This is a genomic window from Shinella pollutisoli, from assembly GCF_024609765.1.
Taxonomy (GTDB): domain Bacteria; phylum Pseudomonadota; class Alphaproteobacteria; order Rhizobiales; family Rhizobiaceae; genus Shinella; species Shinella pollutisoli.
This window is the reverse complement of the sequence record NZ_JANFDG010000004.1, coordinates 1-56198: the sequence shown is the minus strand read 5'-3', so window position 1 is coordinate 56198 and position 56198 is coordinate 1. Positions and strand designations below refer to the sequence as shown.

General features: G+C 69.6%; 53 protein-coding genes and 1 riboswitch (1 of these 54 running past the window's edge). Of the genes, 33 read left to right on the top strand and 20 right to left on the bottom strand.

Translation table 11 applies throughout. The features are described 5' to 3' along the window. The 9 genes from paaX to paaZ form a co-directional block, all read left to right on the top strand. Positions 1 to 242: the end of a phenylacetic acid degradation operon negative regulatory protein PaaX gene (paaX, locus tag NNZ72_RS04345; protein ID WP_371747700.1), read on the top strand. 646 nt of this gene lie to the left of the window's left edge; 242 of the gene's 888 nt are visible here — the last part of the coding sequence; its start codon lies beyond the left edge, outside the window; its stop codon occupies positions 240 to 242. A gap of 187 nt (positions 243 to 429) precedes the next feature. Then, entirely contained in the window at positions 430 to 1635 is a 1206-nt protein-coding gene (pcaF, locus tag NNZ72_RS04340) for a 3-oxoadipyl-CoA thiolase (RefSeq protein ID WP_257313246.1), read from the top strand. A gap of 25 nt (positions 1636 to 1660) precedes the next feature. After that, the gene (gene paaA, locus NNZ72_RS04335; protein WP_257313242.1) at positions 1661 to 2665 is read left to right on the top strand and encodes a 1,2-phenylacetyl-CoA epoxidase subunit PaaA; all 1005 of its coding nucleotides are present in this window, start codon (positions 1661 to 1663) and stop codon (positions 2663 to 2665) included. A gap of 18 nt (positions 2666 to 2683) precedes the next feature. Then, positions 2684 to 2968 (top strand): 1,2-phenylacetyl-CoA epoxidase subunit PaaB, encoded by a 285-nt coding sequence (gene paaB / locus NNZ72_RS04330; RefSeq protein WP_257313239.1) that lies wholly within the window; start codon positions 2684 to 2686, stop codon positions 2966 to 2968. After that, entirely contained in the window at positions 2968 to 3750 is a 783-nt protein-coding gene (gene paaC / locus NNZ72_RS04325; protein ID WP_257313237.1) for a 1,2-phenylacetyl-CoA epoxidase subunit PaaC, read from the top strand. The genes paaB and paaC overlap by 1 nt, the downstream gene beginning before the upstream one ends. A gap of 10 nt (positions 3751 to 3760) precedes the next feature. After that, positions 3761 to 4285 carry a 1,2-phenylacetyl-CoA epoxidase subunit PaaD gene (gene paaD / locus NNZ72_RS04320; protein WP_257313235.1) on the top strand — a complete coding sequence of 175 codons (525 nt, stop codon included), beginning with the start codon at positions 3761 to 3763 and terminating at the stop codon, positions 4283 to 4285. Positions 4286 to 4307: 22 nt separating this feature from the next. After that, positions 4308 to 5384, top strand: coding sequence for a 1,2-phenylacetyl-CoA epoxidase subunit PaaE (gene paaE / locus NNZ72_RS04315; protein WP_257313233.1), 1077 nt, complete (start codon positions 4308 to 4310; stop codon positions 5382 to 5384). Positions 5385 to 5499: 115 nt separating this feature from the next. After that, positions 5500 to 6255, top strand: coding sequence for a Phenylacetic acid catabolic protein (locus NNZ72_RS04310; protein WP_257313232.1), 756 nt, complete (start codon positions 5500 to 5502; stop codon positions 6253 to 6255). Positions 6256 to 6407: 152 nt separating this feature from the next. Further along, positions 6408 to 8465: a phenylacetic acid degradation bifunctional protein PaaZ gene (gene paaZ / locus NNZ72_RS04305; protein WP_257313229.1), complete on the top strand. Its 2058-nt coding sequence runs from the start codon at positions 6408 to 6410 to the stop codon at positions 8463 to 8465. Positions 8466 to 8605: 140 nt separating this feature from the next. On the opposite strand, the gene NNZ72_RS04300 is transcribed toward paaZ, so the two are convergent. From NNZ72_RS04300 to paaG, 4 genes are all read right to left on the bottom strand, one after another. After that, entirely contained in the window at positions 8606 to 9202 is a 597-nt protein-coding gene (locus tag NNZ72_RS04300; RefSeq protein WP_257313226.1) for a TetR/AcrR family transcriptional regulator, read from the bottom strand. Between the two features lie 70 nt (positions 9203 to 9272). Then, complete coding sequence (gene paaK, locus NNZ72_RS04295; protein ID WP_257313222.1) at positions 9273 to 10583, bottom strand: phenylacetate--CoA ligase PaaK; 1311 nt, start codon at positions 10581 to 10583, stop codon at positions 9273 to 9275. 34 nt (positions 10584 to 10617) lie between these two features. Then, a complete protein-coding gene (gene paaI / locus NNZ72_RS04290; protein ID WP_257313219.1) occupies positions 10618 to 11061 on the bottom strand; it encodes a hydroxyphenylacetyl-CoA thioesterase PaaI in 444 nt (147 codons plus the stop codon). Beyond that, positions 11058 to 11846: a 2-(1,2-epoxy-1,2-dihydrophenyl)acetyl-CoA isomerase PaaG gene (gene paaG, locus NNZ72_RS04285; RefSeq protein ID WP_257313216.1), complete on the bottom strand. Its 789-nt coding sequence runs from the start codon at positions 11844 to 11846 to the stop codon at positions 11058 to 11060. Before paaG ends, paaI begins: the two co-directional genes overlap by 4 nt. 101 nt (positions 11847 to 11947) lie before the next feature. On the opposite strand from paaG, the gene paaN reads away from it, so the two are divergent. From paaN to NNZ72_RS04215, 14 genes are all read left to right on the top strand, one after another. Then, complete coding sequence (gene paaN, locus NNZ72_RS04280; RefSeq protein ID WP_257313214.1) at positions 11948 to 13606, top strand: phenylacetic acid degradation protein PaaN; 1659 nt, start codon at positions 11948 to 11950, stop codon at positions 13604 to 13606. Between the two features lie 49 nt (positions 13607 to 13655). Then, complete coding sequence (locus tag NNZ72_RS04275) at positions 13656 to 14792, top strand: ABC transporter substrate-binding protein (RefSeq protein ID WP_257313212.1); 1137 nt, start codon at positions 13656 to 13658, stop codon at positions 14790 to 14792. Between the two features lie 79 nt (positions 14793 to 14871). Then, positions 14872 to 15744 carry a branched-chain amino acid ABC transporter permease gene (locus NNZ72_RS04270; protein WP_257313211.1) on the top strand — a complete coding sequence of 291 codons (873 nt, stop codon included), beginning with the start codon at positions 14872 to 14874 and terminating at the stop codon, positions 15742 to 15744. A gap of 2 nt (positions 15745 to 15746) precedes the next feature. Further along, positions 15747 to 16703: a branched-chain amino acid ABC transporter permease gene (locus NNZ72_RS04265; RefSeq protein WP_257313208.1), complete on the top strand. Its 957-nt coding sequence runs from the start codon at positions 15747 to 15749 to the stop codon at positions 16701 to 16703. Beyond that, positions 16700 to 17485: an ABC transporter ATP-binding protein gene (locus NNZ72_RS04260; protein WP_257313206.1), complete on the top strand. Its 786-nt coding sequence runs from the start codon at positions 16700 to 16702 to the stop codon at positions 17483 to 17485. Before NNZ72_RS04265 ends, NNZ72_RS04260 begins: the two co-directional genes overlap by 4 nt. Beyond that, positions 17472 to 18173 carry an ABC transporter ATP-binding protein gene (locus tag NNZ72_RS04255; RefSeq protein ID WP_257313205.1) on the top strand — a complete coding sequence of 234 codons (702 nt, stop codon included), beginning with the start codon at positions 17472 to 17474 and terminating at the stop codon, positions 18171 to 18173. The genes NNZ72_RS04260 and NNZ72_RS04255 overlap by 14 nt, the downstream gene beginning before the upstream one ends. Before the next feature lie 193 nt (positions 18174 to 18366). Beyond that, positions 18367 to 20427, top strand: a complete 2061-nt coding sequence (locus NNZ72_RS04250) for a 3-hydroxyacyl-CoA dehydrogenase NAD-binding domain-containing protein (RefSeq protein WP_257313203.1) — start codon at positions 18367 to 18369, stop codon at positions 20425 to 20427. Positions 20428 to 20485: 58 nt separating this feature from the next. Beyond that, positions 20486 to 21400 (top strand): helix-turn-helix domain-containing protein, encoded by a 915-nt coding sequence (locus NNZ72_RS04245; protein ID WP_257313200.1) that lies wholly within the window; start codon positions 20486 to 20488, stop codon positions 21398 to 21400. A 117-nt stretch (positions 21401 to 21517) separates the two neighbouring features. Continuing rightward, positions 21518 to 22921 carry an aldehyde dehydrogenase family protein gene (locus NNZ72_RS04240; protein ID WP_257313198.1) on the top strand — a complete coding sequence of 468 codons (1404 nt, stop codon included), beginning with the start codon at positions 21518 to 21520 and terminating at the stop codon, positions 22919 to 22921. 28 nt (positions 22922 to 22949) lie between these two features. Then, complete coding sequence (locus NNZ72_RS04235) at positions 22950 to 24923, top strand: copper amine oxidase (protein WP_257313196.1); 1974 nt, start codon at positions 22950 to 22952, stop codon at positions 24921 to 24923. 106 nt (positions 24924 to 25029) lie between these two features. Beyond that, complete coding sequence (locus tag NNZ72_RS04230) at positions 25030 to 25497, top strand: DUF3592 domain-containing protein (RefSeq protein ID WP_257313194.1); 468 nt, start codon at positions 25030 to 25032, stop codon at positions 25495 to 25497. Positions 25498 to 25650: 153 nt separating this feature from the next. Beyond that, the gene (locus NNZ72_RS04225) at positions 25651 to 26478 is read left to right on the top strand and encodes a transporter substrate-binding domain-containing protein (protein WP_257313190.1); all 828 of its coding nucleotides are present in this window, start codon (positions 25651 to 25653) and stop codon (positions 26476 to 26478) included. A 64-nt stretch (positions 26479 to 26542) separates the two neighbouring features. Beyond that, complete coding sequence (locus NNZ72_RS04220) at positions 26543 to 27823, top strand: NAD(P)/FAD-dependent oxidoreductase (protein ID WP_257313189.1); 1281 nt, start codon at positions 26543 to 26545, stop codon at positions 27821 to 27823. Positions 27824 to 28037: 214 nt separating this feature from the next. Continuing rightward, positions 28038 to 29009 carry an amino acid ABC transporter permease gene (locus tag NNZ72_RS04215; protein ID WP_257313187.1) on the top strand — a complete coding sequence of 324 codons (972 nt, stop codon included), beginning with the start codon at positions 28038 to 28040 and terminating at the stop codon, positions 29007 to 29009. A gap of 22 nt (positions 29010 to 29031) precedes the next feature. On the opposite strand, the gene NNZ72_RS04210 is transcribed toward NNZ72_RS04215, so the two are convergent. Both NNZ72_RS04210 and NNZ72_RS04205 read right to left on the bottom strand, forming a co-directional pair. Beyond that, the gene (locus NNZ72_RS04210; protein WP_257313185.1) at positions 29032 to 29844 is read right to left on the bottom strand and encodes a PfkB family carbohydrate kinase; all 813 of its coding nucleotides are present in this window, start codon (positions 29842 to 29844) and stop codon (positions 29032 to 29034) included. A 5-nt stretch (positions 29845 to 29849) separates the two neighbouring features. Continuing rightward, entirely contained in the window at positions 29850 to 30863 is a 1014-nt protein-coding gene (locus tag NNZ72_RS04205) for an SIS domain-containing protein (protein ID WP_257313183.1), read from the bottom strand. Positions 30864 to 31236: 373 nt separating this feature from the next. On the opposite strand from NNZ72_RS04205, the gene NNZ72_RS04200 reads away from it, so the two are divergent. Then, positions 31237 to 31968, top strand: a complete 732-nt coding sequence (locus tag NNZ72_RS04200; RefSeq protein ID WP_257313180.1) for a GntR family transcriptional regulator — start codon at positions 31237 to 31239, stop codon at positions 31966 to 31968. Here NNZ72_RS04200 and NNZ72_RS04195 read toward each other — a convergent pair. From NNZ72_RS04195 to uxaC, 6 genes are all read right to left on the bottom strand, one after another. Then, entirely contained in the window at positions 31949 to 33406 is a 1458-nt protein-coding gene (locus tag NNZ72_RS04195) for a mannitol dehydrogenase family protein (protein WP_257313178.1), read from the bottom strand. The genes NNZ72_RS04200 and NNZ72_RS04195 overlap by 20 nt on opposite strands. Continuing rightward, complete coding sequence (locus tag NNZ72_RS04190; protein ID WP_257313176.1) at positions 33406 to 34248, bottom strand: ABC transporter permease; 843 nt, start codon at positions 34246 to 34248, stop codon at positions 33406 to 33408. The genes NNZ72_RS04195 and NNZ72_RS04190 overlap by 1 nt, the downstream gene beginning before the upstream one ends. 4 nt (positions 34249 to 34252) lie before the next feature. Further along, positions 34253 to 35131: an ABC transporter permease gene (locus NNZ72_RS04185; protein ID WP_257313174.1), complete on the bottom strand. Its 879-nt coding sequence runs from the start codon at positions 35129 to 35131 to the stop codon at positions 34253 to 34255. After that, positions 35128 to 36219, bottom strand: a complete 1092-nt coding sequence (locus NNZ72_RS04180; RefSeq protein WP_257313172.1) for an ABC transporter ATP-binding protein — start codon at positions 36217 to 36219, stop codon at positions 35128 to 35130. Before NNZ72_RS04180 ends, NNZ72_RS04185 begins: the two co-directional genes overlap by 4 nt. Before the next feature lie 691 nt (positions 36220 to 36910). Further along, positions 36911 to 38086 (bottom strand): ABC transporter substrate-binding protein, encoded by a 1176-nt coding sequence (locus NNZ72_RS04175; protein ID WP_257313170.1) that lies wholly within the window; start codon positions 38084 to 38086, stop codon positions 36911 to 36913. A 121-nt stretch (positions 38087 to 38207) separates the two neighbouring features. Continuing rightward, entirely contained in the window at positions 38208 to 39608 is a 1401-nt protein-coding gene (gene uxaC, locus NNZ72_RS04170) for a glucuronate isomerase (protein WP_257313168.1), read from the bottom strand. 91 nt (positions 39609 to 39699) lie between these two features. On the opposite strand from uxaC, the gene NNZ72_RS04165 reads away from it, so the two are divergent. From NNZ72_RS04165 to NNZ72_RS04155, 3 genes are all read left to right on the top strand, one after another. After that, on the top strand, positions 39700 to 40422 hold the full coding sequence (locus NNZ72_RS04165) for a GntR family transcriptional regulator (RefSeq protein WP_257313165.1): 723 nt from the start codon (positions 39700 to 39702) through the stop codon (positions 40420 to 40422). Between the two features lie 42 nt (positions 40423 to 40464). Beyond that, on the top strand, positions 40465 to 41652 hold the full coding sequence (gene uxuA / locus NNZ72_RS04160; RefSeq protein ID WP_257313163.1) for a mannonate dehydratase: 1188 nt from the start codon (positions 40465 to 40467) through the stop codon (positions 41650 to 41652). A gap of 211 nt (positions 41653 to 41863) precedes the next feature. Then, positions 41864 to 42205 (top strand): ArsR/SmtB family transcription factor, encoded by a 342-nt coding sequence (locus NNZ72_RS04155; RefSeq protein WP_257313161.1) that lies wholly within the window; start codon positions 41864 to 41866, stop codon positions 42203 to 42205. A 157-nt stretch (positions 42206 to 42362) separates the two neighbouring features. Here the strand turns inward: NNZ72_RS04155 and NNZ72_RS04150 are convergent, their stop codons facing one another. The 6 genes from NNZ72_RS04150 to NNZ72_RS04125 form a co-directional block, all read right to left on the bottom strand. Further along, positions 42363 to 43373 carry a zinc-binding alcohol dehydrogenase family protein gene (locus tag NNZ72_RS04150; protein WP_257313159.1) on the bottom strand — a complete coding sequence of 337 codons (1011 nt, stop codon included), beginning with the start codon at positions 43371 to 43373 and terminating at the stop codon, positions 42363 to 42365. A gap of 255 nt (positions 43374 to 43628) precedes the next feature. Beyond that, the gene (locus tag NNZ72_RS04145) at positions 43629 to 44420 is read right to left on the bottom strand and encodes a transporter substrate-binding domain-containing protein (protein ID WP_257313154.1); all 792 of its coding nucleotides are present in this window, start codon (positions 44418 to 44420) and stop codon (positions 43629 to 43631) included. Positions 44421 to 44460: 40 nt separating this feature from the next. Further along, positions 44461 to 45189, bottom strand: coding sequence for an amino acid ABC transporter ATP-binding protein (locus tag NNZ72_RS04140; protein ID WP_257313152.1), 729 nt, complete (start codon positions 45187 to 45189; stop codon positions 44461 to 44463). Continuing rightward, positions 45173 to 45823, bottom strand: a complete 651-nt coding sequence (locus tag NNZ72_RS04135; protein ID WP_257313149.1) for an amino acid ABC transporter permease — start codon at positions 45821 to 45823, stop codon at positions 45173 to 45175. Before NNZ72_RS04135 ends, NNZ72_RS04140 begins: the two co-directional genes overlap by 17 nt. A gap of 12 nt (positions 45824 to 45835) precedes the next feature. After that, positions 45836 to 46519 carry an amino acid ABC transporter permease gene (locus tag NNZ72_RS04130; protein WP_257313147.1) on the bottom strand — a complete coding sequence of 228 codons (684 nt, stop codon included), beginning with the start codon at positions 46517 to 46519 and terminating at the stop codon, positions 45836 to 45838. Further along, entirely contained in the window at positions 46516 to 47625 is a 1110-nt protein-coding gene (locus NNZ72_RS04125) for a mannitol dehydrogenase family protein (protein WP_257313145.1), read from the bottom strand. The genes NNZ72_RS04130 and NNZ72_RS04125 overlap by 4 nt, the downstream gene beginning before the upstream one ends. A 444-nt stretch (positions 47626 to 48069) precedes the next feature. Here NNZ72_RS04125 and NNZ72_RS04120 point away from each other — a divergent pair, with 444 nt between their 5' ends. After that, a complete protein-coding gene (locus tag NNZ72_RS04120; protein WP_257313144.1) occupies positions 48070 to 48969 on the top strand; it encodes a GntR family transcriptional regulator in 900 nt (299 codons plus the stop codon). Here the strand turns inward: NNZ72_RS04120 and NNZ72_RS04115 are convergent. Further along, positions 48966 to 49352 (bottom strand): DUF983 domain-containing protein, encoded by a 387-nt coding sequence (locus tag NNZ72_RS04115; RefSeq protein WP_257313712.1) that lies wholly within the window; start codon positions 49350 to 49352, stop codon positions 48966 to 48968. The two genes, NNZ72_RS04120 and NNZ72_RS04115, sit on opposite strands and share 4 nt — an antisense overlap. A 294-nt stretch (positions 49353 to 49646) precedes the next feature. Next, positions 49647 to 51035, bottom strand: coding sequence for an aminotransferase-like domain-containing protein (locus NNZ72_RS04110; RefSeq protein WP_257313141.1), 1389 nt, complete (start codon positions 51033 to 51035; stop codon positions 49647 to 49649). A 556-nt stretch (positions 51036 to 51591) separates the two neighbouring features. Beyond that, positions 51592 to 51694, top strand: a riboswitch (TPP riboswitch). 121 nt (positions 51695 to 51815) lie between these two features. Here NNZ72_RS04110 and NNZ72_RS04105 point away from each other — a divergent pair. From NNZ72_RS04105 to thiD, 5 genes are all read left to right on the top strand, one after another. Beyond that, positions 51816 to 52541: an ABC transporter permease gene (locus NNZ72_RS04105; protein ID WP_257313138.1), complete on the top strand. Its 726-nt coding sequence runs from the start codon at positions 51816 to 51818 to the stop codon at positions 52539 to 52541. Between the two features lie 222 nt (positions 52542 to 52763). After that, a complete protein-coding gene (locus tag NNZ72_RS04100) occupies positions 52764 to 53702 on the top strand; it encodes an ABC transporter substrate-binding protein (RefSeq protein WP_257313136.1) in 939 nt (312 codons plus the stop codon). Further along, complete coding sequence (locus tag NNZ72_RS04095; protein WP_257313133.1) at positions 53699 to 54439, top strand: hydroxyethylthiazole kinase; 741 nt, start codon at positions 53699 to 53701, stop codon at positions 54437 to 54439. Before NNZ72_RS04100 ends, NNZ72_RS04095 begins: the two co-directional genes overlap by 4 nt. Further along, a complete protein-coding gene (gene thiE, locus NNZ72_RS04090; protein WP_257313131.1) occupies positions 54420 to 55082 on the top strand; it encodes a thiamine phosphate synthase in 663 nt (220 codons plus the stop codon). The genes NNZ72_RS04095 and thiE overlap by 20 nt, the downstream gene beginning before the upstream one ends. After that, positions 55079 to 55879, top strand: a complete 801-nt coding sequence (thiD, locus tag NNZ72_RS04085) for a bifunctional hydroxymethylpyrimidine kinase/phosphomethylpyrimidine kinase (protein WP_257313129.1) — start codon at positions 55079 to 55081, stop codon at positions 55877 to 55879. The genes thiE and thiD overlap by 4 nt, the downstream gene beginning before the upstream one ends. The last annotated feature ends 319 nt before the right edge of the window (positions 55880 to 56198 follow it).

Here is a 56198-nt window from a genome sequence, read left to right as displayed (position 1 = left end):
GGCTCCTCCTCGTCCACCAGTTCCGCCTCGTCGTGCTGCGCGATCCGCGCCTGCCGGCGGCCGCTCTGCCGGCGGACTGGCCTGGCGCGGCGGCGCGGCGACTCTTCTGCGACCTCTACCTCCGCCTCTCGCCCGAGGCCGACCGGCACGTCGCCCGCCGCTTCGTCACCGCCGACGGCGCGCTGCCGGAGGCAAGCGAAGCGACGCTCCGCCGCCTCGCCCTCCTGCGCGAGACGGCCTGAAAACCCACTTTTCCCGCGGAATCCGCCGCCGTCGTGCTATGATGCGAGAAGGCATCCCGAAACATCACAGAAAAGACGAAAATGTCCGTTGATTTGTGACATGTTGGGTGGTAAATAGATAACCGATCGGTCGGTCAATGTTTCCAGGAGGGAGGCGGACCGGCCCCGGGACCAGGGAGGAAGCCGCGTGTCCGAAGCCTTCATCTGCGATGCCGTCCGCACCCCGATCGGCCGCTACGGCGGGCTGTTGTCGTCGGTGCGCGCCGACGACCTGGCCGCCGTGCCCCTCGCCGGGCTGATGGCGCGCAACGCGCAGGTGGACTGGACGAAGGTCGACGACCTCGTCTACGGCTGCGCCAACCAGGCGGGCGAGGACAACCGCAATGTCGGCCGCATGGCCGTGCTGCTCTCGGGCCTGCCCGTCTCCATCCCCGGCACCACCGTCAACCGGCTCTGCGGCTCCGGCATGGACGCCGTCGGCATGGCGGCGCGCGCCATCCGCGCCGGCGACTGCGATTTCGTCATCGCCGGCGGCGTCGAGAGCATGAGCCGCGCCCCCTTCGTCATGCCCAAGGCCGAGAGCGCCTTCTCGCGCGCCAATGCCGTCTACGACACCACCATCGGCTGGCGCTTCGTCAACCCGAAGATGAAGAAGGCCTTCGGCGTCGATTCCATGCCGGAGACGGCCGACAACGTCGCCGCCGATTTCGCCGTCAGCCGCGAGGACCAGGACGCCTTCGCCGCCCGCAGCCAGGCGCGCTGGGCCGCCGCGCACGAGGCCGGGATCTTCGCCGACGAGATCGTGCCCGTCCACGTGCCGCAGAAGAAGGGCGATCCGATCGTCGTCGACCGCGACGAGCATCCCCGTCCCGGCACGACGGCCGAGCAGCTCGCCAAGTTGAAGGGCATCAACGGCCCCGACCTCTCCGTCACCGCCGGCAATGCCTCGGGCGTCAACGACGGCGCCGCAGCCCTGCTGATCGCCAGCGAGGCGACGGCGAAGGCGCAAGGCCTCACGCCGAAGGCGCGCGTCGTCGCCATGGCGGCCGCCGGCGTCGAGCCGCGCATCATGGGCGTCGGCCCGGCGCCCGCCGCCCGCCGCGTGCTGGAGCGCGCCGGCCTTTCGCTTGCGCAGATGGATGTGATCGAGCTCAACGAGGCCTTCGCCTCGCAGGCGCTCGCGGTGCTGCGCAACCTCGGCCTGCCGGACGACGCTCCGCACGTGAACCCGAACGGCGGGGCCATCGCCATCGGCCATCCGCTCGGCATGAGCGGCGCGCGGCTCGTCACCACCGCGACCTACCAGCTCCACCGCCAGGGCGGGCGCTATGCACTCTGTACCATGTGCATCGGCGTCGGCCAGGGCATCGCCATGATCATCGAGCGCGTCTGACGCGTCACGCCAGGAGGAGACGACCATGTATGCACAGATGGTGAAGACCGACAGTACGCGGCTGCGCTCGCTCGACGAGATGGACCCGGTCGAGCGCGCCTTCCAGGAACGCGTCGACGCCGGGCAGAAGATCGAGCCGAAGGAATGGATGCCGGAGGGCTACCGCAAGACGCTGGTCCGCCAGATCAGCCAGCACGCCCATTCCGAGATCGTCGGCCAGCTTCCGGAAGGCAACTGGATCACCCGCGCGCCGACGCTCGAAAGGAAGGCGATCCTGCTCGCCAAGGTGCAGGACGAGGCGGGCCACGGCCTCTATCTCTACTGCGCCGCCGAGACGCTCGGGGTGAGCCGCGACGAGCTCTACGAGCAGCTCCATTCCGGCAAGGCGAAATATTCGTCGATCTTCAACTACCCAACGCTGACCTGGGCCGATATCGGCGCCATCGGCTGGCTGGTCGACGGGGCGGCGATCATGAACCAGGTGCCGCTGCAGCGCTGTTCCTACGGCCCGTATTCCCGGGCCATGATCCGCATCTGCAAGGAGGAAAGCTTCCACCAGCGCCAAGGCTACGACATCCTGATGAAGATGGTGAAGGGCACGCCCGCGCAGAAGGCCATGGTGCAGGACGCGCTGAACCGCTGGTGGTGGCCGTCGCTGATGATGTTCGGCCCCTCCGACGACGCCTCCGTGCACTCGGCCCAGTCGATGGCCTGGAAGATCAAGCAGAACTCCAACGACGAGCTGCGCCAGAAATTCGTCGACCAGACCGTGCCGCAGGCAAAGTATCTCGGCCTCACCGTTCCCGACCCGGACCTGACATGGAACGAGGAGAAGGGCGGCTACGACTTCGGCCAGCCGGACTGGGAGGAGTTCTTCAACGTCATCGCCGGCAACGGCCCGTGCAATGCCGAACGCCTCGAAGCCCGCCGCAAGGCCTGGAACGACGGCGCCTGGTTCCGCGACGGCCTGACGGCGCATGCGGAAAAGATGGCCGAGCGCCGCGCCGCGGCGAAGATCGCCGCCGAATAGGTTTTGGGAGAGAGAACCATGTCCAGCGAATGGCCGCTTTGGGAAGTCTTCATCCGGGGCCAGCACGGCCTCAACCACCGCCATGTCGGCAGCCTGCACGCGCCCGACGCCGAGATGGCGATCAACAACGCCCGCGACGTCTACACGCGCCGCAACGAGGGCGTCAGCATCTGGGTGGTGAAGTCCGCCGACATCACCGCGAGCGCCCCCTCCGACAAGGGGCCGCTGTTCGATCCGTCGAACTCCAAGGTCTACCGCCACCCGACCTTCTTCGACATCCCGGACGAAGTGGGGCACATGTGATGGCGACCGCGACCCCCGAAGCGACGGTCGATAAGGCCGCCCTCCTCGAATTCCTGCTGCGCACCGGCGACAATGCGCTGGTGCTCGGCCACCGCGTCTCCGAATGGTGCGGGCATTCGCCGGTGCTGGAGGAGGACATCGCGCTCGCCAACACCGCGCTCGACCTGATCGGCCAGACGCAGCTCTGGCTCGGGCTTGCCGGCGAGGTGGGGGGCAGGGGCCGCACGGCCGACGACCTCGCCTATCTGCGCGACGGCTACGAGTTCCGCAACCTGCTGCTCGTCGAGCGCCCGAACGGCGATTTCGGCAAGACGCTGATGCGCCAGTTCCTGTTCGACGCGTGGCACTACCTGCTGCTCAAGGCGCTGAAGGGCTCGACCGACCGCCGCATCGCCGAGATCGCCGAGAAGGCCTTCAAGGAAGTGGCCTATCACCTGGAGCGCAGCCGCGACCTGATCATCCGCCTCGGCGACGGCACGGCCGAAAGCCATCGCCGCATGCAGGAAGCGCTCGCCGACCTCTGGCCCTATACGGGCGAGATGTTCGTGGGGGACGCCTCGGATGCCGCGCTCGCCGAAGCCGGCGTGGTGCCTTCGCCGGAAAGCCTCAAGGCCGGCTGGGACGAGATCGTCGCCGACGCGCTCGCCGAAGCGACGCTGAAGCGGCCCGCCGACGGCTACATGCACAAGGGTGGCCGGCGCGGCGTGCACACCGAGCATCTCGGCTACATCCTGTCCGAGCTGCAGTTCCTCCAGCGCGCCTATCCGGGCGCGACCTGGTAGGGGCGGGACGATGGCCACGGCGCTCCGCCCCTCCGTCGAGGAGGTCTGGCACTGGCTGTCGGAGGTGCCGGACCCGGAGATCCCGGTGATCTCGCTCACCGACCTCGGCATTATCCGCGACGTCGAATGGCGGGACGACACGCTGGTGGTGACGGTGACGCCGACCTATTCCGGCTGTCCCGCCACCACGGTGATCAACCTCGACATCGAGGCAGCACTCGCCGCGAAGGGCCTCGGCAAGGTCCGGCTCGAACGCCGCCTGTCGCCCGCCTGGACGACGGACTGGATCAGTGCCGAGGGCCGCGAGAAGCTGAAAGCCTACGGCATCGCCCCGCCGATCGACGGCACCGCCGCCGACGGCGTGCTGATGAAGCGCATCGACCGGCTGTCCGGCCGCTCGAACCTGACGATCGCCTGTCCGCGCTGCGGATCGGCGAACACGGAGAAGATCAGCCAGTTCGGCTCGACGCCCTGCAAGGCGAGCTACCGCTGCACCGACTGCCTGGAACCGTTCGACTATTTCAAGTGCATCTGACCCATTGGGAGGGGCTCCGCACATGACACGTTTTCATCCCCTGACCGTCACCGACGTCCGCCGCGAGACGCGCGACGCGGTCGTGGTCACGCTCAAACCTTCGGACGAGGACCGGGCGGTCTTCGACTTCACGCAGGGCCAGTACCTCACCTTCCGCCGCCGCTTCGAGGACGAGGAGCTGCGCCGCTCCTATTCGATCTGCGCCGGCAAGGACGAGGGCGTGCTCAAGGTCGGCATCAAGCGCGTCGACGGCGGCTGCTTCTCCACCTGGGTCAACGAGAACCTGAAGCCCGGCGACACGCTGGAGGCGATGCCGCCGATGGGCGCCTTCTTCACGGCGCTGGAGCCGGAGGCGGCAAAACACTATCTCGGCTTCGCCGGCGGCAGCGGCATCACGCCGGTGCTCTCCATCATCAAGACGGTGCTGGCACGCGAGCCGCGCTCGCGTTTCACGCTGGTCTATGCCAACCGGCAGATCAGCTCGATCATGTTCCGCGAGGAGCTGGAGGACCTGAAGAACATCTATCTCGGCCGCTTCTCGGTGCTGCACGTGCTGGAAAGCGAGGCGCAGGACATCGACCTCTTCACCGGCCGCGTCGATGCGGAGAAATGCGCCGCCCTCTTCAAGGGCTGGATCGACCTGAAATCGGTCGCGACCGCCTTCATCTGCGGGCCGGAGCCGATGATGCTGGCGATCGCCGCGTCCCTTCGCGAGCACGGCCTTTCCGACGACCGGATCAAGTTCGAGCTCTTCGCCTCCTCGCAGCCCGGCCGGGCGCGCCGCAAGGTGGAGGCCGCAAACGGCGCCGACCACGGCGCGGCCTGCGAGGCGACCGTCACGCTCGACGGCGCGACGCGCAGCTTCCGCTTCCCCAAGCAGGGCCAGAGCCTGCTGGAGGCAGCACTCGAGAACGCCATGGACGCGCCCTATGCCTGCAAGGCCGGCGTCTGTTCCACCTGCCGCGCCAAGGTGCTGGAAGGCGAGGTCGAGATGGAGACCAACCACGCGCTGGAGGACTACGAGGTGCGCCAGGGCTACGTGCTCACCTGCCAGTGCTACCCGCTCAGCGACCGCATCGTCGTCAGCTACGATCAATAGAGCATTTCCGCTTTTCTCCGAAAAGCGAAAACACTCTATCTCTTTGTTTTTACGCAATTCCGGACGCAAAACCGCTTCGCACTTTTGCTGGAATTGCTTCTAGAGGGAAGATTCCATGACCGACACGATGCCGATCGAGGACTACCTGGCGCAGGGCGGCGTGCTCACGTCGCCGGCCAACGTGCCGCCGCGCTATCGCGGCGAGCTGCTCCGCCTGATGGCGAGCTTCGTCGACAGCGAGCTTGCCGGCTCCGCCGGCTTCGCCGACACGATCAACGACGCGCCCGGCATCCAGGAGCGCATCTCCGCCGCCCGCATCGTGCTGGAGAAGACCGACCATGCCGGCCAGGTGCTGAAAGTGATGGAGAGCTTCGGCGCCGACGGCGGCCGCTATGCCGCGCACCATCCCTGGGCGGCGCGCCTCGCCCGCGAGGCCGAGATCGGCGCGACCCGGCAGGGCGGCGACATGCGCCTCTCCGTCTTCCACTATCCGCTCGAAGGCTGGGTGGACGCCGTCGTCATGAACGTGCTGATGGGCCGCGCCGGCACCGTGCAGCTCAAGGAACTGTCGCGCGTCTCCTACCAGCCGCTCGCCGAGGTTTTCCGCGCGATCCTGCCGCGCGAGACGCGGCACGCCGAGCTCGGCGCCGCCGGCCTCGCCCGCATCGCCGCCGACACCGAGGGCCGCGCGAAGGCGAAAGCGGCTGTCGCCTACTGGTATCCGCGCGTCGCCGAGAGTTTCGGCCATTCGGGCTCCGTCCGCTTCACGACGCTGTCGCGCTTCGGGCTCAGGCATACGCCCAACGAGACCCTGCTTGCCGAATGGCGGGCGGCGGTCGATGCGGAGCTTTCCGCGCTGGATCTGAACTGAGCCGCTTCCTCCCCTTCTCCCCGGCGGGGAGAAGGTGGCCCGAAGGGCCGGATGAGGGGGGCGGAACGCACGATACTTCGCCTGCGGCGCCCGCTGCCACGACCTTCTCCCCGGAGAAGGGGCAAGAAAGACAAGACGGAAGGATTAGCAAGATGAACGTCATGGCAAACCGGCCGCGCCGGCTCGAAAGCTATGTCTGCGGCCGGTGGGTGGCGGGCGCGAAGGACGGCGTGCCGCTGCTCGACGCGGCGACGGGCGCGCCGGTCGCCTTCATCGATTCGACCGGCATCGACTTCAAGGCCGTGCTCGCCTACGGCCGCGAGAAAGCCGGCCCGGCGCTGCGCCGTCTCTCCTTCCACGAGCGCGCGGCCATGCTGAAGGCGCTCGGCCAGGCGCTGATGGAGCGGAAGGAGGAGTTCTACGCGCTCTCCACCGCCACCGGCGCCACCCGCGCCGACAGCTGGATCGACATCGAGGGCGGCATCGGCACGCTGCTCTCCTACGCCTCCAAGGGCCGGCGCGAGCTGCCGAACACCCGCGTGCTGCTCGACGGCGAGGTGGAAACCCTCTCCAAGGACGGCAGCTTCTCCGCCCGGCATATCCTCAGCCCCCTGCAGGGCGTCGCCGTCCATATCAACGCCTTCAACTTCCCCTGCTGGGGCATGCTGGAGAAGATCGCCCCGACGCTGCTCGCCGGCGTTCCCACCGTCGTCAAGCCGGCGAGCCAGACCGCCTATCTCACCGAGCTGATGGTGCGCCGCATCGTCGAGACCGGCATCCTGCCGGAGGGGGCGCTGCAGCTCGTCTGCGGCTCGGTCGGCGACCTGCTCGACCATGTCGAGGGCCAGGACGCCGTCACCTTCACCGGTTCCGCCGCGACCGGCCGCAAGCTGAAGACGCACCGCGCCATCGTCGACAATTCCGTGCGCTTCACCATGGAGGCCGACAGCCTGAACGCCGCCGTGCTCGGCCTCGACGCCGCCCCCGGCACGGAGGAGTTCGACCTGTTCGTCCGCGAGGTCGCCCGCGAGATGACGGCCAAGGCCGGGCAGAAATGCACCGCCATCCGCCGCGTCATCGCCCCGCGGTCCTGCAGCGAGGCGCTGATCGCAGGCCTGCGCGACCGGCTCGGCAAAACGGCCATCGGCAACCCGGCCGACGAGGCGGTCCGCATGGGCCCGCTCGCCAGCCTCGACCAGCGCGAGGAGGTCCGCGCCCGCATCCGCGATCTTTCCGCCGACGCCGAGATCGTCGCCGGCGACCCGGACAATCCCTCGGTCGTCTCGGGCGACGCCATGGCCGGCGCCTTCCTCAATCCGGTGCTGCTCTATTGCGACCGGCCGGCTGCCGCCCGCGCCGTGCACGACGTGGAGGCCTTCGGCCCGGTCTCGACCGTCATGCCCTACGACACGGCGGAGGAGGCGGTCGATCTCGCCCGGCGCGGCAAGGGCAGCCTCGTCGCCTCGGTCTTCACCAACGATCCGGGTTTCGCCGAGGAGGTCGTGCTCGGGCTTGCCCCCTTCCACGGCCGGGTGATGATCGGCAACCGGGCGAGCGCGAAAAGCTCCACCGGCCACGGCTCGCCGCTGCCCGTCCTCGTCCACGGCGGCCCCGGCCGGGCCGGCGGCGGCGAGGAGCTCGGCGGCATGCGCGGGGTGAAACACTACATGCAGCGCACCGCCGTACAGGGCGCGCCGACGCTGCTTTCCGCCGTCACCGGCCGCTGGGTGCCTGGGGCCGAGGTGCGCCTCGACGGCGAGCATCCCTTCCGCAAGTCGCTCGCGGAACTCAGGATCGGCGACCAGCTCGTCACCGCGACGCGCACGGTGACGCTGGAGGACATCGAGCATTTCGCGCATTTCACCGGCGACACCTTCTACGCCCACATGGACGAGGCGGCGGCGAAGGCCAACCCGTTCTTCGACGGGCGGGTGGCGCACGGCTATCTCATCGTCTCCTTTGCCGCCGGCCTCTTCGTCGATCCGGCACCGGGTCCGGTGCTCGCCAATTACGGCGTCGACAACCTGCGCTTCCTCACCCCCGTCAATCCGGGCGACACGCTCGGCGTCACGCTCACCTGCAAAGAGATCAATCCGCGCGCCAATGCCGAGCACGGCGAGGTGCGCTGGGATTGCAACGTGACGAACCAGCACGGCGCGACGGTCGCGCAGTACGACGTGCTGACGATGGTGGCGAAGACGAAGGGGTGAGGTTGCAGTTGCCGCCCCCTCATCCGGCCCTTCGGGCACCTTCTCCCCGCTGGGGAGAAGGAGAAACGAGACGTCGCGGCACAATCCCCTTCTCCCCTCGGGGAGAAGGTGCCCGAAGGGCGGATGAGGGGGCCGTAGCCCTACCTCACCGCCTTCACACCCTCCAGGATCAGCGTGGTGGCGATGTCGGCATATTCGTCGCGGGTGATCGGGCCGTCGGGGCGGAACCACATGTAGACCCAGTTCATCATGCCGAAGAGCGACATGGTGACGGGCATCAGCAGCGGCCGCTCCTTGTTCAGCTCCGGGTTGATGTCGCGGATGACGCCGGAGAAGCGCTTGACGATGCGCCGCTCGATCGCCTGCAGCTCGGCGAGTTGCTCGGGCGAGAGCGCGCTGGTGCCGTTGAGCTGCACCTTGTGCTCGTTGTCGGCGCCCTCGTAATTCTTCAGCACCGCCTTGACGAGCAGGCGCAGCCGCTCCTGCGGCGCGACGTCGGTGCGGTCGGCCGCCTCGATCGCCGCCTCCAGTTCTGAAAGATGCGTGCGCACGATATCGAAGATCAGCGCGTCCTTGCTCGGATAGTAATGGTAGAGCAGGGCCTTGGAGACGCCGCTGTGCGAGGCGATCATCGCCATGGAGGCCTTCTCCATGCCCATCTCGGCGAACACCGTCGCGGCACTCGAAAGAATGCCACGCTGCTTCTCCTCGAAATCGACTGCGCGCGTGCGTGCCATGTGGTCCTGCCCTGCTCGTTCCCGCGGCCCGGCCTTTCCTACGCGGTCAGGCCGGTGCCGGACTTGTCTCTTACTCTTTCGGGCGGTTGTCGACCACCCGCTTGGCCTTGCCTTCCGAGCGCGCCACGCCGCCCGGATCGTGCACGGCGACCCTGGTGGAGACGCCGATCACGCTCTTGATGTGATGGGCGAGCTCCTTCGCCGATCCGGCGCGTGCCTCCTCGCCGGCGGCCTCGACCGTACATTCGACATGGACGGTCATGTTGTCCATACGGCCCGCGCGGGTGAGCTCGATCTGGAAATGCGGCGCAAGGCCGCGGCATTTCAGGATCTGCTCCTCGATCTGCGTCGGGAAGACGTTGACGCCGCGCAGGATGATCATGTCGTCGGAGCGGCCCGTCACCTTCTCCATGCGCCGCATCGAGCGCGCGGTGCCGGGGAGGAGCCGCGTCAGGTCGCGCGTGCGGTAGCGGATGATCGGCAGGCCCTCCTTGGTGAGCGTGGTGAAGACCAGCTCGCCGATCTCGCCGTCCGGCAGCACCGCGCCCGTCTCCGGGTCGATGATCTCGGGATAGAAATGATCCTCCCAGATGTGCAGCCCGTCCTTGGTCTCGACGCATTCGTTGGCGACCCCCGGCCCCATCACTTCGGAGAGGCCGTAGATGTCGACGGCGTGCATGTCGAAGGACTGCTCGATCTCCTCGCGCATGGCGTTCGTCCAGGGCTCGGCGCCGAAGATGCCGACGGCAAGCGAGCTTTCGCGCGGGTCGACGCCCTGGCGGCGGAACTCGTCGAGGATGGAGAGCATGTAGGAGGGCGTGACCATGATGATGCGCGGCTTGAAGTCCTGCATCAGCGTCACCTGGCGCTCGGTCATGCCGCCAGAGATCGGCACGACGGTGCAGCCGAGCTTCTCCGCGCCGTAGTGCGCGCCGAGCCCGCCGGTGAAGAGGCCGTAGCCGTAGGCGACGTGGACGATGTCGCCGGCCCGCCCGCCCGAGGCGCGGATCGAGCGCGCCACCACCGTCGCCCAGGTGTCGATGTCCTTCTGCGTATAGCCGACGACGGTCGGCTTGCCGGTGGTACCGGAGGAGGCGTGGATGCGCGCCAGTTTTTCGCGCGGCACGGCGAACATGCCGAAAGGATAGGTGTCGCGCAGGTCCCTCTTGGTGGTGAAGGGGAATTTCGCGAGGTCGGCGAGCGTCTTCAGGTCGGAGGGATGGACGCCGGCCTCGTCGAAGCGCTGCCGGTAGAAGGGAGAATTCTCGTAGGCATGGGTCAGGGACCATTTCATGCGTTCAAGCTGGACTGCGGAAATCTCGTCGCGCGAGGCCGTCTCGATCGCTTCGAGGTCGCCGGGGCGGGGGGAAAGGTCTTCCATGGTTGTCTCCTCCGGGAATGCGTATGCGCCGGCCTCAGTCCGGCAGATGGGTGCCCTTGACCGTCCGCGCGTGGCCGCGGAACTCCGCGACGGGATCGCCCTCCTGGTTGACGATGCGGATGTCGTAGATGCCGCCGCGCCCGCGCCGCGAAACCTCCCGCGCCGTGGCCGTCAGCCGGTCGCCGCGGAACACCGGTGCGATGTAGGTGATCGAGCAGTGCTGGGCGACGGTGCGCTGGTTGTAGCTGTTGCAGGCGAAGGCGAAGGCGGAATCGGCGAGCGTGAAGATGTAGCCGCCGTGGCAGGTGCCGTGGCCGTTGGTCATGATGTCGGTGACGGTCATGGCGAGCGTCGCCTCGCCGGGGGCGACGGAGACGAGCTCCATGCCGAGGTGGCGGGTGGCGTTGTCGTCCGCCCACATCGATTTCGCGCAGGCTTCGGCGAGCTCCTGCGGGGAAAGGCGTGCGACGTCGTTCATCGGCCCGTAAACTCCGGCTTGCGCTTCTCCAGGAAGGCGACGACGCCCTCGGCGTAGTCGGCGCTCCGGCCGGCCGCGCGCTGCAGGTCGCGTTCGAGGTCGAGCTGCTGGTCGAGCGAGTTGGTGGCGGCGGCCTGTATCGCCTGCTTGGTCATGCCGAGGCCCCTGGTCGGGCCGGCCGCGAGCCGGCGGGCAAGCGCGCCCGCCTCCTCCTGCAGCCGGTCGTCGTCGACGGCGCGCCAGATCAGGCCCCAGTCGGCGGCGGTCTCGGCGGGAAGCGGCTCGGCGGTCAGCGCCAGCGCCTTGGCGCGCGCCTCGCCGATGAGGCGCGGCAGGCTCCAGGTGCCGCCGGAATCGGGCACCAGCCCGATCCTGGCGAAGGCCTGGATGAAGCGGGCGGAACGGGCGGCGAGCGTGATGTCGCAGGCAAAGGCGATGTTGGCGCCGGCGCCTGCGGCGACGCCGTTGACGGCGCAGACGACCGGCTTCTCCAGAGAGCGGATCAGCCGCAGCAGCGGGTTGTAGAAGGTCTCGATCGTGTGGCCGAGGTCCGGCACGCCCTTGCGGGGATCGCGGTCGCCGAGGTCCTGGCCGGCGGAGAAGCCGCGGCCGGCGCCCGTCAGCAGCACCGCGCGCACGCTTTCGTCCGCATGCGCCCACTCGAAGCCGGCGCGCAGCGCGCGGTGCATCTCGTCGTTGAAGGCGTTGAGCTTGTCCGGGCGGTTCAGCGTGAGGCTGAGAACGCCGTCGGCGAGCGCCGACAGAACGGTTTCGGAATCCTGCATGTATCCTCCCTGATCGCCTTCCCGATGGCGACCTTAAAAAAAACTCTTGCATAAACCGACCGGTCAGTCAATTATAAAAGCATCGATCGGGAGGAACCGACATGACCGCATTGTTCGAGCGCCATCGCGCGACGCTGGAGAACGCCCTCGAAGCGGCCGCCTCGCGCGGCTACTGGTCGGCCTATCCGGAAGTGCCGAGCGGCAGGATCTACGGCGAGACGGCAAAGGACGACGGGCTTGCGGCCTACGAGGCGCGGCTCGGCAAGGCCTTCGATCTTCCCGGCCACCCGGCCGGGACGACGGTCGGCGCGGAGGTATCGCCCTACGGCCCGGCCCTCGGCATCACCTATCCCGCCGCCTCCGCCGAAACGCTGGTCGCCGCTTCCGCCGCCGCCGGCCCGCGTTGGGCGGCAGCATCCCCCGAGACGCGCACCGGCATCTGCCTGGAAATCCTCGCCCGGCTCAACGCCATGAGCTTCGAGATGGCGAATGCCGTCATGCACACGACCGGCCAGGCCTTCGCCATGGCCTTCCAGGCGGGCGGCCCGCATGCGCAGGACCGGGGCCTCGAAGCCGTCGCCTATGCCTATGCCGAGATGACCCGCACGCCCGCCGGCGCCACCTGGACGAAGCCGCAGGGCAAGGCGGCGCCGATCGTCTTGGAGAAGCACTGGCGCGTCGTCCCGCGCGGCGTCGCGCTCGTCATCGGCTGCAACACCTTCCCGACCTGGAACAGCTATCCGGGCCTCTTCGCCAGCCTCGCCACCGGCAACACCGTCGTCGTCAAGCCGCATCCGGCGGCGATCCTGCCGCTCGCGCTCACCGTCGCCGTCGCCCGGCAGGTGCTCGCCGAGGAAGGCTTCCCGGCCGATATCGTGCTTCTCGCCGCCGCGCCCGGCGCGGAGATCACGCAAACGCTCGTCCGCCACCCGGCCGTCGCCATCGTCGACTATACCGGCTCGAACGCCTTCGGCGCCTGGGTGCGCGCCAATGCCGGCGACGCGGCAACCTATACGGAAGAGGCCGGCGTCAATTCGATCGTCATCGGCGCCACCGGCGACTTCGCCGGCATGTGCGCCAACATCGCCTTCTCGCTCTCGCTCTATTCCGGCCAGATGTGCACCGCCCCGCAGGACATCTTCGTCCCCCGCAGCGGCATCGAGACGGACGAGGGCCGCAAGAGCTTCGACGACGTCGCCGCAGGCATCGCCGCGGCCGTCGACGCGCTGCTTACCGATCCGGCGCGGGCGGCCGGCATCTGCGGCGCCATCGCCAATCCGGCGACGCTCGCCCGCATCGCGCTCGCCCGCCCGCTCGGCCGCGTGGTGCGCGACTCGGCCCCGGTCGAGGGCCTCGACGGCGCGCGCACGGCGACGCCGCTGATCCTCGCCGTCGATGCGGCGGAGACGGACGCCCACGAGGAGGAACGCTTCGGCCCGATCGCCTTCGTCGTCGCCGTGGACGACGCGCGCGACGGCGTCGAGCGGGCGGCGCGGCTCGCCGAGGAGAAGGGCGCGATCACCGCCGCCCTCTACGAGACCGACGAGGCGGCGATCCTTGCCGCCGCCGACCGCTTCGCGGCGGCCGGCGTCAATCTCTCGGTCAACCTGACCGGCGGCATCTACGTCAACCAGAGCGCCGCCTTCAGCGATTTCCACGTCACCGGCGCCAATCCCGCCGGCAATGCCAGCCTGACCGACACGGCCTTCGTCGCCGGCCGGTTCCGCGTGGCCATGTGGCGCCGCCCGCTGGCGGCGTGAGAGGAGCCACGGCCTTAACCCTTTTTCACCTGTTGGGAGGAGAACCGACATGAAACTTTTCACCACCACTGCGCTCGCGCTCGTCCTCGGGCTCGCAGCTCCGGCCCTTGCCGACATCAAGGTCGGCGCCACGGTCTCGGAGACCGGCCCCGCCTCGTTCCTCGGCGATCCGGAGGCCAAGACCCTGAAGCTCCTCGTCGAGGAGATCAACGCGGCCGGCGGCGTCAACGGCGAGAAGATCGAGCTCGTCCTCTACGACGACGGCGGCGACCCGAACAAGGCGCGCACCTTCGCCACCCGCCTCGTCGAGGACGACGAGGTCATCGCCGTCATCGGCGGCACGACCACCGGCACCTCGATGGCGATCATCCCCGTGCTGGAGGACGCCGAGATCCCGTTCATCTCGCTTGCGGGTGCAATCGAGATCATCGACCCGGTCCGGCCTCACACCTTCAAGACGCCGCACACGGACCGCATGGCCTGCGCCAAGATCTTCGAGGACATGAAGGCAAACGGCTACACGAAGATCGGCCTGATCTCCGGCTCCGACGGCTTCGGCGCCTCGATGCGCAAGCAGTGCCTGGAGATCGTCGCGGACTACGGCATCGAGGTTCTGGCCGACGAGACCTATGGCCCGACCGACGCCGACATGACGCCGCAGCTCACCAACATCAAGGGCAAGGACGGCATCCAGGCGGTGCTGAACCCCGGCTTCGGCCAGGGCCCGGCGATCGTCACCCGCAACTATGCGCAGCTCGCCGTCGGCCTGCCGCTCTACCAGTCGCACGGCGTCGCCTCGGACGGCTTCATCGAGCTTGCCGGCGCGGAAGCGGCGGAAGGCGTGCGCCTGCCGGGCACCGCGCTCCTCGTCGCCGGCCTGCTGCCGGAAAGCGACCCGCAGCGCGCCGTGGTCACCGCCTACAAGGATGCCTACGAGAAGGCGACCGGCAAGCCGGTCTCGACCTTCGGCGGCTATGCGCACGATGCGCTGCGCATCCTCGTCGACGCGATCTCCCGCGCCGGCAGCGCCGAGCCGTCGGCGATCCGCGACGCCATCGAGGCGACCTCCGGGCTCGTCGGCACGACGGGCACCGTCACCATGTCGGCCGAGGATCACCTCGGCCTCGACCTGTCGGCCTTCCGCATGCTTGAGATCGAGAACGGCGGCTGGAAGATCGTCGAGTAGTCGAGAGGCCCGTGCCGCCGGTCCCGCGCCGCAAGCGCCGGGGCCGGCGGGAACCGTCGCGCGGCAAGCGGAGGCATCCATGCCCGAACTCCTGCAATTCCTTCTCTCCGGGATCACGGTCGGCGCGGTCTATGCGCTCGTCGCCCTCGGCTTCACGATCATCTACAACGCCTCCGACGTCGTGAACTTCGCCCAGGGCGAGTTCGTCATGCTCGGCGGCATGATCACCGTCTTCTCGCATGCGGCCGGCCTCCCGCTGCCGCTTGCCGCGCTGATCGCCATCGCCGCCACCGCGGCGGTCGGCGTCGCGCTGAACAAGCTGGCGATCGAGCCCGCCCGCGGCGCGCCGGTCGTCTCGCTGATCATCATCACGATCGGCGCCTCCATCTTCATCCGCGGCGCCACCCAGCTCGTCTTCGACAAGCAGATCCACCGCTTCCCGGCCTTCTCCGGCGACCGGCCGATCGCCGTCGGCGGCGCGACGATCCTGCCGCAGAGCCTGTGGGTGATCGCCGGCGCGCTCGCCGTCTTCTTCGGCCTCTGGCTGTTCTTCACGCGCACGCTGACCGGCCGCGCGGTGCTGGCGACGGCCAACAACCGCATCGCCGCCCAGCTCGTCGGCATCAACACCAATTACGTGATGACGCTCTCCTTCGCCATGTCGGCGGCGATCGGCGCGCTCGCCGGCGTGCTGGTGACGCCGATCACGATGACGAGCTACGACGTCGGCCTCGCGCTGGCGCTCAAGGGCTTCGCCGCCGCCATGCTCGGCGGCATGGGCAACCCCAAGGGCGCGCTCGCCGGCGGCCTGCTGCTCGGCCTGCTGGAGGCGATGACGGCCGGCTACGTCTCCTCGCAATACAAGGACGCGGCCGCCTTCGTCGTCATCCTCGCCGTGCTCTTCGCCATGCCGCAGGGCCTGTTCGGCCGCAAGTCGACGGATCGGGTGTAACCATGCGGCTTTCCGGCAAGGCCACGACCCTTCTCGTGCTCATGGCGGTGATCGCCGTTGCCCCCGTCTTCTTCCCGTCCTCCTATTACTACCGCGTCGGCTCGCTGATCTTCGTCAACGGGCTGGCGGTGACGGGCCTCGTCATCCTGATCGGCTATGCCGGCCAGATCAGCCTCGGCCATGCGGGCTTCGCCGGCATCGGCGCCTATGCCTGCGCGCTCGCCCCCGTCCATCTCGGCCTGCATCCGGCACTCGCCGCCGTGCTGGGGGCCGCACTCTCCGCGCTCATCGCCTTCCTGGTCGGCCGGCCGATCCTGCGCCTCAAGGGCTATTACCTCGCCGTCGCCAGCCTCGGCTTCGGCATCCTCGTGTCGATGGTGCTGTCGAACGAGGCGTGGCTCACCGGCGGGCCGGACGGCATGGCGGTGGAGGAGATGGGGCTGCGCGCCGCGCTGAAGGCGATCGGCATCGACCTCTCCAACACCCAGTTCTGGTATGCCTTCTCCGGCCTCGTGCTGGTGATCGGCGCCTGGCTCGCGCTCAACCTCCACCACAGCCCGACCGGCCGGGCCCTTCGCGCCCTGCACGGCTCGGAGGTCGCCGCACGCACGGTCGGCGTCGACGTCGCCCGCTACAAGCTCGTCGCCTTCGTCGTCTCGGCGGTCTATGCCTCGGCCTCGGGCTCGCTGCTCGCGCTGCAGAACAAGTTCATCACGCCCGACGTCGCCGGCTTCATGCATTCGATCGAGATGGTGACGATGGCGGTGCTCGGCGGCGCCGGCTCCGTGCTCGGGGCGATCCTCGGGGCGGCGATCCTCACCACGCTGCCGCAGGTGCTCACCGTCTTCCAGGAATACGAGCAGCTGATGCTCGGCCTGGTGATGATGCTCGTCATGATCTTCATGCGCGAGGGGCTTCTGCCCTCGCTCGCGCGCCTTGTCCGGGGGAGGGGGGAATGAGCCTGCTTCAAATCGAGGGACTGGGCATCGACTTCGGCGGCCTTCGCGCCGTCAACGACGTGAGCTTCTCCCTCAAACCCGGCGAGATCGTCTCCGTCATCGGCCCGAACGGCGCCGGCAAGACGACGCTGTTCAACATGATCTCCGGCGTCTATGCGCCGGCGCGCGGCCGCGTCCTGCTCGACGGCGAGGACGTCACCCGCATGCCGCCGCATCTGCTCGCCCGCCGCGGCCTGTCGCGCACCTTCCAGAACCTGCAGATCTTCCAGTCGATGACGGTGCTGGAGAACGCCGTCGCCGGCCATCACCTGCACGAGCGCGGCCCGGTGCTCGCCGACCTCTTCGCACTGCCGGCCTCGCGCCGCCGCAGCCGGGAATCGGAAGCGGGTGCGCGCGCGCTCTTGGAGCGCGTCGGCCTCGGCCGCGCCGCAAGCCAGGAGGCGGGCTCGCTCTCCTACGGCGCGCTGAAGCGGCTGGAGATCGCCCGCGCGCTGGCGCTCAAACCCCGGGTGCTGCTCCTCGACGAGCCGGCGGCCGGCTGCAACGCGGTGGAGACGGAGGAGATCGACCACCTGATCGCCGCGGTCGCCGCCGAGGGCGTCTCGATCCTGCTCGTGGAGCACGACATGAAGATGGTCATGCGCATTTCCAACCACATCGTCGTGCTCGACCACGGCGAGAAGATCGCCGAAGGGGAGCCCGCGGCGATCTCGCGCGACCCGCGCGTCATCGAGGCCTATCTCGGCGCCCAGGCGACGGAGGCCACCCATGCTGACGGTTGAGGGACTGCGCTCGCGCTACGGCCGCATCGAGGTGCTGCACGGCATCGACCTCGACGTCGCCTCCGGCGAGATCGTCACGGTGGTCGGCGCCAACGGCGCCGGCAAGACGACGCTGCTGAAATGCCTCTCCGGCATCCAGCCCGTGTCCTCCGGCTCCATCGTCTTCCGCGGCGAGACGCTGACGGCGGTGCCGGCGCATGCCCGCGTGAAGCGCGGCCTCGCGCAATCGCCGGAGGGCCGGCAGATCTTCACCAACCTCACCGTCGAGGAGAACCTGCGTCTCGGCGCCTATCTCTTCGCCGACGAGCAGGTGGACCGGGACATGCAGGACGCCTTCGCAATGTTCCCCATTTTGAAAGAGAAGCGCGACCTCGCGGCCGGCGGCCTCTCGGGCGGCCAGCAGCAGATGCTGGCCATCGCCCGCGCGCTGATGGGCCGGCCCTCCTGCCTGCTGCTCGACGAACCGAGCATGGGGCTCGCCCCCATCCTCGTCGCGCAGATCTTCGACGTGGTGAAGAGCCTGAAGGCGCTCGGCGTCACGGTGCTGCTGGTGGAGCAGAACGCCTTCGGCGCGCTCTCCATCGCCGACCGCGGCTATGTGATGGAGACGGGCAGGATCACCATGTCCGGCCCCGCCGCCGAGCTCATCGCCGACGAACGCATCCGCGCCGCCTATCTGGGGATATGAGAAGGGTGGAGCAGTCGCATGTGGAACCAGGACGGCGCCTCCTGCCCCTTCTCCCCATCGGGGAGAGGTCGCGGCAGCGGGATGAGGGGGACGCCGCGTCCGCCCCCTCATCCGGCCCTTCGGGCCACCTTCTCCCCGGTGGGGAGAAGGGGAAGCGGAGTCGAACCGTATTCGACAGGAAGGATATGAAAGCATGACCGTCACCATCGCCCGCGAAGGCCGGATCGCCGTCGTCACCGTCGACAACCCGCCCGTCAACGCCCTGTCGAAGGCGCTCAGGCAGGCGCTGGTCGAGGCCGTGGCCGCGCTCGACGCGGACGCGGCGGTCGAGGCCGTCGTGCTCGCCTGCGCCGGCCGCACCTTCATCGCCGGCGCCGACGTCAACGAATTCGGCAGGCCGCCCGAGCCGCCGCACCTGCCGGACGTGGTGGCGGCGATCGAGGCGGCGCAAAAGCCCTGGGTCGCGGCGATCCACGGCAGCGCGCTCGGCGGCGGGCTGGAGGTGGCGCTCGGCTGCGCCTGGCGGGTGGCCGTCCCTTCCGCCAGCCTCGGCCTGCCGGAGGTCAAGCTCGGCCTTGTCCCGGGTGCCGGCGGCACCGTACGCCTGCCGCGCCTGATCGGCCCCGCCGCCGCGGTCGACCTGGTGACGGGCGGCAACCCAGTCGGCGCGAAAAAGGCGCAGGAACTCGGCCTCGTCGACGCCATTATCGACGGCGATCTAAGTGCGGGCGCCGTCGCCTTCGCGGAGGAGATCGCCGGAAAGCCTGCGCCCCAACCGATCTCCGCAAGGGACGTCGTTCCCGTCGAGGCGGGCTTCTGGGAAGCCGTGGAAAAATCCGTCGCGGCGAAGGCGAAGCGCGAGGCGGCACCGCTCCGGGCGCTCGCCTCCGTCCGCAACGCCTGCGGGACGGATTTTGCGAGCGCCATGGCCTTTGAGCGGGCGACCTTCCTCGACCTGCGCGGCTCCGAACAGGCAGCGGCGCTGCGCCATGTCTTTTTCGCCGAGCGCGCCGCACCGCGCCCGCCGGAGCTTGCGGGCGTCTCGCCGCTGCCGCTGCGCTCGGCCGCCGTTGTCGGCGGCGGCACGATGGGCGCCGGCATCGCCGCGGCACTGCGCGACGCCGGCCTGCCGGTGGTCCTGATCGAGCGCGACGCGGCCGCCGTCGAGCGCGGCATCGCCAATGTCCGTTCGATCTTCGACGGCTCGGTCAAGCGCGGCCGCATCGCCGCGGAGACCGCCGCCGAGCGCATGGCCGGCCTCACCGGCAGCGACGACTACGGCCTCCTCGCCGACACGGACCTCGTCATCGAGGCCGTGTTCGAGGACCTTGCCGTCAAGCGTGCGGTGTTTGAAAAACTCTCCGAAGTCTGCCGCGCCGACGCCGTGCTCGCCACCAACACCTCCTATCTCGATCCGCAGGCGATCAGCGAGGGCATCGCCCGGCCGGAGCGCTTCCTCGGCCTGCACTTCTTCAGTCCCGCCCATGTGATGAAGCTGCTGGAGATCGTCCCCACGGACAAGACCGCGCCCGAGACGCTGGCGACCGGCTTTTCGCTCGCCCGGCTCCTGAAAAAGATCCCGGTGCGCGCCGGCATCTGCGACGGCTTCATCGGCAACCGCATCCTCAAGGTGACGCGCGCGCAGGCCGAGCGGCTGCTGCTGTCGGGTGCCACCCCGTCCGCCGTCGACGCCGCCCTGCGCGCCTTCGGCCTGCCGATGGGCCCCTTCGAGGCGCAGGACCTCGGCGGCCTCGACATCGCCGCCTTCCAGCGCAAGGCCGCCCGCGAACGCGGCGAAACCCCCTTCGCCCCCGTGGCGGAACGGCTCTGCGCTCTGAACCGTCTCGGCCAGAAGACGGGCGGCGGCTGGTACGACTACGCCCCCGGCGAGCGCACGCCGAGACCGTCCGACGCCGTGGCGGCGATCATCGCCGAGGAAGCCGCCGGACGGCCGCAGCGCGACTGGAGCGAGGCGGAGATCGCCGACGCCATCGTGCTGCCGATGGTGAACGAGGCGGTGCGCATCCTCGGCGAGGGCGTGGCGCTGCGTCCCGCCGACATCGATCTCGTGAAGATCCACGGCTACGGTTTTCCGCGCTGGCGCGGCGGGCCGATGCACCATGCCGAGGCGCAGGGCCTCGCCGAGGTCGTGGCGGTGCTTGAGAGGCTGGCCGCCGAAGGCCTTGCCGATCCGCCCTCCGGCGGGCTCCGCCGGGCGGCGGAAGCGGGCGGCTTTTCCGCCGGGGGGCGATAGGCAAGCGGCGCGGACTGTGGTGAGATAGGTTTGGTCTGCTGAAGCCGGGGAGGGCACGATGCAGTCGCTGACGACGCCGGGACACAGACCGGTACCGGTGGAAATCCTCGAGGCCGAGATCAGGCGGGTCTGCGGCGCCTTCGCCCTGGAGCCGATGGGCCGCTCGGGCGTCGTCAACGGCGACGTCGCGACGCGCCGCGTCGGCCCGTTCGACACGGCGATCGTCGCGCTCGACGCCTCCGAGGTCGCCCGCAGCCCCCGCGCCATCCGCCAGGACCCGGGCGAATATTTCTTCCTGCTGGTACAGGATGCCGGCCAGTGTCGCGTCGAGCAGGGCGACCGGGTGGCCGAGCTTTCCCCCGGCGACATGTTCCTGGTCGATTCCGTAAAACCGTCCTCCTTCCTCTATCGCGGCGAGCGCTCCAACCAGGTGTCGCTGCACATCCCGCGCGAGGAAGTCGTGCACCGTTTCGGCCACGCCTGCGCGGGCGGGCTCTCGATCTCGCGCGACGATCCGCTCTGGCTCGCAATGCGCGCGGTGATCGCCAAGATGCTTCTGGAGGAGGGCGCGCAGGCGCAGCTCGGCGAGGCCTTCCTCTGCCTGATGGGCGCCTACCTGCACGGCCGCGGCACCGGCAACGCCGAGACGCTGCTGTCGCGCGCGCTCGCCATGATCGACCGCCACCGCGCCGACCCTTCCTTCGGCCCGCGCGAGCTCGCCGCCCGCCTCAACGTCTCGGAACGCATGCTGCAGCGCCATTTCCGCCCGCTCGGCGAGACGCCCGGCCATCGCCTGCTCGGCCGCCGGCTGGAGCTCGCCCATGCGCGGCTCTCCGCCCGCAGGAACGAACAGGCCGCCGAGGGCGTCACCGCCGTCGCCTTCGACTGCGGCTTCAACGACCTCTCCTATTTCTACCGCGAGTTCCGCAAGAAATACGGCACGACGCCGGGCGCGGTCGCGCGCTGTCACTGACGCTTTTGTCCAAAAGGCGGGACGGCCCCGTCCAAGTCCGCCGCCCCGTCCGCGCCTATTCTCGACCGTCCATGATCCCGCCGGAGGAGGCGGGACGTTTCGGAGGAGGCGGACAGGATGGAATACAGGGCAACCATCGGCGGCAAGCCGGCTAGCGCCGGCACGGAGTTTTCCGTCATCAATCCGGCAACGGGCGAGGAGGTCGGCCGCGCGCCGAACATGGGCCAGGCGGAGCTGGACGCGGCGGTCGCCGTCGCCAGGGCGGCCTTCGCGAGCTGGTCCGCACGGAGCGACGAGGCCCTGCAGGCCGCCTGCGCGGCCGTCACCGCCAAGATCGAGGAACACGCGGGCGAACTCGCCGAGATCGTCACGCTGGAGCAGGGCAAGCCGCTGAATGGCCTCGGCTCGCGCTGGGAAGTGGGCGGCGCCGTCGCCTGGGCCGGCTACACGACGGGGCTCACGCTGCCCGTCAAGGTGCTGCAGGACAACGATGAGGGCCGCGTCGAGCTTCACCGCAAGCCGCTCGGCGTCGTCGGCTCGATCACGCCGTGGAACTTTCCGGTGATGATCGCCGTCTGGCATATCCTTCCGGCGCTGCGCACCGGCAACACCGTCGTCGTCAAGCCCTCGCCCTTGACACCGCTGTCGACGCTGCGCCTCGTCGAGATCATGAACGAGGTGCTGCCGCCGGGCGTCGTCAACGTCGTCACCGGCGACGACAAGGCCTTCAACCTCGGCGCCGCCATGTCGGCCCATCCGGACATCAGGAAGATCGTCTTCACCGGCTCCTGCGCCACCGGCCAGAAGGTCATGCAGTCGGCGGCCGCGACGATGAAGCGGCTGACGCTGGAAATGGGCGGCAACGACGCCGGCATCGTGCTTCCCGACGCCGATCCCGAAAAGATCGCCGAGGGCCTGTTCTGGGGCGCCTTCATCAACAACGGCCAGACCTGCGCGGCGATGAAGCGGCTCTACGTGCACGACAGCATCCACGACGCCGTCTGCGCGGCACTCGTCGCCTATGCGAAAAACATTCCCGTCGGCAACGGCATGGACGAGGCGAGCATCCTCGGCCCGATCCAGAACCGCATGCAGTTCGACAAGGTCGCGCGCCTCGTCGCCGACGCCAGGGGCCGCGGCCGGGTGCTGCTCGGCGGCGAACCGGGCGAGGGCCTGTTCTTCCCGCCGACCATCGTCGCCGGCCTCCGCAACGGCGATCCGCTCGTCGACGAGGAGCAGTTCGGCCCGGCGCTGCCGGTCATCCGCTATTCGGATGTGGAAGAGGCGATCCGGCTCGCCAACGACAGCCCGAACGGGCTCGGCGGCTCGGTCTGGTCTTCCGACATCGACGCGGCGAAGGCCGTCGCGGGCCGGCTCGCCTGCGGCTCGGTCTGGATCAACAAGCACGGCGCCATCCAGCCGAACGCCCCCTTCGGCGGCGTGAAGGCCTCCGGCCTCGGCGTCGAGTTCGCCGAGGAAGGCCTTGCCGAATACACCGACATCCAGGTGGTCTTCGCCTGAGAAAGCCAAGAAGAAAGAGGGAACGAACATGAGACTGACGACATATCTCGCCTCGACGGCGCTGCTGCTCGGGCTTGCCGCATCCGCCGCCGCCCATCCGCTCGACGGGCTCACCGCCGAGGAATACCAGAAGATCAACGAGATCCTGCGCGAGGCGAAGGTCGCCACCGACGACACGCTCTATCCGCTGATCGAGCTCAAGGAGCCGGCCAAGGCCGACGTGCTCGCCTGGAAGGAGGGCGACGCGCTCGACCGCAAGGCGACGGTCTACTTCACCGGCCCGGACGGCTTCGGCGAGGCGGTGGTCAACATCACGCAAGGAACAGTCGAGAGCAACGGGAAGACCGCCGGCCAGCCGATGGTGCTCTTCACCGAGTTCATGAACGCGCTGGAAGGCGCGCTCGGCCATCCCGACATGGTGACCGGCCTCGAAAAGCGCGGCCTCAAGCCCGACCAGGCCTTCTGCCTGCCGCTGACGGCCGGCAACTTCCTCACCGAGGAATATGAGAATTCCCGCCTGATGAAGGTGCCGTGCTACCGCGTGCCGGAGGGTTCCAACTTCTACGCCAAGCCGATCGAGGGCCTCTTCGCCGTCTACGACATCGGCAGGAAGGAAGTGCTGCGCGTCATCGATACCGGCGCCGTCGAGCCGCCGCAGGACAACTGGGGCTATACGGAGGAGGAGGTCGCCGCGCGCCTGCCGCTGCGCCCCGAATCGAAGCCCGTCGCGCTCGCGCAGGAGGGCGGGCCGAACTACACGATCGACGGCAGCCATCTCGAATGGGACATCTGGCGCCTCAACTTCCGCGTCGACAAGCGCCCCGGCCTCGTCATCTCCAACCTCGACGTCAACGACGACGGCACCTGGCGCTCGGTCATCTACCAGGCGCACCTGTCGGAGGTCTTCGTGCCCTACATGGACCCGACCGAGGGCTGGTACTGGCGCACCTACATGGACAGCGGGGAATACGGCTTCGGCCTGTTCCTGAGCCCGCTCACCGCCGGCGTCGACTGCCCCGCGCACGCCACCTTCCTGCCGGCGACGATCGCCGACGACAAGGGCCAGCCGCTGGTCATCCCGGATGCGATCTGCGTCTTCGAGCGCAATGTCGGCGATCCGGCCTGGCGCCATTTCGAGGTCTTCGCCCAGACGCCGGAGACACCGATCCCCGCCGAAGGCCGCCCGGCGACCGAGCTCGTCGTGCGCACCGCCTCCGAGGTCGGCAACTACGACTACCTGATCGACTACCGCCTGCAGCAGAACGGCCAGATCAACATCTATGTCGGCGCCACCGGCCTCGATGCGGTCAAGGGCGTCGCCTCCACCTCGATGAAGGACGCCACCGCCAAGGCCGACACGGCCCACGGCACGCTGATCGCGCCGAACCTGGTGGCGGCCAACCACGACCACTACTTCAACTTCCGCATCGACTTCGACGTCGACCAGCCGGTCAACCATTTCTCGACGATGGACATCGTGCCGGCCAAGCTCGATCCGTCGAGCCCGCGCAAGTCGATGTGGACTGTCGAGCACAAGATGCCGCACACGGAAATGGAGGCGCGCTACCGGCTGTCCGCCATGCAGCCGCGCTTCTTCCACGTCTCCAACCCGTCGCGCGAGGGCTATCTCGGCCACGAGCCCGGCTGGATGATCCATCACGGCAACGTCGCCTACGGTCCCTACGACTTTGCGAACGACCCGCCGATGAAGCGCAACGCCTATATCGAATATTCGGTCTGGAACACGGTCTACGATCCCGAGCAGCGCTATGCCGGCGGCAAGTTCGCCATGCAGAGCGACGGGTCTGATACGCTCGCCGAATGGGTGAAGAAGGACCGGAGCCTGATGGGCAAGGACATCGTCACCTGGTTCTCCGCCGGCTTCCACCACATCCCGCGCATGGAGGACTGGCCGGTCATGTCGACGGAATGGAAGACCGTCCACATCATGCCGCACAACTTCTTCGCCCATAACCCGGCGCTGACGCTGCGCTCGAAGTAGGGCAGCCGAAACGAAGAGAGGCCGCCGGTCGCCCGGCGGCCTTTCGTGTTCGCGTCGGCCGCCTTGCGGTGTAGGATCCGTACGGCTTGAGACGCGGGGATCGGGCATGGCCGGGGCGAGGGCATGGAGACGGCGCATCGGCTGCCTTGCGGCGGGCGCGCTGGCGCTTGCGGCGGGGCTGCTTGCCGGATACGGGCTCTGGTCCGTCGCCGCCGTCTACCGGGAACTCGGCAACGGCCGCCGCACCGAGGCGACGATGATCGACTTCGAGGCCGCCCGGGTCGGCAGCCGCGGCAGCCGCCGCGAGATCTACTATCCGCGCCTCGACTTCGCCGATGCGGACGGGCGGCGGATCACTACCCTTTCCTATGCCGCGATCGCCCGGGAGGACTACCGCCAGGGCGGGCGGCTTGCGATCGTCCATTCGCCCGCCGATCCGGCCCGCGCCATGCCCGCCGCCGCCCTCGCCGCCTGGCCGGACCTCGCAGCCTGGGCGATCGGCGGCTTCAGCCTGTTCTGCGTCGCCGCCGGCGCCGGCCTGCTGCGGCTCGGATTTTCGCAAAGAACCGGATGAACCGCCCGCCCCGATTCATCACCGAAAAGCATGATCCCATCTAATGGTTTCATGGATCGTTCGATCCGCCGCCCTTGACTCCGCGCGCCCGGCGCTGACACACTTAGTTGTCAGACATCTTACATAAACGGGGAACAAACAGGAGGACTATCCGTGAAGAAGCTCTTCGCAGCACTGGCCGTCGGGGCCGCCTTCCTCGCCGCCGCGGCTTCCGCCGAGGCCGGCGCGACGCTCGACCGGGTCATGGAGAAGAAGGCGATGGTGGTGGCCACCAACAGCGGCTGGCCGCCCCAGAGCTATCTGGACGACAACAACGAGATGGTCGGCTTCGACATCGACGTCTCGCGCGAGATCGCCAAGCGCCTCGGCGTCGAGGTGAGCTTCGAGACGCCCGACTGGGCGACGCTGACCGGCGGCCGCTGGCAGGGCCGCTACGACGTCGGCGTCGGCTCGGTGACGCCGACCAAGGCGCGCGCCCAGGTGATCGACTTCGCCGGCATCTACTACTACAGCCCCTATGTCTACGTCGTGCACAAGGACAGCGCCGCGACGTCCGTCGCCGACCTCAGCGGCAAGGTGATCGGCGTCGAGACGGCGACCACCTCGGAGGACTTCATCAACCGGCGCCTCGAGATCGACGCGCCCGGCCTGCCGCCGATCGAATACAAGCTGGAGCCGGGCGAGGTGCGCACCTTCGCCGATTCCATGCTGCCCTTCGACGACCTCAGGCTCGGCGACGGCGTGCGCCTCGACGCGGTGATCGCCCCCGAGCAGACGGCGCTGAACGCCATCAAGAACGGCTATCCGCTGAAGGTGCTCGAAGGCGAATACGCCTTCCGCGAGCCGCTCGTCGTCATCGCCGAGAAGGTCGATCCCGAGTGGACGGCGAAGATCGGCGGCATCATCGAGGAGATGAAGAAGGACGGCACGCTGGCCGCGCTCACCACCAAGTGGTACGGCAAGGACTACAGCACCGACTGACGCGCTCGCCGGCGCGGGCGCACGCCGTCCGCGCCGGCCGCAAGGCCTGGGGGAGGGCCGCCGCATGACCTATCCGGACACCTACTACCGGCGCACCATGACGGACGGGACGGTGCGCGCGCCGCTTGTCCGCAGCGTCGAGTGCGACGTCGCCGTCGTCGGCGGCGGGCTCGCCGGCCTGACGACGGCGCTGGAGCTCGCCCGCGCCGGCAGAAGCGTCACCGTGCTGGAGGCCGAGAGCGTCGGCTTCGGCGCCTCGGGCCGCAACGGCGGCTTCGTCAGCCCCGGCTACGCGACCGGCGGCGAGGAGATCGCCCGCGTCGCCGGTGCCGAGACGGCGCGCAGGCTGCACATGCTCTCCGTCGAGGGCATGGACTTCGTGCGCGAGACCATCCGCGCGCTCGGCATCGAGGAGGCAGACCCGAAGGCCGGCCTGATGAGCGTGCTGCGCTACGACGACGGCGCGAGCCTCAGGGCCTATGCGGAGGAGACGCGTCGGCTCTACGGCTACGCGCTCGAATACATGGACCGCGACGCCGTGCGCGCCGTGCTGAAGTCGGAGCGCTATTTCCAGGCGCTGCGCAATCCCGCCGCCTTCCACATGCATCCGCTCAACTACCTGCGCGGGCTCGCCCGCGAGATCGAGCGCCTCGGCGGCCGCATCTGCGAGGGCTCGGCTGCCACCGGCGCCGACCTCTCCGGCCCGGAAAAGCGCGTCACCACGGCGGGCGGGCAAGTGCGCGCCCGCGATGTCGTCTTCACCACCGGCGGCTATACCGGCGGGCTCAACGCCCGGCTGAAGCGCGCCTTCCTGCCGATCGCCACCTATGTGATGGTGAGCGAGGAGGCGCCCGAGCTGATCGCCTCGGCGATCGCCACCGCCGACGCCATCGGCGACAACCGCCGCGCCGGCGACTATTACCGCGTCGTCGACGGCGGCCGGCGGCTGCTCTGGGGCGGGCGCATCACCACGCGCGCGGCCTCGACCGGGGCGCTGGTGCGCGAACTCCGCGCCGAGATGGTCGGCACCTATCCGCAGCTTGCCGGCCTGAAGACCGAGCTCGCCTGGTCCGGCCTCATGTCCTACGCCCGGCACCTGATGCCGCAGATCGGGCGGATGAGCCCGGGCGTCTGGTACTGCACCGCCTTCGGCGGCCACGGCCTCAACACGACGGCGATCGGCGGCAGGGTGATCGCCGAGGGCATCCTGGGGACGAGCGACCGCTACCGGCTCTACGCGCCCTTCGGCCTCGTCTGGGCCGGCGGGCTCGCCGGGCTGGCGGTGGCGCAGCTCACCTACTGGAAGCTGCAGGCACAGGACTGGTGGCGCGAGCGCGCGGCGTGAGACGCGGCAGGCACAGGGATCGCATACAAACAGGGAGGGCGCTTCCTGCCCCTTCTCCCCGGCGGGGAGAAGGTCGCGGCAGCGGGATGAGGGGGACGCCGCAGGCGAAGATCACGACCGCTCCGTCGTGCTTCGCCCCCTCATCCGGCCCTCCGGGCCACCTTCTCCCCGCCGGGGAGAAGGGGAGCCCCCAGCGCAACGGAAGGAGACGGGCATGCTCGGTCGACTGATACTCACCTATCCCGAGGCCTCGCGCCGGGCGGGCGCGCTTCTCCTGCTGGCGCTCGTCGTGGCGGTCCTCTACCAGCTCGGCGTCAGCGCCGCCTGGATCGGCCGGCTGCTGCCGGCCTCCGGGACGTGGCTTGCCGAGAACCCGGCCACGGCCCGGCTCGCCTCGGCGCTGGTGATCGCGCTGATCGCGGCCGCCAACTGGAAGGCGCTCGGCCTGCTTCCCCGCCGCCAGCAGGTGGTCGCCGTCTGGGTGGAGCTGTTCGCGCTGCTGATGCTGTTCTTCTATTCCTTCGACCTCTCCTTCGCCTTCATCGCCAAGAAGATCGGCTTCCTGATCTCGCAAGGGGTGGTGACGACGCTCTACATCTCGGCGATCTCCATCGTCATCGCCACGGTGATCGCGCTCGCCGGCGCCATCGCCAAGCTGTCGAAGAACGGCGTCGTCTACGGGCTCGCCACCTTCTATACCTCGCTGTTCCGCGGCCTGCCGCTGCTCATGCAGATCTACATCATCTATCTCGGCCTGCCACAGGTGGGCTACGTGATCAGCGCGGTGCCGGCCGGCATCCTGGCGCTGTCGCTCTGCTACGGCGCCTACATGACCGAGATCTTCCGCGCCGGCATCCAGAGCATCGCGCGCGGGCAGACGGAGGGCGCGACGGCGCTGGGACTCAGCCCCAGCCAGACGATGGCGCTCGTCATCCTGCCGCAGGCGATGCGCGTCATCATCCCGCCGACCGGCAACCAGTTCATCGCCATGCTGAAGGATTCCTCGCTCGTCTCCGTCGTCGGCGTGTGGGAGATCATGTATCTCGCCCGCACCCAGGGCCAGACCGAGTTCCGCCATATCGAGATGCTGATCACCGCCTCGATGATCTACTGGATCCTGTCGATCGGGCTGGAATTCGTGCAGGCGCGCATCGAGGAACGCTTCGGCCGCTTCAACGCCCGCTAGGGCATCGGATGCCACGGAAAGATCAAAGCGGCTGCGGCGCCTGCGGGAAGCCGCCGACATGGGTGCAGGCGAGCGCCGCCGCGTCGCGTCCCGCCGCGAGGCATCCGGCGAGCGGCCGGCCGGCCACGCGGGCGGCGAGGAAGCCGGCGATGAAGCTGTCGCCCGCCCCGGTTGTGTCCACCACCTCGACCGGCCGGATGCCGACGGAACGGCGCTCCCTGCCGTCGCCCGCGATCGCCCCCTTCGCGCCGCAGGTGACGACGGCGAGCGGCACGCCCGCCGCCAGCAGGCGCGCCAGCATGGCCTCGGCCTTCGCCGCGTCCTCGCCCGCCGAGGCGAAGGCGATGGCGAGCCCGTCCGTGCCGAGATGGGCCGGGCCGGCATTGACGGAGAGGTCCTGCGAGACGCTGACGCCGGCGCCGGCAAGCGTGCGCCTGAGCGCCCCGCCGTCGTCCAGCCAGCCGATATGCACGTGGTCCATGGCCTTGAGGGCGACGACGTCCTCCGGCCCCGGCGCATAGCCGGCGCAGGCGCCGAAATCCTCGAAGGCGAAGACGCGTTCGCCGGACGGCAGCACGTCGATCTCGGTATGGGCGGTGACGCCCGGCCGCGTGCGCAGGTGCGCGACGTCGACGCCGTTTGCCGCCAGCAGGTCGCGCGTGCGCCGCCCCGCCGCGTCCGCCCCGACGGCGCCGAAATAGGCCGACGCATGGCCGAGCCGGGAAAGCTGCACGGCGACGTTCACCGCATTGCCGCCGACGAGCGACCGGCCGACGGGCGGGCGGAAACGGTCGATGCAGTTGTCGCCGACGGCGGCGAAGCGGAGCGTCCGCACGGGGGTCAATAGGCGACGCGCTTGTAGTAGCGCCGCGTCGTCAGCGGATGGTTGCGCAGCACCTCCAGATGGGCGCTGACGCGCTCCAGCACCGTCGCCAGCACGATCGGCGAGACGAGCGCCCGCACGCGCGGCGACAGGCCGGGCAGCGGGAATTCGGCGGTGTCGAGCACGGTGAGCCTGTCGGTATAGTTCGGCGCGAAGGCCTCGACGCGCTCGGCGAGCGGGCGCAGCGCGTCCTCGCCCTTGAAGAGCACGACGCTCACGCCCTTCTCCACCAGCTCCAGCGTGCCGTGGAAGAAATCCGAGGCATGCACCGGGCGCGTGCGGATCCACTGCATCTCCTCCAGGATGCACATGCCGTAATAGAAGGCCTCGGGCCAGACGTTCCCGGCGCCCGTGACGATGTGATAGTCGGAGCCCGCGAGCACCCGGGCGAAGGCCTCCGCCTTCGGCTCATAGGCGCGCTTCACGTCCAGCAGCAGCCCGGGCAGGCGGGAGAGTTCCGCGACGATCGCGTCGTGGTCCTCGATCTCGCCGCGGTATTTGAGGATCGACAGCGCCACATAGAGCGATTGCAGGTAGAAGGATTCGCAGGACGTGTCGTCCTCGGCGAAGTTGACGAAGACGTGGTCGCCGCCCTTGCCGAGCGGCGTCTCCGCATGGCCGACCAGCGTCAGCACCGTGGCGCCGATCTCCTTCAGCCGGGCGAGCGCCGCCACGCTCTCCTTCGTCGTGCCGGAGAGCGAAGGGATGACGACGATCGACTTTTCCGTGAGATGCGCCGCGCCGGCCAGGATCAGCTCCGCCGGCATGTCGAGGAAGGCCGGAAAGCGCGAGCGCTGCTGCAGGAGCTGCACGGCCGGCTGCATCAGGATCGCCGCCCCGCCGGTGCCGAGGAAGAAGACGTTCTCCGCGCCCGCGGCCAGGCAGGCGCCGACGACCGCGTCGAGCCGCGCCTGCAAGGCGACCGCGCCCGACTGGATGCGCAGGAATCTCTCTTCGCCGAAGTTCAGCATGGCTCGGCCCTCTTTTTCAATGTTGTAAGACAACTGACATCGTGATGGCGGGCTGTCAAGGTGGGCGACGGCATTGCCGGTGGAGACCGAAGGGCGCCGCCTATGGAATGACGCCGGCGCCTCCTGCCCCTTCTCCCCGGCAGGGAGAAGGTCGCGGCAGCGGGATGAGGGGGCGCCGCAGGCGAAATGCCATGCGTTCCACCCCCTCTTCCGGCCCTTCGGGCCACCTTCTCCCCGCCGGGGAGAAGGGGGAACGGAGGCGCTGCATTCCAAAGGCCGCTCCAGCGACGCGGGTGGGGCGGGCACCCTTGACCGCCACGGATTTGTCAGACAAGAACGGGGTTCCCGATCGACGACCGCAGGAGGCAAGCCGGTGGAGGAACCCCTTCGCGATTCGCGCACGCTGGCCATCCAGCTTCGCGACCGGATCGCCGACCTCATCCGCGCCGAGGGCCTGAAGCCCGGCGACAAGCTGCCGACCGAGGCGCAGCTCACCCAGCGCTTCCGCATCTCGCGGCCGGCGCTGCGCGAGGCGCTGAAGCTGCTCGAACAGGACGACCTGATCCATGTCGAGCACGGGCGCGGCCGCTTCGTCTCGGCGCTCTCGGCCGTGCAGGTGGACCGGCCGATCACCGTGTTCGAGAGCGTCACCGACATGGCGCGCCACTACGGCTACCGCACGGTCAACAAGGTGCTGTCGATCGCCGAGGAGACGCCGGACAAGCGCGTGGCGGAGAACCTGCAGCTTGCGCCCGGCGAGCGCGTCATCCGCATCGAGCGGCTGCGGCTGCACGACGACACGCCGATCCTCTACTGCATCGACTACGTGCCGCGCGCCGTCGTGCCGGCGAAACTCTACGACATCGACTGGAGCGGATCGCTGATGGACCTGCTGGAGACCTACGGCAACCGGCCGCGCATGTCGGCGGCGGGCGTCTCGGCGGTGATGCTGCCGCAGGACGTCGTCGAGCGCCACGGCCTGAAGGACTTCGGCCCGGCGCTGCTCATCACCGAGACCTGTTTCAATGCCGCCGGCCTGCCGGTCAACTACGCGATCGACTACCACCGCGGCAGCCACTTTTCCTTCAGCCTGACGCGAAAGTAGCGATCCGCCGCGCCGCGCCCTCCAGCATCAGGCCGCCGAGCGCCTGCGTGACGGTCTCGCGGAAGAGCCAGTCCCCGGCCAGGTCGCCGAAGACATCCGTCATCGTCAGATAGGCGGCGACGATCTCCTCCGGATCGCCGAGCCCCGCGACGAGGGCGGCGATGCGGGCGGCATGCGGGTCGCGCACGTCGATGGCCTTGCCCTTCTCGTCCGTGCCGCGGGCATAGTGCATCCAGGCGGCGACACCGAGCGCCAGCCGCCCGAAGGACGCACCCGCCGTGCGCCGGTCGCGGATTGTGCCGAGCAGGCGCTGCGGCAGCTTCTGCGAGCCGTCCATGGCGATCTGCCAGGTGCGGTGGCGCAGCGCCGGGTTGCGGAAGCGGGAAACGAGGTCGCGGCGATAGGCGGCGAGGTCGAAGCCGGCAAGCGGCGGCAGGGTCGGCGAGACCTCGGCGCGCATCAGCCCCTCGATCAGGTCCGCCATGCCGGGGAGCGCCATCGCCGCGGCGACGGTCTCCGCGCCCGCGAGATAGCCGAGATAGGCGAGCGTCGAATGGCTGCCGTTGAGGAGCCGGAGCTTCATCGTCTCGAAGGCGGAGACGTCCGGCACGAAGACGACGCCCGCCTTCTCCCAGGCCGGCCGGCCGGCGGGGAAGACGTCCTCCACCACCCATTGCCGGAACGGTTCCGTCACCACCGGCCAGGCGTCCTCCATGCCGAGGGCGACGCTCACCGCCGCCCGGTCCTCCGCCGTCGTCGCCGGGACGATGCGGTCGATCATGGTCGACGGCGTGGCGACGTCCTTCACGGTGGCCGCCGCCCCGCGCAGCTCGGCGAAGCGTGCGACGACGCGGCCGAGCACATGGCCGTTGCCGGGAAGGTTGTCGCAGGAAAGCAGCGTGAAGGGCGGCACGCCGGCCGCCGCCCGGCGCACCAGCGCCGCGACGATGAAGCCGACGGCGGTGCGCGGGCGGGACGGATTTTCCAGGTCGTGCCGGATGTCGGGATGGTCCTCGTCCAGCGTGCCGTCCGCGGGGTTGTGGCAATAGCCCTTCTCCGTGACGGTGAGCGAGACGATGCGGGTTCCCGGATCGCTCATACGGGCGAGCACGGCCTCCGGCTCCTCCGGTGCGCAGAGGAGTTCCACGACGCTGCCGATGACGCGGAGCGTCTCGCCCGCGCCGTCCTGCACCTTCAGCGCATAGAGCCCGTCCTGGGGGGCGAGCGCGTCGCGGGTCCCGGGGCTGCGCAGCGAGACGCCGCAGACGCCCCAGCTCGTATCGTCGGCCAGCACGGCGTCGGTGAAGACGGCCTGGTGGGCGCGGTGGAAGGCGCCGATGCCGAGATGGACGATGCCGACCGTGACGGCGGCCGGGTCGTAGTCCGGCCGGGCGACCGTCTCCGGCAGGCGCGCGAGGGTTTTCCGGGAGAGCCGCATCACGTCGCCTGCTGCTGCTTGGCGCGGGCGACGATCTGCGTCGGGCTGACGAATTGCAGCGCCAGCACCAGCCAGAACAGCGTCGTCACCATGTAGATCACCGCCATGGCGTCGATCGACTGCGAGGCGCGCACGCCGGAGGCGAAGACGGCGTAGTAGAGCGAGACGACCAGCGTCTGGCTCGTCGGCCCGGCGACGAGGAAGGTGAGCTCGAACATGGCGATGGTGCGCACCAGCACGAGCAGCAGCGCGGCGAGCATGCCGGGCAGCAGCAGCGGCAGCAGGATGCGGACGAACAGGCTCCAGGTGCCGGCGCCGAAGACGCGGGCGGCCGCCTCGATGCGCGGGTCGATCTGCTCGATGAAGGGGATCATGACGAGGATGACGAAGGGCAGCGACGGCACGAGGTTGATGAAGACCACGCCCCAGAAGGTGCCGCCGAGGCCGACCTGGTAGAGGACCGTCGCCAGCGGAATGCCGTAGGTGAGCGGCGGGATCAGGAGCGGCAGCAGGAAGAGCAGCACGATCGCCCGCTTGCCGGGGAAGTCGCGCCGGGCCAGCGCATAGGCCGTGACGACGCCGACGACGCCGGAGATCAGCACCACCGTGAAGACGATCTGGAAGGTGACGATGACGACGCTCGACAGCTGGAACTCGCGCCAGGCGTCGAAATACCAGCGCGTCGTCCAGCCGGCCGGCATCCAGGTGCCGAGCCAGCGGGTGGCGAAGGAATTGACCACCACCGCCGCCATGACGGCGAGCAGGTTGAGCACGAAGAGGCCGGCGAGCGCCCAGACGGCGAAGCGCCACAGTTTCGAGCCGATGCCCTTGTCGCGTATCATGGTCCTATCCTTTCGTGCCGCCGGCCGGGCCGCGGTAGAAGAGCGAGCGCAGGCCGAGCACCGCGACGACGATGAGGAGCTCCACCACGCCCATGACGATGGCGATGGCCGTGCCCATGGAATGGTCGTATTGCTCGAAGGCGGCCTGGTAGGCGGCAATCGAGATCACCCGCGTGGCGCCCGCCGGCGCGCCGAGCAGCACGGCCGAGGGGAAGACCGCGAAGGCCTGCACGAAGGCGAGGCAGAAGGTGACGGCGAGCCCCGGCACCAAGAGCGGCAGGAAGACCCGCACGAAGCGCTGGCGCGGCGAGGCGCCGAGCGTGGCGGCGGCCTGCTCGATCGCCGGGTCGATGCCGGTGACGTAGGAGAGCGTCAGCAGGAAGGCGAAGGGGAAGCCGGTGATCAGGAGCGAGGCGAAGACGCCCCAGTAGTTGTTGGTGAGCTTCACCGGGCTTTCGAGGATGCCGAACAGGATCAGCGAGCGGTTGAACCAGCCCTGCGGCCCGAGGAAGGTCAGGAGCCCGTCGGCGACGAAGACGGTGCCGAGCGTCACCGGCAGCACGAGGATCGTCGTCAGCAGCCGCTGCCTGCTCATCAGCCGCACGCGAAAGGCGATCGGCACGGCGAGCGCGAGGTTGAGGATGGTCACGGGCAGCGCCAGCCAGAGCGTGGCGGCGATGGTGCCGTACTGGAAGCGGTCGGAGAAGAAGCGCGCGTAATTCGCATACCACGCGCCCTCGCGCGGCGTGATCGAATCGACGATGCCATAGAGGAAGGGATAGACGAAGAGCGCGGCCATCACCGCGACCCCCGGCAGCACCAAGAGCGTCGTGCCGTCGATGCCGCGGGCGGCGAGCCGGGTCCGGAGCGACGGGCCGCTCATGGCGCGGCACCCCGGAAGACCAGCGCGCGGCCTTCGACCGGCTGCAACCTGGCGGCGGCGCCGCGCGAAAGATGGCGGTCGGCGCGGAAGAACAGCTCCGAGCCGTCGCTGGCATGCGCCATGCCGAAGAAGGCGCGGCCGCGATATTCCATGCTGGAGACGGTGGCGGCGATGCCTTCGCCATCCTCGACCGCGACGAGGTCCTCCGGGCGCACGGAGAGGATCGCCGCGTCGCCGGGTTCCAGCGCCTCGCGGGCGATGCCGGAAAGCCGCGCGCCGGCCGTTTCGATCGTCGCTTCCTCGCCGTTCACGGCGACGACGCGGCCGGCAAGCCGCGTGCGGAAGCCCATGAAGTCGGCGACCTCGGCATGCACCGGGCGCTGGTAGAGGTCCTCCGGCGTGCCGATCTGCAGGATCCGGCCCTGGCTCATGACGACGATGCGGTCGGCGAGCGACAGCGCCTCGTCCTGGTCGTGAGTGACGTAGATGGTGGTGGAGCCGATCTGGTCGTGGATGCCGCGGATCTCGGCGCGCATCTCCAGCCTGAGCTTGGCGTCGAGGTTGGAGAGCGGCTCGTCCATCAGCACGACGGGCGGGCGGATGACGACGGCCCGGGCGATCGCCACGCGCTGCTGCTGGCCGCCGGAAAGCTGGCCGGGCAGTTTCTCCGCCTGCGAGCCGAGGCGGACGAGGTTCAAGGCCTCGTCGATGCGCCGGTCGGCCTCCGGTCCCTTGACGCCGCGCATGGCAAGGCCGAAGCCGACGTTCTTGCGCACCGTCATGTGCGGGAAGAGCGCGTAGCTCTGGAATACCATGCCGAAGCCGCGCCTTTCCGGCTCCAGCTCGTCGATGCGCCGGCCGCCGAGGCGGATCTCGCCGCCCGTGAGGCCGAGCAGCCCCGCCACGCAGTTGAGCGCCGTCGACTTGCCGCAGCCCGAGGGGCCGAGCAGCGCGATGAACTCGCCAGGCTCGATCGTCAGGTCGATGCCGTCGAGCGCGTTGTAGGCGCCGAAGGCGCGGCGGAGACCGACGAGCTCCAGCCGGTCGCCCTGTCGTGCCGGAGTTGCGGTCTGGAGCGGTTGGTTCAAGGGCGTCTCCTCTTCGTGGATGGTTTCTGTTCCCCCTTCTCCCCGCCGGGGAGAAGGTGCCCGAAGGGCGGATAAGGGGCAAGCTTGCCGTATCTTGCCTGCGGCACCCCCTCATCCCGCTAACGCCTCCTTCTCCCCGATGGGGAGAAGGAGGCAGGAAGCACCCTCGGCATTCTCTTTACGAACGCCCCGCGGGCGCCGCGTCCTGCCGGCTCGGCCCTTGGCCGCGCCGATCTGCCCGTCCCTTTCCCCCTTCTCCCCCGCGGGGAGAAGGTGGCCCGAAGGGCCGGATGAGGGGGTGGAACGCAGCGTGGCCTCGCCTGCGACGTCCCCCTCATCCCGCTGCCGCGACCTTCTCCCCGATGGGGAGAAGGAGGCGGGAAGCACCCTCGGCATTGCCTTTGCGAACGCCCCGCGGGCGCCGCGTCCTGCCGGCTCGGCCCTTGGCCGTGCCGATCTGCCCGTCCCTTTCCCCTTCTCCCCCGCGGGGAGAAGGTGGCCCGAAGGGCCGGATGAGGGGGTGGAGCGCACCGCAACTTCGCCTTCGGCGTCCCCCTCATCCCGCTGCCGCGACCTTCTCCCCGATGGGGAGAAGGGGGCAGGAGGCAGCCTCGGCATTCCCTATGCGATTGCCCTGCGATGATGATGGTGGCGGTGCCCGCTTCCCTGCGGACGCCGCGTCTTGCGGGCTTCAGCCCTTGGCGGCGCCGATCTGCTCGTCCCAGATGCGGAAGGCATCGACGATCTGGGCGGGCTCCAGCGGCGTCTCCAGCGGGTTGCTGGCGATCCAGTCCTCATATTCCGGGCGGCCGAACTCGGCGAGCGCGTCCTGGCTCGCCTGCGGCGCCATGGAAAGCGCCACGTCCTTGACCGCCGGGCCGGGGTAGAAATAGCCTTCGTCATAGGCGATGGCCTGCTGCTCGGGCTTGAGGACGAAGTTGATGACGTCGATCAGGACGGCCACCTTCTCGTCCGGCACGCCCTTCGGGATCACCGCGTAATGGGCATCCGTTACCCAGTGGAAGCCGGCGAGCGTGCCGACCTTCGCCTCGGCCGGAACGATGCCGAGGACGCGCGGGTTGATGTCCCAGCCGGTCGTGGTCACGACGATGTCGCGGGTGCCCTCGCCGAGCTCCTTCATCACCTGCGTCGTGCCGGTGCCGTAATATTCGACGTGCTCGCCGATGGCCTTGAGGTATTCCCAGGTCTTGCTCCAGCCGTTGACCGGATCGCGCGGGTCGCTGTCGCCGAGGAGATAGGGCAGGCCCATCAGGAAGGTGCGGCCGGGGCCGGAATTGGCCGGGCGCGCATACATGAACTTGTTCGGATTGGCCTTCGCCCATTCGAGCAGCTCCTCGGCCGTCTTCGGCGGCGTCGCCACGCGGTCGGGCATGTACTCGATGAGCGGGCCGGAGGGGTAGTAGGTGACGACGACGCCGCGGTCGCGGGCGAGCGCCTGCATCTTGAAGGCCTGCGGCAGGTAGATGGATTCGAGGTCCGGCAGGTTGGCCTTGTGGGCGGAGAGGTCGACCCAGAGGTCCTGGTCGAGGCCGGCCGACAGCGCGTCGGTGCCGGTCAGCACGAGGTCGATGTCGACGCGGCCGGCGGCCTGCTGCGCCTGGATCTTCGCAGGAAGCTCCGGCGCCGGCGCTTTGGTGAAGGCGAAGCTCGACACCCAGTCGGGCTTGGCGGCGGCATAGTTCTCGAACATGCCCTGCGTCAGCGCGAGGTTGCCCGCCACGTCGACGATGGTGATCGTCACCGGATTGGCGGGTGCTGCGACCTGCGCGAGGCCCCGGCCGGGCAGCAGGCCGAGGCCCGCCATGCCGGCGACGCCGCCGACGAACGATCTGCGTGTGATGTGCATTTCCGTCTCCTCCATCGTTGTGCCGGCCGTCTCCCGGCGGTCGGCGTTCCAAGCTCTCTTCAGTTCCCCCGCGATCCCGGGCGCGAGACCGCTTGGCGCCCTTGCCGGAATCGCGCCGGCCTCAAAGGCGGTAGGCGCGTCTCGCCAGCCTGTAGGCGAGCTCCCGCGCCAGGTCGTGCGCCTCCTCCTCGTCGAGGCGATGGTCGGCGGTAAGCCGGGCGAGATAGGCGCAGTCCACGCGGCGCGCCATGTCGTGCCGCGCCGGGATCGACAGGTAGGCGCGGGTGTCGTCGTTGAAGCCGACGGTGTTGTGGAAGCCGCAGGTCTCCGTCGTCGTCTCGCGGAAGCGGCGCATGCCCTCGGGGCTGTCGAAGAACCACCAGGCGGGGCCGAGCCGGAGCGCCGGATAATGGCCGGCGAGCGGGGCGAGCTCGCGCGAATAGGCCGTCTCGTCGAGCGTGAAGAGGATCAGCGTCAGATCGGGGTCGTTGCCGACGGCGTCGAGCAGCGGCTTCATCGCCCGCACGTAGTCGGTCGCCCTGGGGATGTCGGCGCCCTTGTCTGGCCCGAAGGCGGAAAAGAGCGCGGGATTGTGGTTGCGGAACGAGCCGGGATGGAGCTGCATGACGAGGCCGTCGTCCTGGCTCATCCGCGCCATCTCCGTCAGCATCTGGCCGCGGAAGGCCTCGGCCTCGTTCGCGTCCGCGCCGCCTGCAAGCACCCTGGCGAAGAGTGCCGCCGCCGCGTCGGCCGGCAGGTTCTCCGTCCGCGCGCTCGGGTGGCCGTGGTCGGTGGCCGTCGCGCCGCGCGCCTTGAAATATTCCCGCCGCGCCCGGTGGGCGGCAAGATAGCCGGCCCAGGTCGCGGGCTCGCCCGTCATCGCCAGCAGTTTTTCCACATTGGCGGCAAAACCCTGCGCCTCCGGGTCGACCACGGCGTCCGGCCGGTAGGTCGGCACGACGCGGCCGTGCCAGCCGGAGCGGGCGACGGCGTCGTGATGGGAAAGGTCGTCGAGCGCACCGTCGGTGGTGGCGATCACCTCGATGCCGAAGGTGTCGTAGAGCGCGCGCGGGCGCAGCGCCGGCGTGGCGATGGCATCGGCGATGCGGTCGTAGAGCGCGTCGGCATTGGCGGGCGAAAGGCGCTCGGTGATGCCGAAGACCAGCTCCAGCGAATGCTCGAACCAGAGCCGCGTCGGCGTTCCGGCGAAGAGGTGGAAATGCTCGGCGAAGCGGCGCCAGATGGCGCGCCCGTCGATGACGGCCCGGGTGCCGTCGCATCGCGCCACGCCGAGATCCTCCAGAGGCACGCCCTGCGAATAGAGCATGCGCGTCGCGTAGTGGTCGGGCGTGATGAAGAGGGCGGCCGGGTCCGGGAAGGCCGGGTTCTCGGCATACCAGGCGGGGTCGGTGTGGCCGTGCGGCGAGACGATCGGAAGGCCGGCCACGCCGTCGTAGAGGCGCCGGGCGATCGCCCGGACGCCCGGGTCGGCAGGCAGCAGCCGGTCGGGGTGCAATGCCATTTCCGCCGTCTCCTCCTCGGTCCCAGTCTTGGCAACTGACGATAATTGATATACTAGTATCCAACATCAAGTCAACCGACGGATTTTCTCCATGCCGCAACCGACCTCCCAGGGTACCGTCCTGCCGCTCTTCACCGAGCCGGGCGGCACGCCGATCCGCCGGGTGACGACGGCCTCGGCCATCTACGGCCGGCTGCATGCGGCGATCCTGTCGCTGGAGATGAAGCCGGGCGCGGCGCTGCAGGAAAAGCGCATCGCGGAGGAGTTCGGCGTCAGCCGCACGCCGGTGCGCGAGGCGCTGCTGCGCCTGGCCGAGGCGGGGCTGGTGGAGATCTTCCCGCAGTCGGGCACCTTCGTCGCGCGCATCCCCGTCTCGGCCATCCCGGAGGCGGTCGTCATCCGCAAGTCGCTGGAGGGCACGACGGTGGAGAAGGCGACCGCCGTCGCGGAGCCGAAGGACATCGCCCGGCTCGACGCCATCATCGCCCGCCAGCGCGTGCATGCCGGGCTCGGCGAGACCTCCGCGTTCCACGAGCAGGACGAGGCCTTCCACGAGGCGATCTCGGCGATCGCCGGCTATCCGGGCATCTGGGCGCTGCTCAAGACGGTGAAGCTGCAGATCGACCGCGCCCGCCGGCTGACGCTGCCGGCGCTCGGGCGCATGGACAGCGTGATCGAGGAGCACGTGACGATCCGCGACGCCATCGCCGTCCACGACCGGGACGCGGCGCATGCGGCGATGATGCACCATCTGAGCGCCGTCATCCCGGACATCGACGAGCTGCGGCTCCTGCATCCGGGCTTTTTCCGCTGAGCCGTTCCGGCTCCATCAAAGACAAGGGGAGGATGAGAAACGATGCGGCAGGCTTGGAGGTGGTTCGGCCCGGATTCGCCGGTCTCGCTCGACGATATCAGGCAGGCGGGCGCGACCAATGTCGTCTCCGCCCTGCACGAGGTGCCGATCGGCGAGGCCTGGACCGAGGCCGCCGTGCGCGAGCGCAAGACGCTGATCGAGACGACGCCCGCCGGCCGCACGCCGCTCGCCTGGTCGGTGGTGGAGAGCATCCCGATCCCCGACGCCGTCAAGCGCCGGGGCGGCGAGGCGAAGGCCGAGATCGAGGCGTGGATCGCCAGCTTGGAGGCCGTCGCCGCCTGCGGCATCCGCATCGTCTGCTACAATTTCATGCCGGTGGTCGACTGGACGCGCACGGAGCTCGACTTCGTCACCCCGACCGGGGCGACCGCCATGCGCTTCGACCACGAGCGCTTCGCCGCCTTCGACCTCTTCGTGCTGGAGCGCCCGGGCGCAGCGGCCGACTATTCGCCCGAGGACCGGGCACGGGCGAAAACGGTGTTCGAGGCGATGAGCAAGGCGGAGATCGCCGAGATCACCCGCATCATCACCTCGGCGCTGCCGGGCTCGACAACCGACCCGCTCACCATTCCCGGCTTCCGCGACCGGCTCGCCGCCTATCGCGACGTCGATGCGGAAAAACTCCGCCGGCACCTGATCGCGTTCCTTAAGGCCGTGACGCCCGCCGCCGAGGCGCGCGGCGTGAAGCTGACGCTCCATCCCGACGATCCGCCGCGCCCGCTCTTCGGCCTGCCGCGCATCGCCTCGACGGCCGAGGACTACGCGGCGCTGTTTGCCGCCGTGCCGTCGCCGGCGAACGGCATGTGCCTGTGCACCGGCAGCCTCGGCGTTCGCGCCGACAACGACCTGCCGGCGATCGCCCGCCGCTTCGCCCCGCGCATCCATTTCACGCATCTGCGCGCCACCACCCGCGAGGGCGACGGCCGCAGCTTCCACGAGAGCGCGCATCTGGAGGGCGACGTGCCGATGGTCGCGGTGCTGAGGGAACTCGTCGCGGAGGACCGCAGGCGGGAGGCGGACGAGACCATCGTCTTCCGCTCCGATCACGGCCACCGCATGCTGGACGACCTCCGGAAAACCGTCACGCCCGGCTATCCCGCCATCGGCCGGCTGCGCGGCCTCGCCGAGCTGCGCGGCATCCTGCACGCCCTCGACGCGCCGCCGACGTGATCTGTATCCCCTTCTCACCGCCGGGGAGAAGGTGGCCCGAAGGGCCGGATGAGGGGGTGAACCTTCGCTTGGCGGGCGTCCCCTCATCCCGCTGCCGCGACCTTCTCCCCGCCGGGAGAAGGAGCGGAAGGCACGCTCTTCATTCATGAGTGACGCTCTTCGCGTTGGCCGGACGGTTGACATATATTCGCGACATCGTAGATTTGTAAGGATGAAGATCAACGCCGAAACCATGCAGGCCGCCGCCGACGAGGCGAGCGAGCTTCTCAAGGCGCTCGCCAACCGGCACCGCCTGCTGATCCTCTGCCAGCTCGTCGACGGCGAGAAGTCGGTGGGCCAGCTCGCCGAATTCCTCGGCATCCGCGATTCCACCGTCTCGCAGCATCTCGCCCTCCTGCGCAGGGACCGGCTGATCGCCGGCCGGCGCGACGGGCAGACGATCTGGTACCACATCGAGAGCGCGGCCGCCCGCAACGTGCTCGCCGTCCTCTACGCCTCCTTCTGCGAGCCGCGTTGCGCGGACGGAAGCAAGGCCATCGCAGAGGAGAGGTGAGATCGCTCAAAGCCTCCTTCTCCCCGGCAGGGAGAAGGTCGCGGCAGCGCGATGAGGGGGCGCCGAAGGCGCAGGCACACAGGCTCTTCCCGGCTTCGCCCCGTCATCCGGCCCTCCGGGCCACCTTCTCCCCGCCGGGGAGAAGGGGAAAGCGGCCTCACACGTCCAGGATCGCCTTGATCACGCCGGCCTCGGGCCGCGACCAGTCGGAGAAGAGCCGGACCGCGTCGTCGAGCCGCCCGCGATGGGTGTTCAGCGCCCGGGTCGGCACGTTGCCCGCCGTCATCTGGCGCACCACCTCGGCGAAATCGTCGGGCTGGGCGTTGCGGCTGGCGATCAGCGTCGCCTCGCGCTTGTGGAATTCCGGGTCGGAGAAGGTGATGTCCTGGCGCACGACGGAGAGCAGCACGTAGCGCGCGCCGTGGGCGAGGAAGGCGAAGCCGCGCTCGATCGGCCCGGCACTGCCGGTCGCGTCGATGACGACGTCGAAGCCGTCGCCGCCGGTCATGCGGGCGATCTCCGCCTCCGCTCCGGCATCGGCGACGAGAGAGGCATCCGCGCCGAGCCGGCCGGTCGCGAAGGCGAGGCGGTCGGCGCGGGTGTCCATTACCGTCACATGCGCGCCGCGCGCCTTGGCGAAGATGATGGCCGACATGCCGATCGGCCCGGCGCCGGTGACGAGCACCCGGTCGGCGGCGGAGATGGCGCCGCGCTTGACGCCGTGCGCGCCGATCGCCAGGAACTCGATCTGCGCGGCGTCCTCCAGCGCGATGCCGCCCGTCGGCACGACGTTGGATTCGGGCACCGAGAGATATTCGGCCATGCCGCCGTCGCAATGGACGCCGAGCACGCGGATCGACTGGCAGGCATTGGTGAGGCCCTTGCGGCAGGCATGGCAGGCGCCGCAGGAGAGATAGGGCACGATGTAGACCGGTTCGCCCGCCGTGAGGCGGCTACCGGCCGGTGCCTCCTCGACCGTGCCGGAGAGCTCGTGGCCCATGACGCGCGGATAATCGAGGAAGGGATGCTTGCCCGCGAAGATATGGAAGTCGGTGCCGCAGATGCCGACATGGCGGATGCGCACCAGCACCTCGCCCTCGCCGCGCGCCGGCGCGGGACGGGAGACGAGAGCGAGACGGCCGGGTTCCTCGCAGAGAAGCGCTTTCATGGGGGAGGTTTCCTGATGGGGTTGGAATGGGAGCCGGCCGCGACCGGCCGGTCTCGATCTTTGCAGGGGCCGCTTTCCCTTCTCCCGCCGGGGAGAAGGTGGCCCGAAGGGCCGGATGAGGGGGCAAGCGCGCCGCATCCTGCCTGCGGCACCCCCTCATCCGCTGCCGCGACCTTCTCCCCGCCGGGGAGAAGGGGGCAGGAGGCACCCTCGTCATTCCCTATGCACGGCCCTGCCGGGGGAGGGTGAAGCCGCTTACGGCTTCGGCATTTCCGCCGGCAGGTCGACGTTGTTGTAGCGCTTGTAGATCTCGTTCAGCTTGCCGTTGGCGAGATCGTCGGCGACCCACTGGTTGACCGCCGCCTTCAGCGCGTCCTCGCCCTTGCGCAGGCCGACGGCGTAGGGATTGACCTTCAGCACGATCTTGGCCTCCAGCGGATCGGCGGTGCGGCGCTCGTTGACGGCGTTCATGATCTGCGGGGCGGAGACCATGATGTCGTTCTGGCCGGAGACCAGCGCGGTGACGAGCGTGGCGTCGTCGTCGTAGCGCACGATGGTGGATTCGGTCGCCTGCGTCGTGGCTTCCTTGTCGTTGGTCGTGCCGCGGGTCGTGGCGAGCTCCTTGCCCTTCAGGTCCTCGAGGCTCTTGATCTCGATGCCCTTCGGCGCGGCGGCGATGACCTGGATGACGCCGTGCGGATCGGCGAAGTCGATCACCTGCTTGCGCTCCTCGCTGATCGACAGCGAGGCGATGACGACGTCGGCCTTGCCGGTGAGCAGGAAGGGGATGCGGTTCGGGCTCGTCACCTCGACGATCTCCAGCTTGACGCCGAGATGGTCGGCAAGCAGCTTCGCGCTCTCCACTTCCGAGCCGGTCGGCTGCATGTTGGCGTCCTGCATGCCGAAGGGTGGCGAGCCGAGGTCGATGGCCGCGCGCAGCGTGCCGCGGGCCTTGATGTCGTCGAGCGTGTCGGCGAGCGCCAGCGCCGGAACGGCGGCGGCGAGCGTGAGCGCCACGGCGCCGGTCATCAGGGTTCTGCGTTTCATGGTCTGTCTCCTCCTGAGAGATGGTTGGGAAGGGATGGCCTCAGAGGCCGTTGTGCAGGAACTCGCGGAGCTCCTGCGTCTGCGGATCGTCGAGCATCGCGCCGGGGCCGGTCTCCCAGACCTTGCCCTGGTGCATGAAGATGACCTTGCTCGCCACCTTGCGGGCAAAGGCCATCTCGTGGGTGACGAGGATCATGCTCATGCCGCCGCGGGCGAGGTCCTCCATCACGCGCAGCACCTCGCCGGTGAGCTGCGGGTCGAGCGCGGAGGTCACCTCGTCGAACAGCATAAGCTTCGGCTGCATGGCGAGCGAGCGGGCGATGGCGACGCGCTGCTGCTGGCCGCCGGAAAGCTGCTCGGGATAGTTGTCCGCCTTCTCCGAAAGCCCGACGCGGGCGAGAACGCTTTCCGCGAGCTTGCGCGCCTCGGCCTTGCCCATGTCCTTCACGCAGGTCGGCGCCAGCATGATGTTCTGCGCCACCGTCAGGTGCGGGAAGAGGTTGTAGCTCTGGAAGACGATGCCGACGTCGCGGCGCAGCGCGCGGCGGTCGAGCGCCGGGTCGTGCACCTTGTGGCCGCAGACGGTGATCTCGCCGCTGTCGACCGTCTCCAGCGCGTTGATGCAGCGCAGCGCCGTCGACTTGCCCGAACCCGACGCGCCGATCACCGCGACGACCTCGCCCGGACCCACCTCGAAGCTGACGCCCCTCAGGACCTGCACGGCCCCGAAGCTCTTGTGGACATTGCTGAGGCTAACGACGGCCGACATTGAGTTTCCTTTCCAGGCTGCGGCTCCAGGCCGAGAGGGGGTAGCAGATGACGAAGTAGAAGGCGGCGACGACGATGAAGACGGTGAAGGGCTCGAAGATCGTGTTGTTGACGAGCTTGCCGGCCTGGGCGAGCTCGACGAAGCCGACGACCGAGGCAAGCGAGGTGTTCTTGACGATCTGCACGAGGAAGCCGACGGTCGGCGCCGTGGCGATGCGCATCGCCTGCGGCAGGATCACCCGCGTCATGCGCTGCCAGCGGGTGAGCGCCAGGCACTCGGCCGCCTCCCACTGCGTCTTCGGCACGGATTCGAGGCAGCCGCGCCAGATCTCCGCCAGGAAGGCGGAGGAATAGACGACGAGGCCGAAGCCCGCCGCGACGATCGCCGGCAGCCTGTCGAGGCCGATGACGGCGAGGCCGAAATAGAACAGGAACAGCGTGACGAGCAGCGGCGTGCCCTGGACGATCTGGATATAGCCGGCGGCCAGCCGCCGCACGAGCGGGCTCGGCGAGATGCGGGCGAGCGCCAGCGCGAAGCCGATGATCGAGCCGCCGATGAAGGCGATGGCCGAGAGGCCGATGGTCCAGAGCCCGCCGATGGCGATGAACTGGAGATGGACCGGGGTGAGCGACATGTCCTCTCCTCCTCAGATGGCCGTGCCGAGCTTGCGGCGGCGGGGGAAGATGACGAGGCCGAACAGCGTGAAGGCCGCGCGCACGACGAAGGAGAGCACGATGTAGAGCGCGCCGGTGACGATATAGGTCTCGAAGGAGCGGAACGTGTCGGACTGGATGCGGTTGGCGACCGCCGTCAGTTCCTCCGCCGAGATCTGCGAGGTGATCGACGAGGCGAGCATCAAGAGCACGTACTGGCTGGTCAGCGCCGGATAGACGCGCTCGATAGCCGGCCGGACGATCACGTGCCAGTAGGTCTGCGTGCGCGTCAGCCCGAGACATTCGGCGGCTTCGAGCTGCGACTTGTGGATCGATTCGAGGCCGGCGCGGACGATCTCGCAGGTATAGGCGCCGACATTGACGACGAGGGCCGCCACCGCCGCCGTGTTCGCCGTCACCTTCAGCCCGAGCGAGGCGAAGCCGAAATAGACGAGGAATATTTGCACCAGGAGAGGCGTGTTGCGGATCGTCTCGACATAGATCGCGACGACCGTCTTCAGCCAGGGCGGCCCATCGGCGCGGGCAATCGCACAGAGCGTGCCGACGACGAAGCCGAAGACGGTGGCAAGCGCCGAGAGCTTCAGCGTCAGCCACACGCCCTGAAGGAACACCGGCCAGTAGGGCAGGAGGGCGGAGAAATCGAATTGATAGCTCATGCGGCCACCCGGTTGACGATGGAGGAGAGCACCGGCGCGGGGGTTCCCGCCCAGTCGAGGAAGGCGGCGAGGCGCCGTTCGACCTTCAGCGCATGGTTGCCGGCGATGTCGGCGATGCGGTGGTCGAGATAGGGGTTGAGGAAGCGGCCGAGCGTCGTCCCGACATAGTCCCGCGCCTCTTTCTCCATGCCGCGGGCGGCAAAGCCCGGCACGACCTCGTCGCGATAGACCGCGTCGAGCCGGGCGCGGATCGCCGGGTCGGCGAGGATCTCTCGCACGGTCTCGTCTTCCGGGCGGCCGTCCGCCTGCCAGATGTCGGCGAGCACGGTGTGGCCGAGGTTGAGGATGTGCAGCTTCAGCCGCTCGTAGGGTTCGAGGTCGTCGGTCAGCACGATGGCCGGGTGCTCGCAGGGCAGCGTCAGCCCCGGCGCGCGCTCGATCGCCCAGAGCGCATAGGGCTCGGCGACGGCGCCGGCGGGCTCGATCGGCTCGGAGACGATGCGGTCGACCAGCGTGTTGGCGAAGACGACGCTGCCGTCGAGCCAGGCGAGGAAGGCTTCGTCCGTGCCGGCCTCGGCGGCAAGGCCGCGGACGATCGCCTTCAGCACCGGGCCGTTGCGATTGACGAGCTCTGAGGGCAGCACCGTCAGCGGCCGGCCGCCCCGCTGGAAGCGGGCGTGGAGGAGCTGGGCGAGCTTGCCGGGGAAGGAGGGAAGCGGCGTCCCGATGCCGAGCCCCGCCTTCGCCTCGCCGGGTGTGGCGGCATAGCCGGCATCGCCGGTGTTGGAGAGGACGAAATCGGCCTCCTCGCAAAACAGCCGGACGACCTCCGCCCAGTCGCCCGCGGTCGAGAGGCCGCGCGCGACGCTCTTCACGGCGATGCGGCGCTCGACCGGCTGGCCGTCCTCAAGCCCGCGAATGACGACCGGGAAGCCCGCCGGATCGGAGAAAGCGGCAAGGCGGCCCGCGCGGGCGGCGGAGCCGGAGGTCTGGACGATGACGACGGGCGGCACGTCCTGGCCGGCCTCGCGCGCCTCGTGCAGGAAGAGGTCCGCATGCGCCTGGAGGAAACGGCTCGTGCCGAATTGCAGGACGACGCGCGTCATCGGCCGTCACCCGCCGGGCGACAGCTGCGCGAAAAGGGGCTGCGGCGCGCATTGCGCCGGGCGACCGCTTGCATGAACTCCTCCCGTCCGTCAGGCAGCAGATTTGTTCTTTTTGCATAAAAGACATCACCCTTGCAGGCAAACTGTTTTTTATATAAAAAAATCATGCCAAAAAAACAGTGTCGGCATCGACTGTCCGCATGTGGGGGAAGGGCGGTCGCACAGGCAATGACGAGGGCGCTTCCTGCCTCCTTCTCCCCCGCGGGGAGAAGGTCGCGGCAGCGGGATGAGGGAGACGCCGAAGGCGCAGGAGCGACGGCGCTGATCGGCTTCGCCCCCCTCATCCGGCCCTTCGGGCCACCTTCTCCCCACCGGGGAGAAGGGGAAAGCGGCAACGGCTTGCCCGATGGTGCGGCAAGGGGTGTCAGAGGGAGGGAACCAGGCATGAAGACCAACGCGCTCTACAAGCGGACCTACAACCAGTGCCTGGACCTGCTCGCCCGCGCCGCGCCCGGCCGGCCGCTCGCCTCCGAGCCGCAGATGGCGGCCACGCTCGGCGTCAGCCGCACGACGCTGCGCGCCGTGCTCGCCGAGCTTTCCGCCCGGCGCATCGTCGCCATCGACGGGCGCGCGAAGGTGCTCCTGCGCCTGCCCGAGCGCGCCGACTATCTCGACGGCACCGATCTGGAGCCGCTCGCCGAGATGGTGGAGCGCAAGTTCATGGCCTGGATGGTGGGGCCGGAATGCAGCCCCGGCCAGATCATCAACGGGCTCGACCTCGCCCGCCAGTTCGGCGTCTCGACCTCGGCGATCCGCGATTGCCTCAGCAAGTTCAGCCATTTCGGCCTCCTGGAGCGGCAGAGCAACGGCCGCTGGCGCGCGCTTGGCCTCACCGTCGACTTCGTCACCGAACTGTTCGACATGCGCGAGTTCATGGAGTTCCGCGCGCTCGACCGCTTCATGGCGCTGCCGCCGGAGCATCCCGCCTGGCGGGCGCTGTCGGGCCTGGAGGAGGAGCACCGCGCCATGCTCGCCGACATCGACCGGCGCTACCGCGACTTCTCCGATCTCGACCACCGCCTGCACCGGCTGATCAACGGCGTGGCGCCGAACCGCTTCTTCATCAACATCCAGGGCGTGATGTCGGTGATCTTCCACTATCACTACCAGTGGAACAAGAAGGACGAGAAGGAGCGCAACCACGTCGCCGTGGAGGAGCATCTCGCCTATATCGCCGGGCTGGAAAGCGGCGACATCGCCAAGGCCCGCGCCGCCTGCGGCTTTCACCTCAAGACGGCCCGCTCGACGCTGCTCGCCTCGATCGAGGTGGCGACGGGCCCCTAGCCCGCTTCCTGCCGCCGCACGGGCTTGCCCTCTTCCGCCTTGTAGAAATACTGGCTCGCGACCAGCCATCCCTTGAGCGGGCGCAGCGGCGGTATGCAGGTGAGCAGCATGAACGGGCCGGTGACGAAAAGCTGCGTCAGCAGCGAGGCGCTGAAGGCCACCTCCAGCCAGACGGCGAGCGCCGCGCTCGGGATACAGGCGAAACAGATGACGAAGAAGGCCGGGCCGTCCGCCGGGTCGGCGAAGGAATAGTCGAGCCCGCAGGCCTCGCATCGCGGCGCCAGCGTCAGGAACCCCCTGAAGAGATGGCCCTGGCCGCAGCGCGGGCAGCGACCCCGGATGCCCGTCTGCATGGGCGGCAGCGGCGGATAGTCCTCGTTCACGGCGTGCGGCGTTTCCATACCATTCAATCCTGTCATCTGATGCATGCATATAGATGCAATCATACCGTCAATATGTCGACCGGACATACTGACGCAGGCAGGGCGGATGTTCCTCTCGTGGAACAACGAGCGCGCCTCCTGCCCCCTCTCCCCCCGCGGGGAGAAGGTCGCGGCAGCGGGATGAGGGGGCGCGCCGCAGGCGAATCTACGGCGTGCTCCGCCCCCTCATCCGGCCCTTCGGGCCACCTTCTCCCCGCGGGGGAGAAGGGGAGTGGAGAGGTTGCCTTTTCGACGTCAGAAGAACGAGCCGGCCATTTCCGGCGGCCCTTCGAGGGCATGCGCCATGAAGGCGAGCGCCGTCTTGAGGTCGGGCCGGGAGACCGGGCCGCCGAGGCAGACGCGCACGGCCTCCGACGCCGCGCCGTCGACGGTGAAGGCGTCGCTCGCCACTATGCCGAGGCCGCAGGCGCGCATGTGGGCGCTGAAGGTGGAGCGCGTCCAGCCGTGCGGCAGCGGCAGCCAGATGTTGAAGGCGAGCGCGTCGGCGCGGTAGGAGACGCCGGAGAGCAGACCGGCGGCGAGCGCCTGGCGCGCCGCGGCCTCGGCACGGAGGAAGCGGAGGATCGCGTCGGCCGTGCCGTCGCCGATCCAGCGCGTGGCGAGCGCGGCGGTGAGCGGCGAGGCCATGACGCTGCCCGTGCGCATCGCGCTGGCAAAAGACCAGACGGCGCGGCCGTCGTCGGGCGCCGCCACATAGGCGAGGCGCAGGCCGGCGCCGAGGCATTTCGAGAGGCCGCCGATGTGCCAGGCGAGCTCCGGCGCCATGGCGGCGAGCGGCATCGGCGCTTCCGCCGGGACGAAGCCGTAGGCGTCGTCCTCGACGATCGGCACGCGGTGGCGGCGCGCCACCGCGACGATCTCGCGCCGCCGCGCCTCCGGCATGGTCAGCGTCAGCGGGTTCTGCAGGGTCGGGTTGAGATAGAGCGCCTTCGGCGCCTCGCGCTCGCAGGCCGCGGCGAAGGCCTCCGGAAGGATGCCGTCGCCATCCATCGGCAGGCCGGCGAGCCGCAGGCGGAGCTGCGCCGCGATCGAGCGCAGGCCCGGATAGGTGACGTTTTCCGAGAGCACCGTGTCGCCCGGGCGCGCGAGCGTGGCGAGGATCGAGAGCAGCGCCGGATGCGCCCCCGGCGTGACGAAGATGCGCTCCGCCGGCGGCGTCAGCCCGCGGCGGCCGAGCCAGAGGGCGGCCGCCTCCTTGTCCATCGCCGCCCCGCCGAAACCCTGGTAGCGCAGGAGGGGGACGAGATCGGCCGAAAGCGCCGAGAACCCCGCCCGCATGCGGGCGACGAGGTCCGGGTCGTCCGGCTCCGGCGGCATGTTCATCGACGGATCGGCGGCCGCGGCGCGGCGCGGGTCGGGCGGCGCGTCGGCGGCCGGGCCGCCGCCCGTCACGAAGGTGCCGCGGCCGACATGCGACTCCACGAGCCCGCGCTTCTGCGCCTCCAGGTAGCCGCGGGCGACGGTGGTGACGTCGATGGCGAGCCTTCCGGCCAGCGCGCGGTGCGTCGGCAGCCTGTCACCGGGGGAGAGCCGGCCGCTGCGCCGGTCCATCTCGATCAGGTCGGCGATCGCCATGTAGAGCGGGCTGCCGCTCCGGCTGAGGTCGGGATGCCAGGTCTTCATGCCACAGGGTTCCATGCAGGACGGATATTGACTGTATATTGCCTGCAGGCGCGCCTGTCATCCGGCGGGACAGGACAAAGCGTCGCAAGCCTCGCCCCGCGAGCACCCCCGCCCATGCATAGCTGCATTGCACAAATTTTGCTTTTGCTCTGCACAAATCCGAGGCATGTTGCACACAGCTCCTGCACAGATGGCTCCCTCCCAGTGCCATGCACGAGCTGTTCCCCTCTGGAGGTTCTTAACCTTCATACCTTAAGGGCCGCGGCTTCGCCGATGGCCCTTTCTTTTTGCCCTCATTCCATCGCACCGATCCCGGAACGCCGCCGTCCTGTCGGCGCAGCCGAAGACCATGCCGTGGCGGCCGGCTGGCTTTGCCGGCGGCAACGAAGGGCTCCTGCGCCGATGCCGGCGCGGTGGCGGCGAAGGCGGGAAGGGGAGGCGGTCTTCTGGCGGCGGGAACGGCGCGATCTCGCTCGTGACGGCCGGCGCGGCGTATCGCCCACGGGCGAAGGGGCAGGCGCCGCTTGACACCGCCTCCGCCCGCGTCCTATGAAACACCCATTCCGAGGGGGGCATCGAACGATGCTGAGATGGCGGTGAGCCGGACCCTTGAACCTGATCCGGGTCATGCCGGCGTAGGAACGGAACGAGGGGCCGAACGGCAATCCTTCCCACTTCTTCGCTTCGCCTGGATCTCCATGATGACAATCGGGAGATCGCCAATGCCATATTCCGTTTCGCTCCGCCCGCCGCAACCGCGCCGCTAGCCCGGCCGTGGCCATGCTCCGCACCGCCCTGATGCTCGTCGCCGGCTGGCAGGCGCTCGTCGTCATGCTGGCGCCGCCGCGCTACATCCTGCCGGCGCCGCTCGACGTGCTCGCCGCCTTCCGCCGGCAGGCCGGCTTCCTCCTCGACCATGCGCTGGTGACGCTCGTTGAGATCGCCGCGGGCTTCGCCGCCGGCGCGCTCCTCGGCGTCGCCACCGCGCTCGCCGTCGCCGCACTGCCGGGCTTCGGGCGGCTCGTCTGGCCGGTCGTGCTGGTGCTGCAGGCCTTTCCCGTCTTCGTGCTGGCGCCGCTGCTCGTCGTCTGGTTCGGCTTCGGGCTCGCCTCGAAGGTGGTGATGACGGCGCTGATCATCTTCTTCCCCGTCGCCTCGGCCTTCGCCGACGGCCTGCGCCGCACCGATCCCGAGCTCCTCGACGCCACCGCGATGACGCCGGCCACGCGCCTGCAGGCGCTCGTCCACGTCCGCGTGCCGCTGGCGCTGCCGTCGCTCGTCACGGGGCTTCGCGTCGCCGCCCCGCTGGCACCGCTCGGCGCCGTGGTCGGCGAATGGGTGGGCGCGTCCGCCGGCCTCGGCTTCGTCATGGTGCAGGCCAATGCCCGCATGCAGACCGACACCGTCTTCGCCGCCATGGTCGTGCTCGCCGTCCTCACGCTTCTCCTGCGCCGGGGCGTCGATGCGCTCGCCCCCCGCCTCGCCCCCTGGGCGCGCGAAGGATGAGCCGCCCCGTCACCCATGGGAATGCCGAGGGCGCCTTCCGCCCCTTCTCCCCGGCGGGGAGAAGGTCGCGGCAGCGGGATGAGGGGGACGCCGAAGGCGAGGCCGCAGTGCCCTTCACCCCCTCATCCGGCCCTTCGGGCCACCTTCTCCCCGGCGGGGAGAAGGGAACGGAGACGCCGCGTTCCATACGCCATTGCCCCATCCCCAACCCCGGAAGATGCCATGCTGAAAAAGACCCTCTCCGTCCTCGCCCTCTCGCTTGCGCTCGCCGGCCCCGCGGCCGCGAAGGACAAGCTCACCGTCCTGCTCGAATGGTTCGTCAATCCCGACCATGCCCCGCTGGTGGTGGCGCAGGAACTCGGCCTGTTCGACAAGGCCGGGCTCGACGTCGAGCTCCTGCCGCCCGCCGACCCGTCGATGGTGCCGCGGGCCGTCGCCGCCGGCCAGGCCGAGATCGGCATCCACTACCAGCCGAACCTCTATCTCGACCACGCCGCCGGCGTGCCGCTCGTGCGCTTCGGCACGCTGGTCGAAACGCCGCTCAACACGCTGACGGTGCTTGCCGACGGCCCGGTGAAGTCGCTTTCCGACCTCGCCGGCAGGCGCATCGGCTTCTCCGTCTCCGGCTTCGAGAACGCCATGCTCGCGCGCATGCTCGAAGGCGCGGGCGTCGACCGCGAGAGCGTCGAGCTCGTCAACGTCAATTTCGCCCTGTCGCCGTCGCTGGCGAGCGGCCGGGTCGACGCCACCATCGGCGGTTTTCGCAATTTCGAGCTGACGCAGATGCGGCTCGCCGGCCACGAGGGCCGCGCCTTCTTCCCCGAGGAGCACGGCGTGCCGCTCTATGACGAGCTCGTCTTCGTGACCCGTCCGGAGCTCGTCGGCGACGACCGCCTCTCCCGCTTCCTGACGGCGGTGGAGGAGGGCGCGATCCACCTCACCAACCACCCGCAAGAGAGCTGGGCGCTCTTCGTCAAGGCCCATCCCGACCTCGACGACGCGCTGAACCGGCAGGCCTGGCTGGACACGCTGCCGCGCTTCGCCAAGCGCCCGGCCGCTCTCGACCGCGGCCGCTACGCCCGCTTCGGCGCCTTCCTCGCCGAGAGCGGCCTGATCCCGGCCGCGCCCGCCGTCGAGACGATCGCGGTGGAACTCCGATGACCGCGCCGCTCGCCGAAGAGGCCGCCCGCCTGCTGGAGCGCCTGCGCGAACGGGGCCCGCGCGTGCACTGCCTGATGAACACGGTCGTGCGCAAGCTCGTCGCCGACGGTCTCTCCGCCCTCGGCGCCGTCCCCTCCATGACCGACGCGCCGGAGGAGGTGGAGGCCTTCGTCGGGAAGGCCGATGCGCTCTGCGTCAACCTCGGCACGCTCGACGCCGCCCGCCGCGCGGGGATAGACCGCGCCGTGGCCCGGGCGGGCGAGGCGCGAAAGCCCTGGCTGCTCGACCCCGCCCATTGCGACTACTCGCCGGCGCGCACGGCCTATGCCGCGGGGCTTCTCGCCCGCCGCCCCGCGGTGCTGCGGGCGAACGCCGCCGAATTCGCGCTGCTCGCGATGCCCGAGGACGTCGTCGCCGTGCGCACCGGCGAGACGGACCGCATCGCGCTTGGCGCCAAGGCCGTCGCCATATCGAACGGCCATCCGCTGACGGCGCGCGTCACCGGCACCGGCTGCCTTTCCGGCGCGCTCGCCGCCGCCTTCCTCGCCCTCGACGCGCCGCCCTTCGCGGCGGCCGTCGCCGCCATGCTGGCGCTCGGCGTCGCCGCGCAAGAGGCCGCGACGACGGCGCGCGGGCCGGGCAGCTTCGAGCCGGCGCTCATCGACGCGCTCTTCAACCTTTCCCCCGAGGACATCCGCAGAGAGGCAAGGATCGACCATGACCAGAGTGGACTATAGGCTGAACGCCATCATCGACGGCAGCCTCGCCGGGCGGGGCGATCTCGCCGCGCTCGCCCGCACCGCGGCGGAGAACGGCGCGACCCTCCTGCAATACCGCGACAAGGACGCCCCGACCCGGACGATGGTGGCGCGGGCCCGCGCGATCCGCGCCGCGCTCGCCGGCACCGGCGTGCCGCTCGTCGTCAACGACCGGCTCGACGTGGCGCTCGCGGCGGAAGCCGACGGCGTGCATCTCGGCCGCGAGGACATGGCGCCGGAGACCGCCCGCCGCCTGCTCGGCCCCGCGGCGATCGTCGGCGTGACGGTGAAGGACGCGGCCGACGCCGAGGCCGCCATCGCCGCGCCGGCCGACTATGCCTGCATCGGCGGCGTGTTCGAGACGCTCTCCAAGCACAATCCCGACCCGCCGCTCGGCCTCGACGGCTTCGCCGCGCTCCGCGCCCGCATCGCCGCCGCCCGGCCGGACCTGCCGGTCGGCGCCATCGCCGGCATCGACGCGGCCCGAGCCGCGGCGGTGGTGCGCGCCGGCGCCGCGGGCGTCGCCGTCATCTCCGCCGTCTTCGCCGCCGCCGACGTCGCCGCCGCGGCACGGCAGGTCAGGGCCGCCGTCGACCGCGCGCTGGCGGAGGCGCGGCCATGACCCCGGTCGCGCTCACCATCGCCGGCTCCGACAGCGGCGGCGGCGCCGGCATCCAGGCGGACCTGAAGACCTTCTCCGCCCTCGGCGTCTACGGCGCGAGCGTCCTCACCGCCGTCACCGCGCAGAACACCGAAGGCGTGCGCGCCGTGGAGGACATCACCCCGGAAACCGTCGCGGCGCAGATCGACGCCGTCTGCGAGGACATGGCGGTCGGGGCCGCGAAGATTGGCATGGTCTCGCGCCGGGAGACGATCGCCGCCATCGCCGCGCGGCTCCGCCACCACGGCATCCGTCCGGTGCTCGACCCGGTGATGGTCGCGACCTCCGGCGACCGGCTGCTGCGGCCCGACGCGATCGAGACGCTGCGCGCCGCGCTCCTGCCGCTTGCCGCCCTCGTCACGCCGAACCTGCCCGAGGCCGCGCTTCTGACCGGCACGCCCGCGGCGGCGGACGAGGCGGCGATGCTCGCCCAGGCGGAGGCGATCCTCGCCGCCGGCGCCGGCGCCGTCCTCGTCAAGGGCGGCCACGGCACGGGCGCCGAGAGCACGGACCTCCTCGTCACGCCCGACGGCGTCACCCGCTTCTCCGCCCCGCGCATCGCCACGCCAAACACCCACGGCACCGGCTGCACCCTCTCCGCCGCCATCGCCGCCGGCCTCGCCCGCGGCCTGCCGCTCGCGGAGGCCGTGGGCGAAGCGAAGGATTTCCTGCACGGCGCGCTCGCCGCCGGCGCGGGCCTCCGCATCGGCCGGGGCCGGGGACCGGTGCACCACTTCCACCGATGGTGGGGCGTGTGATGACGGGACGGGGAGACTTTGCGGCCTTTGCTTACCCCCCTCCGGCCTGCCGGCCATCTCCCCCTCAAGGGGGGAGATCGGCAGGAGGCGTGAACCTCGCTCGAACAGCATCGTTTCGGATGGGCGAAACGATACCCCGTCCAATCTCCCCCCTTGAGGGGGAGATGGCCGGCAGGCCGGAGGGGGGTGGGCCGAGGAGAAGACGGCATCCCGCCCGCGCAGGCGGGCCTTCGCGGGCAGGCCCCTCGTCCGGCCCGCCGGACACTTTCTCCTCGGTTACGGGGAGAAGGGGATATGCCGCGCCTTTTTCCCGAACCAT

Coding starts and splice junctions, on each gene's coding strand:
- paaA (WP_257313242.1), top strand. CDS start 1,661: ATGTATGCACAGATGGTGAAGACCGACAGTACGCGGCTGCGCTCGCTC.
- paaB (WP_257313239.1), top strand. CDS start 2,684: ATGTCCAGCGAATGGCCGCTTTGGGAAGTCTTCATCCGGGGCCAGCAC.
- paaC (WP_257313237.1), top strand. CDS start 2,968: ATGGCGACCGCGACCCCCGAAGCGACGGTCGATAAGGCCGCCCTCCTC.
- paaD (WP_257313235.1), top strand. CDS start 3,761: ATGGCCACGGCGCTCCGCCCCTCCGTCGAGGAGGTCTGGCACTGGCTG.
- paaE (WP_257313233.1), top strand. CDS start 4,308: ATGACACGTTTTCATCCCCTGACCGTCACCGACGTCCGCCGCGAGACG.
- NNZ72_RS04310 (WP_257313232.1), top strand. CDS start 5,500: ATGACCGACACGATGCCGATCGAGGACTACCTGGCGCAGGGCGGCGTG.
- paaZ (WP_257313229.1), top strand. CDS start 6,408: ATGAACGTCATGGCAAACCGGCCGCGCCGGCTCGAAAGCTATGTCTGC.
- NNZ72_RS04300 (WP_257313226.1), bottom strand. CDS start 9,202: ATGGCACGCACGCGCGCAGTCGATTTCGAGGAGAAGCAGCGTGGCATT.
- paaK (WP_257313222.1), bottom strand. CDS start 10,583: ATGGAAGACCTTTCCCCCCGCCCCGGCGACCTCGAAGCGATCGAGACG.
- paaI (WP_257313219.1), bottom strand. CDS start 11,061: ATGAACGACGTCGCACGCCTTTCCCCGCAGGAGCTCGCCGAAGCCTGC.
- paaG (WP_257313216.1), bottom strand. CDS start 11,846: ATGCAGGATTCCGAAACCGTTCTGTCGGCGCTCGCCGACGGCGTTCTC.
- paaN (WP_257313214.1), top strand. CDS start 11,948: ATGACCGCATTGTTCGAGCGCCATCGCGCGACGCTGGAGAACGCCCTC.
- NNZ72_RS04275 (WP_257313212.1), top strand. CDS start 13,656: ATGAAACTTTTCACCACCACTGCGCTCGCGCTCGTCCTCGGGCTCGCA.
- NNZ72_RS04270 (WP_257313211.1), top strand. CDS start 14,872: ATGCCCGAACTCCTGCAATTCCTTCTCTCCGGGATCACGGTCGGCGCG.
- NNZ72_RS04265 (WP_257313208.1), top strand. CDS start 15,747: ATGCGGCTTTCCGGCAAGGCCACGACCCTTCTCGTGCTCATGGCGGTG.
- NNZ72_RS04260 (WP_257313206.1), top strand. CDS start 16,700: ATGAGCCTGCTTCAAATCGAGGGACTGGGCATCGACTTCGGCGGCCTT.
- NNZ72_RS04255 (WP_257313205.1), top strand. CDS start 17,472: ATGCTGACGGTTGAGGGACTGCGCTCGCGCTACGGCCGCATCGAGGTG.
- NNZ72_RS04250 (WP_257313203.1), top strand. CDS start 18,367: ATGACCGTCACCATCGCCCGCGAAGGCCGGATCGCCGTCGTCACCGTC.
- NNZ72_RS04245 (WP_257313200.1), top strand. CDS start 20,486: ATGCAGTCGCTGACGACGCCGGGACACAGACCGGTACCGGTGGAAATC.
- NNZ72_RS04240 (WP_257313198.1), top strand. CDS start 21,518: ATGGAATACAGGGCAACCATCGGCGGCAAGCCGGCTAGCGCCGGCACG.
- NNZ72_RS04235 (WP_257313196.1), top strand. CDS start 22,950: ATGAGACTGACGACATATCTCGCCTCGACGGCGCTGCTGCTCGGGCTT.
- NNZ72_RS04230 (WP_257313194.1), top strand. CDS start 25,030: ATGGCCGGGGCGAGGGCATGGAGACGGCGCATCGGCTGCCTTGCGGCG.
- NNZ72_RS04220 (WP_257313189.1), top strand. CDS start 26,543: ATGACCTATCCGGACACCTACTACCGGCGCACCATGACGGACGGGACG.
- NNZ72_RS04215 (WP_257313187.1), top strand. CDS start 28,038: ATGCTCGGTCGACTGATACTCACCTATCCCGAGGCCTCGCGCCGGGCG.
- NNZ72_RS04205 (WP_257313183.1), bottom strand. CDS start 30,863: ATGCTGAACTTCGGCGAAGAGAGATTCCTGCGCATCCAGTCGGGCGCG.
- NNZ72_RS04195 (WP_257313178.1), bottom strand. CDS start 33,406: ATGCGGCTCTCCCGGAAAACCCTCGCGCGCCTGCCGGAGACGGTCGCC.
- NNZ72_RS04190 (WP_257313176.1), bottom strand. CDS start 34,248: ATGATACGCGACAAGGGCATCGGCTCGAAACTGTGGCGCTTCGCCGTC.
- NNZ72_RS04185 (WP_257313174.1), bottom strand. CDS start 35,131: ATGAGCGGCCCGTCGCTCCGGACCCGGCTCGCCGCCCGCGGCATCGAC.
- NNZ72_RS04175 (WP_257313170.1), bottom strand. CDS start 38,086: ATGCACATCACACGCAGATCGTTCGTCGGCGGCGTCGCCGGCATGGCG.
- uxaC (WP_257313168.1), bottom strand. CDS start 39,608: ATGGCATTGCACCCCGACCGGCTGCTGCCTGCCGACCCGGGCGTCCGG.
- NNZ72_RS04165 (WP_257313165.1), top strand. CDS start 39,700: ATGCCGCAACCGACCTCCCAGGGTACCGTCCTGCCGCTCTTCACCGAG.
- uxuA (WP_257313163.1), top strand. CDS start 40,465: ATGCGGCAGGCTTGGAGGTGGTTCGGCCCGGATTCGCCGGTCTCGCTC.
- NNZ72_RS04155 (WP_257313161.1), top strand. CDS start 41,864: ATGAAGATCAACGCCGAAACCATGCAGGCCGCCGCCGACGAGGCGAGC.
- NNZ72_RS04150 (WP_257313159.1), bottom strand. CDS start 43,373: ATGAAAGCGCTTCTCTGCGAGGAACCCGGCCGTCTCGCTCTCGTCTCC.
- NNZ72_RS04145 (WP_257313154.1), bottom strand. CDS start 44,420: ATGAAACGCAGAACCCTGATGACCGGCGCCGTGGCGCTCACGCTCGCC.
- NNZ72_RS04140 (WP_257313152.1), bottom strand. CDS start 45,189: ATGTCGGCCGTCGTTAGCCTCAGCAATGTCCACAAGAGCTTCGGGGCC.
- NNZ72_RS04135 (WP_257313149.1), bottom strand. CDS start 45,823: ATGTCGCTCACCCCGGTCCATCTCCAGTTCATCGCCATCGGCGGGCTC.
- NNZ72_RS04130 (WP_257313147.1), bottom strand. CDS start 46,519: ATGAGCTATCAATTCGATTTCTCCGCCCTCCTGCCCTACTGGCCGGTG.
- NNZ72_RS04125 (WP_257313145.1), bottom strand. CDS start 47,625: ATGACGCGCGTCGTCCTGCAATTCGGCACGAGCCGTTTCCTCCAGGCG.
- NNZ72_RS04120 (WP_257313144.1), top strand. CDS start 48,070: ATGAAGACCAACGCGCTCTACAAGCGGACCTACAACCAGTGCCTGGAC.
- NNZ72_RS04110 (WP_257313141.1), bottom strand. CDS start 51,035: ATGAAGACCTGGCATCCCGACCTCAGCCGGAGCGGCAGCCCGCTCTAC.
- NNZ72_RS04105 (WP_257313138.1), top strand. CDS start 51,816: ATGCTCCGCACCGCCCTGATGCTCGTCGCCGGCTGGCAGGCGCTCGTC.
- NNZ72_RS04100 (WP_257313136.1), top strand. CDS start 52,764: ATGCTGAAAAAGACCCTCTCCGTCCTCGCCCTCTCGCTTGCGCTCGCC.
- NNZ72_RS04095 (WP_257313133.1), top strand. CDS start 53,699: ATGACCGCGCCGCTCGCCGAAGAGGCCGCCCGCCTGCTGGAGCGCCTG.
- thiE (WP_257313131.1), top strand. CDS start 54,420: ATGACCAGAGTGGACTATAGGCTGAACGCCATCATCGACGGCAGCCTC.
- thiD (WP_257313129.1), top strand. CDS start 55,079: ATGACCCCGGTCGCGCTCACCATCGCCGGCTCCGACAGCGGCGGCGGC.